This is a genomic window from Photorhabdus heterorhabditis (assembly GCF_018448905.1).
Taxonomy (GTDB): Bacteria; Pseudomonadota; Gammaproteobacteria; order Enterobacterales; family Enterobacteriaceae; genus Photorhabdus; species Photorhabdus heterorhabditis.
Map to the genome: position 1 here is coordinate 1 of NZ_RCWA01000026.1, position 57671 is coordinate 57671.

The 57671-nt window shown below is 41.1% G+C and carries 65 protein-coding genes and 1 pseudogene (1 of these 66 running past the window's edge); 40 read left to right on the top strand and 26 right to left on the bottom strand.

Annotated elements, in window-relative coordinates:
- Positions 1-489 precede the first annotated feature (489 nt).
- A complete protein-coding gene (mdtD, locus tag EAE89_RS15540) occupies positions 490-1881 on the top strand; it encodes a multidrug transporter subunit MdtD (protein ID WP_214086194.1) in 1392 nt (463 codons plus the stop codon).
- Here mdtD and rbsR read toward each other — a convergent pair.
- From rbsR to rbsD, 6 genes are read right to left on the bottom strand one after another with little or no spacing between them, the layout of a single operon-like run.
- Positions 1878-2879: a ribose operon transcriptional repressor RbsR gene (rbsR, locus tag EAE89_RS15545; RefSeq protein WP_054480358.1), complete on the bottom strand. Its 1002-nt coding sequence runs from the start codon at positions 2877-2879 to the stop codon at positions 1878-1880. The two genes, mdtD and rbsR, sit on opposite strands and share 4 nt — an antisense overlap.
- Positions 2880-2881: 2 nt before the next feature.
- Positions 2882-3811 (bottom strand): ribokinase, encoded by a 930-nt coding sequence (gene rbsK, locus EAE89_RS15550; protein WP_214086195.1) that lies wholly within the window; start codon positions 3809-3811, stop codon positions 2882-2884.
- Positions 3812-3869: 58 nt separating this feature from the next.
- Complete coding sequence (gene rbsB / locus EAE89_RS15555) at positions 3870-4760, bottom strand: ribose ABC transporter substrate-binding protein RbsB (RefSeq protein ID WP_214086196.1); 891 nt, start codon at positions 4758-4760, stop codon at positions 3870-3872.
- A 26-nt stretch (positions 4761-4786) separates the two neighbouring features.
- Positions 4787-5758, bottom strand: a complete 972-nt coding sequence (rbsC, locus tag EAE89_RS15560) for a ribose ABC transporter permease (RefSeq protein WP_214086197.1) — start codon at positions 5756-5758, stop codon at positions 4787-4789.
- Between the two features lie 6 nt (positions 5759-5764).
- On the bottom strand, positions 5765-7270 hold the full coding sequence (gene rbsA, locus EAE89_RS15565; RefSeq protein WP_214086198.1) for a ribose ABC transporter ATP-binding protein RbsA: 1506 nt from the start codon (positions 7268-7270) through the stop codon (positions 5765-5767).
- Between the two features lie 7 nt (positions 7271-7277).
- The gene (gene rbsD, locus EAE89_RS15570) at positions 7278-7697 is read right to left on the bottom strand and encodes a D-ribose pyranase (protein ID WP_054480363.1); all 420 of its coding nucleotides are present in this window, start codon (positions 7695-7697) and stop codon (positions 7278-7280) included.
- Between the two features lie 276 nt (positions 7698-7973).
- Between rbsD and ravA the strand changes: the two genes are divergently transcribed.
- Complete coding sequence (gene ravA, locus EAE89_RS15575; protein WP_054480364.1) at positions 7974-9473, top strand: ATPase RavA; 1500 nt, start codon at positions 7974-7976, stop codon at positions 9471-9473.
- A 4-nt stretch (positions 9474-9477) separates the two neighbouring features.
- Complete coding sequence (gene viaA / locus EAE89_RS15580; protein ID WP_054480365.1) at positions 9478-10935, top strand: ATPase RavA stimulator ViaA; 1458 nt, start codon at positions 9478-9480, stop codon at positions 10933-10935.
- Positions 10936-10940: 5 nt separating this feature from the next.
- Here the strand turns inward: viaA and asnA are convergent, their stop codons facing one another.
- The gene (asnA, locus tag EAE89_RS15585) at positions 10941-11933 is read right to left on the bottom strand and encodes an aspartate--ammonia ligase (RefSeq protein WP_054480366.1); all 993 of its coding nucleotides are present in this window, start codon (positions 11931-11933) and stop codon (positions 10941-10943) included.
- Positions 11934-12099: 166 nt separating this feature from the next.
- Here asnA and asnC point away from each other — a divergent pair, with 166 nt between their 5' ends.
- The 18 genes from asnC (at position 12100) to EAE89_RS15675 (ending at position 28281) form a co-directional block, all read left to right on the top strand.
- On the top strand, positions 12100-12561 hold the full coding sequence (asnC, locus tag EAE89_RS15590; protein ID WP_054480367.1) for a transcriptional regulator AsnC: 462 nt from the start codon (positions 12100-12102) through the stop codon (positions 12559-12561).
- Positions 12562-12652: 91 nt separating this feature from the next.
- Positions 12653-13117 carry an FMN-binding protein MioC gene (gene mioC / locus EAE89_RS15595; protein WP_214086199.1) on the top strand — a complete coding sequence of 155 codons (465 nt, stop codon included), beginning with the start codon at positions 12653-12655 and terminating at the stop codon, positions 13115-13117.
- 356 nt (positions 13118-13473) lie between these two features.
- Complete coding sequence (gene mnmG / locus EAE89_RS15600; RefSeq protein ID WP_054480369.1) at positions 13474-15363, top strand: tRNA uridine-5-carboxymethylaminomethyl(34) synthesis enzyme MnmG; 1890 nt, start codon at positions 13474-13476, stop codon at positions 15361-15363.
- A gap of 13 nt (positions 15364-15376) precedes the next feature.
- Entirely contained in the window at positions 15377-15997 is a 621-nt protein-coding gene (gene rsmG, locus EAE89_RS15605) for a 16S rRNA (guanine(527)-N(7))-methyltransferase RsmG (RefSeq protein WP_054480370.1), read from the top strand.
- A 609-nt stretch (positions 15998-16606) separates the two neighbouring features.
- A complete protein-coding gene (atpI, locus tag EAE89_RS15610; RefSeq protein ID WP_054480371.1) occupies positions 16607-16984 on the top strand; it encodes a F0F1 ATP synthase subunit I in 378 nt (125 codons plus the stop codon).
- Positions 16985-17013: 29 nt separating this feature from the next.
- Complete coding sequence (gene atpB, locus EAE89_RS15615; RefSeq protein ID WP_054480372.1) at positions 17014-17838, top strand: F0F1 ATP synthase subunit A; 825 nt, start codon at positions 17014-17016, stop codon at positions 17836-17838.
- A gap of 48 nt (positions 17839-17886) precedes the next feature.
- Positions 17887-18126 (top strand): F0F1 ATP synthase subunit C, encoded by a 240-nt coding sequence (gene atpE / locus EAE89_RS15620; protein ID WP_000429386.1) that lies wholly within the window; start codon positions 17887-17889, stop codon positions 18124-18126.
- 57 nt (positions 18127-18183) lie between these two features.
- Positions 18184-18654: a F0F1 ATP synthase subunit B gene (gene atpF, locus EAE89_RS15625; protein ID WP_054480373.1), complete on the top strand. Its 471-nt coding sequence runs from the start codon at positions 18184-18186 to the stop codon at positions 18652-18654.
- 12 nt (positions 18655-18666) lie between these two features.
- Positions 18667-19200: a F0F1 ATP synthase subunit delta gene (atpH, locus tag EAE89_RS15630; protein WP_054480374.1), complete on the top strand. Its 534-nt coding sequence runs from the start codon at positions 18667-18669 to the stop codon at positions 19198-19200.
- Positions 19201-19214: 14 nt separating this feature from the next.
- Complete coding sequence (gene atpA / locus EAE89_RS15635) at positions 19215-20756, top strand: F0F1 ATP synthase subunit alpha (RefSeq protein ID WP_054480375.1); 1542 nt, start codon at positions 19215-19217, stop codon at positions 20754-20756.
- A 58-nt stretch (positions 20757-20814) separates the two neighbouring features.
- The gene (atpG, locus tag EAE89_RS15640) at positions 20815-21678 is read left to right on the top strand and encodes a F0F1 ATP synthase subunit gamma (RefSeq protein ID WP_149617409.1); all 864 of its coding nucleotides are present in this window, start codon (positions 20815-20817) and stop codon (positions 21676-21678) included.
- A 34-nt stretch (positions 21679-21712) separates the two neighbouring features.
- Positions 21713-23095 carry a F0F1 ATP synthase subunit beta gene (atpD, locus tag EAE89_RS15645; RefSeq protein ID WP_054480377.1) on the top strand — a complete coding sequence of 461 codons (1383 nt, stop codon included), beginning with the start codon at positions 21713-21715 and terminating at the stop codon, positions 23093-23095.
- A gap of 21 nt (positions 23096-23116) precedes the next feature.
- Positions 23117-23539 (top strand): F0F1 ATP synthase subunit epsilon, encoded by a 423-nt coding sequence (locus EAE89_RS15650; RefSeq protein ID WP_054480378.1) that lies wholly within the window; start codon positions 23117-23119, stop codon positions 23537-23539.
- A gap of 130 nt (positions 23540-23669) precedes the next feature.
- On the top strand, positions 23670-25040 hold the full coding sequence (gene glmU, locus EAE89_RS15655) for a bifunctional UDP-N-acetylglucosamine diphosphorylase/glucosamine-1-phosphate N-acetyltransferase GlmU (protein ID WP_054480379.1): 1371 nt from the start codon (positions 23670-23672) through the stop codon (positions 25038-25040).
- A gap of 108 nt (positions 25041-25148) precedes the next feature.
- Positions 25149-26978, top strand: coding sequence for a glutamine--fructose-6-phosphate transaminase (isomerizing) (gene glmS, locus EAE89_RS15660; protein ID WP_054480380.1), 1830 nt, complete (start codon positions 25149-25151; stop codon positions 26976-26978).
- A 150-nt stretch (positions 26979-27128) separates the two neighbouring features.
- Entirely contained in the window at positions 27129-27383 is a 255-nt protein-coding gene (locus tag EAE89_RS15665) for a type B 50S ribosomal protein L31 (protein WP_214086200.1), read from the top strand.
- A 17-nt stretch (positions 27384-27400) separates the two neighbouring features.
- Positions 27401-27541 carry a type B 50S ribosomal protein L36 gene (gene ykgO / locus EAE89_RS15670; RefSeq protein ID WP_046974578.1) on the top strand — a complete coding sequence of 47 codons (141 nt, stop codon included), beginning with the start codon at positions 27401-27403 and terminating at the stop codon, positions 27539-27541.
- 371 nt (positions 27542-27912) lie between these two features.
- Positions 27913-28281 carry a tail fiber assembly protein gene (locus tag EAE89_RS15675; protein ID WP_214086201.1) on the top strand — a complete coding sequence of 123 codons (369 nt, stop codon included), beginning with the start codon at positions 27913-27915 and terminating at the stop codon, positions 28279-28281.
- Positions 28282-28502: 221 nt separating this feature from the next.
- On the opposite strand, the gene EAE89_RS15680 is transcribed toward EAE89_RS15675, so the two are convergent.
- From EAE89_RS15680 to EAE89_RS15720, 9 genes and pseudogenes are all read right to left on the bottom strand, one after another.
- Entirely contained in the window at positions 28503-29099 is a 597-nt protein-coding gene (locus EAE89_RS15680; protein ID WP_054478594.1) for a tail fiber assembly protein, read from the bottom strand.
- A 265-nt stretch (positions 29100-29364) separates the two neighbouring features.
- Positions 29365-29569: pseudogene (locus EAE89_RS24415) on the bottom strand (phage tail protein); the annotation flags it as partial.
- 29 nt (positions 29570-29598) lie between these two features.
- Complete coding sequence (locus EAE89_RS15690; protein WP_214086202.1) at positions 29599-30732, bottom strand: phage tail protein; 1134 nt, start codon at positions 30730-30732, stop codon at positions 29599-29601.
- Positions 30729-31346, bottom strand: coding sequence for a phage tail protein I (locus tag EAE89_RS15695; RefSeq protein ID WP_054478588.1), 618 nt, complete (start codon positions 31344-31346; stop codon positions 30729-30731). Before EAE89_RS15695 ends, EAE89_RS15690 begins: the two co-directional genes overlap by 4 nt.
- Positions 31339-32337 (bottom strand): baseplate J/gp47 family protein, encoded by a 999-nt coding sequence (locus EAE89_RS15700; RefSeq protein WP_188093417.1) that lies wholly within the window; start codon positions 32335-32337, stop codon positions 31339-31341. Before EAE89_RS15700 ends, EAE89_RS15695 begins: the two co-directional genes overlap by 8 nt.
- A 13-nt stretch (positions 32338-32350) precedes the next feature.
- Positions 32351-32692 carry a GPW/gp25 family protein gene (locus tag EAE89_RS15705; protein ID WP_036769912.1) on the bottom strand — a complete coding sequence of 114 codons (342 nt, stop codon included), beginning with the start codon at positions 32690-32692 and terminating at the stop codon, positions 32351-32353.
- Positions 32692-33531: a phage baseplate assembly protein V gene (locus tag EAE89_RS15710; protein WP_054478583.1), complete on the bottom strand. Its 840-nt coding sequence runs from the start codon at positions 33529-33531 to the stop codon at positions 32692-32694. The genes EAE89_RS15705 and EAE89_RS15710 overlap by 1 nt, the downstream gene beginning before the upstream one ends.
- Positions 33532-34033: 502 nt before the next feature.
- Complete coding sequence (locus tag EAE89_RS15715; protein WP_036769919.1) at positions 34034-34276, bottom strand: tail protein X; 243 nt, start codon at positions 34274-34276, stop codon at positions 34034-34036.
- Positions 34277-34497: 221 nt separating this feature from the next.
- Complete coding sequence (locus tag EAE89_RS15720; protein ID WP_166304310.1) at positions 34498-34662, bottom strand: hypothetical protein; 165 nt, start codon at positions 34660-34662, stop codon at positions 34498-34500.
- Between the two features lie 397 nt (positions 34663-35059).
- Between EAE89_RS15720 and EAE89_RS15725 the strand changes: the two genes are divergently transcribed.
- Complete coding sequence (locus EAE89_RS15725) at positions 35060-35674, top strand: phage repressor protein CI (RefSeq protein ID WP_054478582.1); 615 nt, start codon at positions 35060-35062, stop codon at positions 35672-35674.
- A gap of 104 nt (positions 35675-35778) precedes the next feature.
- Here EAE89_RS15725 and EAE89_RS15730 read toward each other — a convergent pair whose 3' ends face one another.
- Positions 35779-36351 (bottom strand): recombinase family protein, encoded by a 573-nt coding sequence (locus EAE89_RS15730; RefSeq protein ID WP_214086203.1) that lies wholly within the window; start codon positions 36349-36351, stop codon positions 35779-35781.
- 64 nt (positions 36352-36415) lie between these two features.
- On the opposite strand from EAE89_RS15730, the gene EAE89_RS15735 reads away from it, so the two are divergent.
- Positions 36416-37420 (top strand): pyocin knob domain-containing protein, encoded by a 1005-nt coding sequence (locus tag EAE89_RS15735; protein WP_214086204.1) that lies wholly within the window; start codon positions 36416-36418, stop codon positions 37418-37420.
- Between the two features lie 5 nt (positions 37421-37425).
- Positions 37426-37962, top strand: coding sequence for a tail fiber assembly protein (locus EAE89_RS15740; protein ID WP_244866507.1), 537 nt, complete (start codon positions 37426-37428; stop codon positions 37960-37962).
- Positions 37963-38223: 261 nt separating this feature from the next.
- Here EAE89_RS15740 and EAE89_RS15745 read toward each other — a convergent pair whose 3' ends face one another.
- The 4 genes from EAE89_RS15745 to EAE89_RS23685 are packed head-to-tail and all read right to left on the bottom strand — an operon-like array spanning position 38224 to position 39650.
- The gene (locus tag EAE89_RS15745; RefSeq protein WP_161804238.1) at positions 38224-38397 is read right to left on the bottom strand and encodes a hypothetical protein; all 174 of its coding nucleotides are present in this window, start codon (positions 38395-38397) and stop codon (positions 38224-38226) included.
- Positions 38397-38876: a phage tail protein gene (locus EAE89_RS15750; RefSeq protein WP_339423343.1), complete on the bottom strand. Its 480-nt coding sequence runs from the start codon at positions 38874-38876 to the stop codon at positions 38397-38399. The genes EAE89_RS15745 and EAE89_RS15750 overlap by 1 nt, the downstream gene beginning before the upstream one ends.
- Positions 38830-39063: a hypothetical protein gene (locus EAE89_RS15755; protein WP_214086206.1), complete on the bottom strand. Its 234-nt coding sequence runs from the start codon at positions 39061-39063 to the stop codon at positions 38830-38832. The genes EAE89_RS15750 and EAE89_RS15755 overlap by 47 nt, the downstream gene beginning before the upstream one ends.
- A gap of 32 nt (positions 39064-39095) precedes the next feature.
- Positions 39096-39650, bottom strand: coding sequence for a hypothetical protein (locus tag EAE89_RS23685; RefSeq protein ID WP_054478598.1), 555 nt, complete (start codon positions 39648-39650; stop codon positions 39096-39098).
- 396 nt (positions 39651-40046) lie between these two features.
- Here EAE89_RS23685 and EAE89_RS15765 point away from each other — a divergent pair, with 396 nt between their 5' ends.
- From EAE89_RS15765 to EAE89_RS15820, 12 genes are all read left to right on the top strand, one after another.
- Complete coding sequence (locus tag EAE89_RS15765; protein ID WP_054478600.1) at positions 40047-41219, top strand: phage tail sheath protein; 1173 nt, start codon at positions 40047-40049, stop codon at positions 41217-41219.
- 10 nt (positions 41220-41229) lie between these two features.
- Entirely contained in the window at positions 41230-41745 is a 516-nt protein-coding gene (locus tag EAE89_RS15770) for a phage major tail tube protein (RefSeq protein ID WP_054478602.1), read from the top strand.
- 26 nt (positions 41746-41771) lie between these two features.
- On the top strand, positions 41772-42089 hold the full coding sequence (locus EAE89_RS15775) for a phage tail assembly protein (RefSeq protein WP_054478604.1): 318 nt from the start codon (positions 41772-41774) through the stop codon (positions 42087-42089).
- 14 nt (positions 42090-42103) lie between these two features.
- Complete coding sequence (locus tag EAE89_RS15780) at positions 42104-42223, top strand: GpE family phage tail protein (protein ID WP_200905763.1); 120 nt, start codon at positions 42104-42106, stop codon at positions 42221-42223.
- Positions 42216-44624, top strand: a complete 2409-nt coding sequence (locus EAE89_RS15785; RefSeq protein WP_244866508.1) for a phage tail tape measure protein — start codon at positions 42216-42218, stop codon at positions 44622-44624. The genes EAE89_RS15780 and EAE89_RS15785 overlap by 8 nt, the downstream gene beginning before the upstream one ends.
- A gap of 2 nt (positions 44625-44626) precedes the next feature.
- A complete protein-coding gene (locus EAE89_RS15790; protein ID WP_054478608.1) occupies positions 44627-45094 on the top strand; it encodes a phage tail protein in 468 nt (155 codons plus the stop codon).
- On the top strand, positions 45094-46161 hold the full coding sequence (locus EAE89_RS15795; RefSeq protein ID WP_054478610.1) for a phage late control D family protein: 1068 nt from the start codon (positions 45094-45096) through the stop codon (positions 46159-46161). Before EAE89_RS15790 ends, EAE89_RS15795 begins: the two co-directional genes overlap by 1 nt.
- 75 nt (positions 46162-46236) lie before the next feature.
- Positions 46237-46458 carry an ogr/Delta-like zinc finger family protein gene (locus EAE89_RS15800; protein ID WP_054478612.1) on the top strand — a complete coding sequence of 74 codons (222 nt, stop codon included), beginning with the start codon at positions 46237-46239 and terminating at the stop codon, positions 46456-46458.
- 189 nt (positions 46459-46647) lie between these two features.
- Positions 46648-47754 carry an aspartate-semialdehyde dehydrogenase gene (asd, locus tag EAE89_RS15805; protein ID WP_214086219.1) on the top strand — a complete coding sequence of 369 codons (1107 nt, stop codon included), beginning with the start codon at positions 46648-46650 and terminating at the stop codon, positions 47752-47754.
- A gap of 166 nt (positions 47755-47920) precedes the next feature.
- On the top strand, positions 47921-48676 hold the full coding sequence (locus EAE89_RS15810; RefSeq protein ID WP_072161866.1) for a DUF4225 domain-containing protein: 756 nt from the start codon (positions 47921-47923) through the stop codon (positions 48674-48676).
- Positions 48676-48990, top strand: a complete 315-nt coding sequence (locus EAE89_RS15815; protein ID WP_054478616.1) for a hypothetical protein — start codon at positions 48676-48678, stop codon at positions 48988-48990. Before EAE89_RS15810 ends, EAE89_RS15815 begins: the two co-directional genes overlap by 1 nt.
- Positions 48991-49120: 130 nt before the next feature.
- Entirely contained in the window at positions 49121-49438 is a 318-nt protein-coding gene (locus EAE89_RS15820; protein WP_054478618.1) for a hypothetical protein, read from the top strand.
- A 40-nt stretch (positions 49439-49478) separates the two neighbouring features.
- On the opposite strand, the gene EAE89_RS15825 is transcribed toward EAE89_RS15820, so the two are convergent.
- The 5 genes from EAE89_RS15825 to dnaA form a co-directional block, all read right to left on the bottom strand.
- Positions 49479-49958, bottom strand: coding sequence for an Hcp family type VI secretion system effector (locus EAE89_RS15825; RefSeq protein WP_054478620.1), 480 nt, complete (start codon positions 49956-49958; stop codon positions 49479-49481).
- Between the two features lie 140 nt (positions 49959-50098).
- Positions 50099-52513, bottom strand: a complete 2415-nt coding sequence (gene gyrB, locus EAE89_RS15830) for a DNA topoisomerase (ATP-hydrolyzing) subunit B (protein WP_214086208.1) — start codon at positions 52511-52513, stop codon at positions 50099-50101.
- Positions 52514-52532: 19 nt separating this feature from the next.
- On the bottom strand, positions 52533-53624 hold the full coding sequence (recF, locus tag EAE89_RS15835; RefSeq protein ID WP_214086209.1) for a DNA replication/repair protein RecF: 1092 nt from the start codon (positions 53622-53624) through the stop codon (positions 52533-52535).
- A gap of 21 nt (positions 53625-53645) precedes the next feature.
- Entirely contained in the window at positions 53646-54746 is a 1101-nt protein-coding gene (dnaN, locus tag EAE89_RS15840; RefSeq protein WP_214086210.1) for a DNA polymerase III subunit beta, read from the bottom strand.
- Positions 54747-54750: 4 nt separating this feature from the next.
- Entirely contained in the window at positions 54751-56139 is a 1389-nt protein-coding gene (gene dnaA / locus EAE89_RS15845) for a chromosomal replication initiator protein DnaA (RefSeq protein ID WP_214086211.1), read from the bottom strand.
- A 696-nt stretch (positions 56140-56835) separates the two neighbouring features.
- Here dnaA and rpmH point away from each other — a divergent pair.
- The 4 genes in view from rpmH to yidC are tightly spaced (at most 16 nt apart) and all read left to right on the top strand, a layout consistent with a single transcriptional unit that may run on beyond the window.
- Positions 56836-56976, top strand: a complete 141-nt coding sequence (gene rpmH, locus EAE89_RS15850; protein WP_054478628.1) for a 50S ribosomal protein L34 — start codon at positions 56836-56838, stop codon at positions 56974-56976.
- 16 nt (positions 56977-56992) lie between these two features.
- On the top strand, positions 56993-57352 hold the full coding sequence (gene rnpA / locus EAE89_RS15855) for a ribonuclease P protein component (RefSeq protein WP_072161867.1): 360 nt from the start codon (positions 56993-56995) through the stop codon (positions 57350-57352).
- Positions 57316-57576 carry a membrane protein insertion efficiency factor YidD gene (gene yidD, locus EAE89_RS15860; RefSeq protein WP_214086212.1) on the top strand — a complete coding sequence of 87 codons (261 nt, stop codon included), beginning with the start codon at positions 57316-57318 and terminating at the stop codon, positions 57574-57576. The genes rnpA and yidD overlap by 37 nt, the downstream gene beginning before the upstream one ends.
- Positions 57577-57578: 2 nt before the next feature.
- On the top strand, positions 57579-57671 hold the 5' portion of the coding sequence (gene yidC / locus EAE89_RS15865) for a membrane protein insertase YidC (protein ID WP_054478632.1). The gene runs 1548 nt beyond the window's last position; 93 of the gene's 1641 nt are visible here — the first part of the coding sequence; the start codon lies at positions 57579-57581; its stop codon lies beyond the right edge, outside the window.

Sequence of the window (57671 nt, forward strand, 5' to 3'; positions counted from 1 at the left end):
CAGATTGTCTGATTAATTGTTAAAGAGCAGGCCACCTTAAAATTTGATATTCTCGGTCAGCCGGGCTGCGTATATTACGCTTTTTGCCCGCAGAGTCAAGCGCTTATTTGCGCTCCCCTGCCCAACCTCACACGTTTTCTCAGCGTTGTGTCGGTCAGTGGTGGCGCATTATAGGGCGTTCTTCGGCGCTGGCAAGTGTTTATTTGAAAAAAGTTAACGACCGCGGTTTTTTTCAACAAATTTTGTATTTTTGGGAGTTTTTTATACAAAAACGGATGTTATCGACAGTAATTATTCTCAAATTTCAAAATAGCTGCCAGTAATGGTCGTCTCTACTAGCAATTTAAAGAGCAAAAAAAAGCTTCCCAGAAAAACCTTTCTTAATTCTTTTCGCTGAAAAAATCGGACAACAGAGAATGATCTTATATAGTAATGTGTTAGATTAATATCTAATCAAATACTGGTTAGATAAATAAGCAGGATTATTTAATGGTAAAAACCGCTCGTAATATGGCGGGGCTACCCTGGATTGCCGCAATAGCTTTCTTTATGCAAGCTTTAGATGCAACAATTCTCAATACAGCATTGCCCGCTATTGCTGAAAGCCTCGAACATTCCCCCCTAGCGATGCAATCTGCTGTTGTTAGCTATACTCTGACTGTAGCCTTACTAATTCCAGTCAGTGGCTGGTTAGCTGATCGTTTCGGTACCCGGCGGATTTTTATTCTTGCTGTATCCTTGTTTTCTTTAGGCTCCCTTGCCTGTGCTTTATCAGGCAATTTAGCTTTTCTGGTGGTTTCCCGGGTAATTCAGGGAATTGGTGGTGCAATGATGATGCCTGTTGCTCGTCTTGCTTTATTACGCGCATATCCACGTAGTGAACTTTTACCCGTTCTGAATTTTGTCACTATGCCGGGATTAGTAGGGCCTATTCTCGGTCCTATGCTTGGTGGATTATTAGTAACTTATGCCACCTGGCACTGGATATTTATTATCAATATTCCAATCGGTTTATTGGGGATTATTTATGCTAAAAAGCATATGCCTAATTTCGCAATGCCAAAACGTTCATTTGACTTTTCCGGTTTCATACTTTTCGGACTGAGTTTAGTCATGATTTCTGTCAGTTTGGATTTACTAGGAGAAAGTTCATTACCAAGTTACATACCACTCACAGCCATGATTGGTGGTTTTATAATGTTATTTGGCTACTTGATACATGCTAGAAAACACTCCCAGCCACTAATCAGTTTGAACTTATTTCGTACCCGCACATTTTCTATCGGTATCATCGGTAATATCGTTACACGCTTGGGAACTGGATGTATTCCTTTTCTGATGCCTTTAATGTTACAAGTCGGATTTGGTTATCCAGCAGTCATTGCCGGGATGATGATGGCACCAATAGCTATCGGTTCCATTATTGCTAAGTCTTTTGTGACTAACGTACTGACTCGCTTTGGTTATCGAAAGACCCTAGTTAGTATAACAGTCATTATCGGCCTGATAATTTCTCAATTTTCACTACAATCACCAGAAATATCCGTTGTTCTTTTAGTTATTCCGCTATTTTTACTGGGTATGGCTGTATCTATTCAGTTTACTTCAATGAATACTATCACGCTGGCTGATCTGACCAATAATAATGCTAGCTCAGGAAATAGTTTATTAGCTGTAACTCAGCAGTTATCTATTAGTTTCGGTGTTGCAGTAAGCGCCGCTATTCTCCGTTTCTATGATTCTATGCCTTATGGAACAACAGTTGATCACTTCCATAACACTTTTATCGCTGTAGGAATAATGACTTTACTCTCTTCTTCCACCTTCCTGTTATTACATAAGGAAGATGGAGATAATCTAGTTAAGAAAAAGAGCACTTAAGCGCGGAAAACTGAGTTACGCTCAATTAATGTTGGAGTTAATACTAACAATTTAGGATCACTTTCCGGATTACTCATCCGATAAAGCAAAGTATCAATAGCTAATTTCCCCAGTTCATCTTTCGGCTGATGAATGGTTGTCAAAGGTGGGATCATATAAGGGGCAAGATCGATATCATCATACCCAATGATGGAAATATCATTTGGCACAGAAAGCCCAGCTTGGTAAATAGCCTGACAAGCGCCAATAGCCATTGCATCATTACCAGCAAAAACAGCTTCTGGGGGTTCTGGATGCTGCAACAACTTCTGCATTGATTCAAAACCACCAGCAAACTCAAAATCACTGTAAATTTCATATCCGTCAGGAATAACAAAGCCAGCGTTTACCATTGCCTTTCTATACCCTTCCAATCGATGGCGGGCAGGAGTTTTATCTTGTGGACCTGCAATACAGGCTATTTTTTTAAAACCACAGCTAATAAGATGATTAGTCGCCATTTCACCCCCCAACAAGGAGTTATCCTGGATAATATCGCCAATAATATCAAATGGAGACCAGTCCATCATAACCATTGGTAAAGGAGGATAACGACGCAAAACCTCGCAGGAAGTGCATTGGTTTTCAGTACACATGATAAGCAATCCATCTACCCGTTTTTGCAACAGAGTTTCCATGCTGTGGTCCATTCGTTTGATATCACCTTCTGTATTACACAGAATAAGACTGTAACCACGTTCATAACAGCTTCGTTCCACCCCTCTTACAATTTCAGCATAAAAAGGGTTATTACTGGTTGTTACCAGCATACCAATGGTCTTGGTTTGCTTGATTTTGAGACTTCGGGCAAGCGCCGATGGCGTGTAATTCAGTTGAACAATCGCATCATTAACTTTCTTTTTTACACCATCACTGACATAACGGTTATTGTTAATAACATGAGACACAGTTGATGTAGAAACACCCGCAAAGCGAGCAACATCTTTGATTGTAGCCACTGTTAGTCCTGTTCAGTTAAAAAAATATCAATTTCATTTCGCCATGGAATAGATGGTTGAGCTCCCTGACGGGTTACTGCTATTGCAGCAGCAGAATGGGCAAATCGTACAGCAGATAACATCTCTTTTCCTTCCAATAATGCCGTCACCAATGCACCATTAAAAGTATCTCCTGCCGCAATAGTATCTACAACTTTAACTTTAAGTCCCGGAACATGTTTTCCGTTCTGACCTTTCTCACTCAACCATGCTCCACGGCTACCCAATGTAATAATTACCGTTTCAATACCTTTACTATGTAATACTTGAGCCGCTTTTTCTGCATCAGAATTATCTTTTACTGTAATTCCGGTCAGATATTCAGCTTCAGTTTCATTCGGCGTAATAATATCCACCAAAGAGAGCAACTGATCAGATAATTTTTGTGCTGGTGCAGGATTTAGTATGACTTTCGTATTATTCTGTTTAGCTGTCTCTGCCGCAAGTTGTACCGTTTCCAATGGTGATTCAAGTTGTATTAATAATGCATCTGCCTCTTTGATAATATTTTGGTAACGATGAAAATATTCTGGTGTTAATGCAGCATTGGCCCCTGCATTGATGCCAATAACATTTTCACCTTGTTGATTTACAAGAATTAACGCTACACCTGTTGTTTCCCCTTCAATAGCTTCAATGCCGGAGATTTTAATATTATCCATTGCTAATTGTTGGCAAATACGGGAACCAATATCATCCTGACCTACACAAGCAATAAATGTAATGTCTGCGCCACTGCGACTTGCAGCTACAGCCTGGTTAGCACCTTTACCACCAAAAGCAATCTGATATTGTTTCCCGATCACCGTTTCACCCGGACGAGGGAATGATTCAAGGTTTAATATATGGTCAGCATTGATGCTGCCAACCACTGCAAGTTTTGCTGTACTCATTCTTAATCCTTTTCCATCATGCCACTACTATTAATAGCAATGGCACAGTCACATTGGCTTATTTTTTAATAACTAACTCCAACTCCACAGGAATGATGGCATCAACTTTTTCACCTTTCAGCACCTTATCTGCGGTCTGAATACCAATAATACCAATCTGATCAGGACGCTGAGCGATCGTTGCTCCTAGTTTTCCAGCTTGAACAGCTTTGATACCATCTTCAGTACCATCAAAACCAACAACTAATACATCACTTTTCCCTGCCGTCTGCAAAGCACGCAGAGCACCCAACGCCATTTCATCATTTTGAGCAAACACAGCTTGCACATCTGGATGAGCTGTCAGTAAATTCTGCATAACGTTCAAGCCTTTTGTACGGTCAAAATCAGCAGGCTGACTAGTCAGCACATTAAATTTATGCTCTTGTGCTACTTTATTAAATCCTTCGCCACGTTCACGGGCAGCAGATGTGCCAGTAATACCTTCCAACTGAATAATTTGTGCTCCATTCCCTAGTTTTTCAGCAATGAAATTGCCCACTATTTTACCCCCCCGTCGGTTATCAGAAGCAATATGGCTAGCAACGCTACCTTTATTCGCCATCCGATCGAGAGTAATTACCGGAATTTTCGCATTGTTAGCCATGATAATGGCATTACCTACAGCATCAGAATCAGCTGGGTTAATTAACATCAATTTCGTGCCACGTACCGTTAGATCCTGAACATTGGCCAATTCTTTTGCGGGATTATCCTGAGAATCCAAGACAATCAAATTATAACCCAGCTTATTTGCTTCTTTTTGAGCACTATCTTTCATGGTGACAAAAAATGGATTATTCAGTGTAGAAATGACCAACGCGATAGTGTCTTTTGCTAGGGCGTTAGCACTCATAGTCGCACTTAGTGCAACAACAGATAAAATAGCTGCCAATTTCTTCATTTTCATTGTGTTATTTCCTGTAGAGGATAAGGTTATTTACTATTTTTGTTATCAATCAGAACTGCCAACAATATTACAACTGCTTTAACGATCATCTGGTAGTTAGAAGAAATACCTAATAAGTTTAAGCCATTATTTAAAAAACCGAGGATCAGCGCACCAATTAGAGTACCAACAATTAACCCCTTACCACCTGCCAGACGGGTTCCTCCTAATACTACGGCAGCAATCGCATCTAGTTCATAACCATTCCCTGCCATTGGCTGGGCAGAAGAGAGACGGGCTACCTCAATAATACTTGCCAGTGCAGTCAGTAAACCACATAAGGAATAAACAATAATCTTGATTTTATCGATGCTGATACCGGACAAACGAGTAGCTGATTCATTACCGCCTAAAGCATAAATATAACGGCCCAAACGGGTATGGTGTAAGATGTACCAAGCAATAACAAAAACTATCAACATCAACCATACTGGAGTAGGGATACCCAATGGACGACCAATACCAAACCAGCTAAATAGATCTGCATTATCACTGAATCCTGTATTTATCGGGCTACCATCAGTATAGACGCGAGTTATTCCACGAAGTAATAACATCATGACCAGAGTAGCAATAAAGGCTTGTACCTTACCTTTAGCAATAATTACTCCTGTACCAGCACCGATCGCAGCACCTAAAGCTAAAGCACCGACTATAGCCACCAATGCATTAACTTCCATTCCAACCAGCGAAGCTGCTACTGCACCTGTTAACGCAAGCAATGAACCAACAGACAAATCAATACCCGATGTCAGAATAACTAGCGTCATCCCAACAGCCATAATGGCGTTAACCGATGTCTGTTGCAGAATGTTAAACAAATTATTTAAAGTGAAAAAATTCGGACTAAGAGAGGAAACTACTGCTATAAGTGCTAACAACGCAATCAGTGATTTTTGCTCCAGCAGCCATTCTTTAGTAAACCAACGTTTAGATGTCGGTGATACATTAGAATTCATACTGAATTACTCCTGAATCACATCATATTGTTTGCCAACAGCTGCCGCCATTAAAGCTTCTTGAGTTGCTTGCTCAGCAAGGAATTCTCCGCTGATATGACCTTCATACATGACCAAAATTCGGTCACTGATTCCTATCACTTCCGGCATCTCAGAAGAAACGAGTATGATGCTCAAACCTTCTTTTTTGAACTGATTAATTAGCTGATAAATTTCTTTTTTTGCACCAACATCTACACCTCGAGTAGGCTCATCCAAGATAAGAACTTTTGGTCTGGTCATTAATCCACGAGCAATTGCCACTTTTTGCTGATTACCACCAGAAAGTAGACCAACGGTCTGTTCCATTGAAGGCGTTTTAATATTAAACAACTTAATAAAGTTACTAACTGCTTTCCGCTCTTCTTTATGATTCAGACCACCTAATTTGTTACTGAAATAACGTAAGGCAGTCAGAGACATATTATCTTTAACTGACATTTCCAAAATTAAGCCATCACGCTTCCGATCTTCTGAAATATAAACAATCCCATAAGCTAACGCATCCTGAGGGTTACGAGTTATAACGGGATTCCCATCCAAAGCAATCCTCCCTTGCGTTTTTGGCAATGCGCCATAAATAATTCTCATCAATTCCGTGCGGCCTGCCCCCATCAACCCCGATATACCCAGAATTTCCCCACTATAAAGGGAAAAACTGACATTTCTCACACCGGGACCAGAAATTTTTTCAACTTTGAGCCGTTTCTTACCACGAGGTAAATTCAGGTGGGGATATTGATCTTCCAATTTTCGACCAACCATCATTTCAATTAAGTCGTCTTCTTTTAATTCCTTTACCTGTTTTTCACTAATAAATTGCCCATCACGGAATACCGTAACATCATCACATATTTCAAAAATATCTTTCAATCGATGGGATATATAAACAATACCGCATCCCTGGAATTTCAGTTCATGTATCACTCTGAACAATGATTCGGTTTCTGTATCAGTCAGTGCATCTGTTGGCTCATCCATAATGATAACTTTGGATTCAAAACTCAGTACTTTGGCTATTTCAACCATTTGCTGCCCACCGATAGAAAGTTCAGCTACCCGCCGGTGACTGCTATAACTCAGATTCAACTTTCTCAAAAGGCGATCAGCTTCCTGATACATTTTCCTCCAGTCAATGGTACCGAATTTATTAACAAATTCGCGTCCCAGAAAAATATTTTCAGCAATGGTCATTTGAGGAATAAGATTTAATTCTTGATGGATAATTCCGATACCTGCCTCCTGAGAGGATCTAGGACTAGAAAAAGTCACTTCTTTGCCCAAATAATGAATCACTCCTGTATCTCTGGTATATATCCCAGTCAATACTTTCATCATTGTGGATTTACCTGCACCATTCTCCCCTACCAATGCCATAACTTTGCCCGGGTAAACACGTAATGCCGCGTCGGATAATGCTTTGACACCAGGAAAGGATTTACCAATTCCTTTTAGTTCTAGTACAGGTTGCATAACCACCTCAGAAAGTTACACCAGCACAAAGGATAATATTGGCATAAGGAGAATTTTCTCCGGTACGAATCACCGCTCGGCTATGTTCCATTTTCTCTTTTAATGTATTATGACTAATATATTCTATAGTGATTGAATTCCCTTGCTGTTTCTCAAGCTCTTTAATTTGATCCAATATTAATTGATGAATCAAAGGATTATGGCTAATGATCTCCTCTGCTAAAAATGCAGCTTCAACCTGCATTTCCTGAGTAACGACTTTGAGAACAGATATAAAACAGGGAATCCCCTGGGTTAGCGCTAAATCAATCCGCTGGGCTGAAGAAGGAATTGGTAATCCAGCATCACCAATTGTAATCTGGTCAGTATGCCCCAGCCGAGAAATGACGGCTGAAATTTCAGAATTAAGCAATACACCTTTTTTCATTTTTATTCCATTAGCGAAACGTTTCGCTAATTAAGCAATATAGAAAGTAACATTTAAAATGCAACATTATTGATACAAAAGTGTGATCGTCATCGAAACGTTTCGCTAATAAAAAAACAAAAAATAAACGTTAACTTATTGAATATTTGACGCTGAATCGATTTTTAAGGTAAATATTATCTTCATCAATAAATGATGACTAAAACCTATGATTAAGACTTATTTCACATATAGCTAATAATTTATTTAACCTCGTAGATAACATTGGTATGGATTATGCAAATAGCAGAAAAAATAGCTTGTTTAAGTAACTATCTGGAAAGTGGCCTGTATGAAAGACAACAGGCTATTCGTTTATGTTTGCTAGCCGCATTGTGTGGGGAAAGTGTTTTTCTACTTGGTCCTCCAGGAATCGCTAAAAGTCTAATCGCCCGCCGATTAAAATTTGCATTTCATGATGCCAGAGCATTTGAATATCTGATGACCCGTTTCTCTACTCCTGAAGAAATTTTCGGACCTCTTTCTATCCAAGCGTTGAAAGAAGAAGGACGTTATCAACGCCTAACTGCCGGCTATTTACCTGAAACTGAAATTGTTTTTCTTGATGAGGTATGGAAAGCTGGCCCAGCAATTCTTAATACCTTGCTGACGGCAATTAATGAAAGAAAATTCAGAAACGGGGATATCGAAGAAAAAATTCCAATGAGGTTACTGGTAACAGCCTCCAATGAATTACCTGAAGCAGATAGTAGCCTTGAAGCTCTTTATGACCGAATGCTAATCCGTATTTGGTTGGATAAAATTCAGGAAAAACAGAATTTCCGAGCATTACTCATTAACCACAAAAATGAAATTGATAATCCTGTCCCTGAAAACATTCAGATAACAAGTGAAGAATTTCACCAATGGCAAAATGAGATTAATAGAATAACTCTGCCAGATAGTTGTTTTGATATTATCTACCAACTACGTCAACAACTCGATATGACAGAACACTCACCTTACGTTTCAGATCGACGCTGGAAGAAAGCAATTCATTTATTACAAGCCAGTGCTTTCTTTAATGGTAGAAAGGAAATATCACCGCTTGATTTAATATTACTAAAAGATTGTTTATGGCATGATCTTAACTCTTTCAAACTGTTGCCTCAATATTTAAATACTCTAATAACCGAGCAGGCATATCAGCAAAGAATATTATCTCAGAAAATTGATTCACTTCATCATCAATGGATTCAGGTCCTTCAGGATAAAAACAATCAGCAAGCATTCCAGATAGGAAAAAAAATCCGTCTGTTTGGGCACAAAACACAATATTCTCTACCCGATCATATCAATGAAGAGAAATTGACTTTATTTCTGCATACACCTCTTTATATCCATGATATTCAGGTCAATTTCATTGAAATAGAAAAAAAGACTCTGAATGTCTGGATAAAAAAAGGTGGAGAATTACCAGTTCGCCTGAACAGTATTGGTTTTCCACAAAGCATAACAGCCGAAATTAATTCAGCATACCAGATAGAAATTTTCGATATTAGCCGTCGTTCATCCACTTTATATTTACCAGATAGCCAACACCAACAAAATGAAAAAAACAGCGAGTGGCAAGAGAGATTGGAAAAAATTAATCAAGAAATTTACCAACAACGCCAATTACTTAACCAACATAAACCATGCCTGTTTATTGAAAGTCATTGGCTTAATGCGATAGAAAAAAGCTTTATCCAACTAACAGATAAAGTAAACCAACTGAAAATAAAAATGAGAAACTAATTAAATGATTAGCTTAACAACCCTTGATCTTTTATTGTCAGTAAACGAAGGTGAACTGATAGAGGAAATCGTACTAATCCTCTTGGCTTCACCTCAGTTGGCTATCTTTTTTGAAAAATATCCTCGCTTGAAACGTGCATTGTTGAAAGACATTCCCGGCTGGAAACAAGATTTACAACAGAGGATCAAAGAAGCATTAATTCCTGCGACTCTGGCAGAAGAATTTCAGTTATACCAGCAATTACTGCCTGTCAGCACAGATAATTTTTACCTTAAACTCCCCGAAATTCTCAAAACGCTGAGCCGAATTAAATCACCTTTTTATGCAGAAGCCCAGAAGCTGGCAACTAATGCTATTGATCATTCAAATACACTGCAAACTTTGTTTATTCAACAATGGCGACTCAATTTGATACTGCAAACCACAAACTTCCACAAAGAGTTATTGGAACAAGAAAAAGAACAATTATTAGCGGAACTGGAACAGAGGCTGACACTCAGTGGTAATCTCGACCCCATTTTCAGTAAAAATGACAGAGCAGCAGGACGGTTATGGGATATGAGTAAAAGTCAGATAAATCATTCCCGAAATGATACACAGTTATTGATTCATTATAGTGAGTTTCTTCGCCAACAACCTGAACTGGAAAAACTGGCTCAATTACTTGGGCGCAGTCAATCTGCAAAATCAAAACTACAGGAAAGCCATCTTCTCGAACCATTTACCACAATTGAACGAATACCATTTACCATTCCTGAACAGGTAAATGGTATAGGGCAAAGTGATGATATTTTGCGGTTGTTACCGACAGAATTGGCGATATTGGGAATCGAAGATCTAGAGTATGAATTTTATCGCAGATTGGTAGAAAAGCGTCTACTAACTTATCAATTACAAGGCGATAGTTGGAAACAAAAAACAACATTACGGTCAGTCACTCACTACAGCCAAGAAGAAGAACCTCGAGGACCATTTATTGTCTGTGTCGATACTTCAGGCTCTATGGGAGGATTCAACGAAAAATGTGCCAAAGCCTTTTGCCTCGCATTGTTACGCATTGCACTGGCTGATGATCGCAACTGCCATATCATGTTATTTGCTACAGAAGTTGTACATTATGAACTATCTTCACCAGATGGTCTGGAACAAGCTATTCGTTTTCTTAGTCAAACTTTCAGAGGGGGAACAGATTTAGCTTCTTGCCTAACAAACACAATAGAAAAAATGAAAGAGCAACATTGGAAAGATGCTGATGCTGTTGTTATTTCAGATTTCATTGCCCAACGTTTGCCGGACTCACTAATCCATCAGATAAAAAATCTGCAACAGCATCAGCAACACCGCTTCCATGCGGTCTCCATGTCCCAATATGGTAAGCCCGGTATTATGCGAATATTCGATCATATCTGGCGCTTTGATACCGGACTCAAAAGCCGTTTACTACGAAAATGGCGTCACTGAGTGAATCAGAGCATATCTTCCACAGCTTCGCGTACTTCAGGCGACCATATGCTACATTGAACTTGACCAATATGTTTCATTTGCAGCAGTAACATCACCAAACGGGATTGACCAATCCCTCCACCAATTGACTGTGGCATATCGCCTTTAAGTAGCGCTTGGTGCCAGTCATATTGCAAACGATCTTCATCACCAGTCAATACCAATTGGCGTTCCAGTGTTTCTGCATCAACACGGATACCCATGGAAGAGATTTCAAAAGCATCCTCTAGAACGGGGTTCCAAACAATGATGTCTCCGTTCAAACCAACAAAACCATCACTGTTTGGTGTTGTCCAATCATCGTAATCTGATGCACGAACATCATGAGATTGCCCATCAGATAATTTTGCACCGATACCAATAAGGAAAACAGCGCCCAACTCTTTAGCAATAGCGCGTTCGCGTCCTTTTGCATCCAGCTCCGGATAACGGCTCAGAAGCGCTTCACTGTGAACAAAGTGAATTTGATCTGGCAGGAACGGTGCCAGACCAAACTCTTTGCTGACAGCTTTTTCTGTTTCTTTTATCGCTTCGTAGATTTTACCTACTGTCTGTTTAAGATAAGCAAGTGAGCGTTGCCCATCTCCCATCACTTTTTCCCAATCCCATTGATCAACATAAACAGAGTGGATTGGTGTCAAGCGATCCTCATCTGGACGCAATGCTTTCATGTGAGTGTAAAGCCCTTGCTCTGGCTGGAAATCAAAACGTCCCAATGTCTTACGTTTCCATTTAGCTAGTGAATGCACTACTTCGAAAGTTGAATCCGGTAAAGTCTTCACTTTTACCTGAACAGCTTTTTCATGGCCGGACAAGTTGTCCTGAACGCCATCCCCCAAGCAGCTCAGCATTGGCCCTTGTACTTCAATCAAACCCAATTTGCTTTCCAGCAGGCGGGAAAAGAAAGACTTCACAAAACTGATTTGTTGCTGCTTCTCAATAAATGACTTTTTCATAATATTATTCTCGAATTCTCTAAATGGCCCTGATGTCCTGTTAGAAACATTAAGCAATAGAATGGGGAATAAATTCAATATACTTTAATAAAAATAGTCTTTATTGTTTAAATAATTCATTTTTTAGATGATAAAAATGATGATTCAATAAAAAACGAGGTTAGAAATGGCAGAAATTTATCAGATCGATAATCTGGACCGTGACATACTTCACGCTTTAATGGACAACGCACGTACACCTTATGCCGAGCTCGCAAAGAAATTTGCCGTCAGTCCAGGAACAATTCACGTTCGTGTAGAAAAAATGAAGCAAGCGGGGATCATCACTGGTACAAGGGTAGATATCAGCCCTAAACAGCTTGGTTATGACGTCTGTTGCTTTATTGGTATTATCCTTAAGAGCGCTAAAGATTACCCATCAGCTCTAAAAAAGCTGGGCAATCTAGATGAAGTGGTTGAGGTTTATTACACAACAGGTCACTACAGTATTTTCATTAAAGTTATGTGCCGCTCAATTGAGTCTCTTCAGGATGTACTTATCAACAAGATACAGACTATTGATGAAATCCAGTCAACAGAAACCCTGATCTCCTTGCAAAACCCGATCATGCGGACAATCAAGCCATAATATAAAATTTGTTATAACCATATTATCCACAGGTAGATCCCAACAGATTCACAGCGTACAATAGCCGTTCTTGAAATCTGTTGGGATCACTATGACCACTATTACTTTAATCAGCGGCAGTACTATGGGTGGCGCGGAATACGTAGCTGAACATATGGCTGAAATTCTGGAAGATGCTGGTTTTTCCACTGAAATGCTGCATGGTCCTTCTTTAGATGAACTTCCCCAAGAAGGAGTTTGGTTGGTAGTAGCATCCACGCATGGTGCCGGAGAATTACCAGAAAACATACAGCCACTAGCAAAAGAAATTTCTGAACAAAAACCTGATCTCAGCAAAGTAACATTTGGGGCTGTTGGTCTTGGTAGTTCCGAATACGATACTTTTTGTGGAGCAATAAGATCATTAGATCAACTATTGATGGAAAATAGCGCTAAACGTCTCGGTGATCGTCTCGAAATTGATATCCAGCAACATGAGATCCCCGAAGATCCCGCAGAAGAATGGATTAAAATTTGGGCAAACTCACTCAGTATTGAGCAAAAAACACGCGGTTGACTGTGGATAACTTATATAAAAAGCCGGGGTTAACCCGTAGTTATCCATAGTATAACTATTTGTCCATGATCGCTCTGTGAATAACTACCAATTTAGATCCCAGCTTATACCTGCTGGGATCACGGATCATTCACAGCAAATGATCCTTTACAGCTTTATGATCTTACTGAGGAAAAATAACTTATCCACAAAAGATCATGATCCTAATAAAAGATCTAATAAAGAGATCTTTAAATAAAAAGATCTTCTTTTAATTACCTGCGAGATCCCCTACTTGGTCTATCGCTTAAACTTGAGTAGAATTCTCCTCCCTGTAATGCACACTTAGCATTCTTACAACGAAAGGTTCTATCACCATGTTTTATCCAGAGCAATTTGACGTCATCATTATCGGTGGTGGTCATGCCGGTACTGAAGCTGCTATGGCAGCCGCTCGTATGGGCCGTCAAACCTTATTACTGACTCACAATATTGATACTTTGGGCCAAATGTCATGTAACCCAGCCATCGGTGGGATTGGTAAAGGACATCTGGTTAAAGAAATTGATGCACTTGGTGGTCTAATGGCAAGGGCAACTGATCAAGCTGGTATTCAATTTAGAACCTTAAATGCCAGTAAAGGACCGGCTGTTCGAGCAACACGTGCTCAAGCTGACAGAGTCCTTTACCGTCAAGCTGTACGAACAGCATTAGAAAATCAACCCAACCTGATGATTTTCCAACAACCCGTAGAAGATCTAATTGTTGAAAACAGTGCTGTCACTGGTGCAATAACCCGTATGGGGCTTAAATTTAGGGCTAAGGCAATTGTTCTAACTGTAGGTACATTCTTGGACGGTAAAATCCATATCGGCCTAGAGAATTACAGTGGGGGAAGAGCTGGTGATCCTCCAGCAATTTCATTGTCACAACGTTTACGTGAGCTACCTTTACGTGTAAATAGACTAAAAACAGGTACACCACCACGTATTGATGCCAGAACTATTGATTTTAGCCAATTAACTCAACAAATAGGTGATGATCCAACACCAGTATTCTCTTTCCTTGGAAATGTGGGGCAACATCCACAGCAGATGTCATGTTATATCACTCATACCAATGAAAAAACGCACGATGTGATCCGCAGCAATCTAGATCGTAGCCCTATGTATGCAGGGATCATTGAAGGGATCGGCCCGCGCTATTGTCCTTCGATCGAAGATAAAGTCATGCGTTTTGCGGATCGTAATGCTCATCAGATTTTCCTCGAACCAGAAGGATTAACCAGTAACGAAATTTATCCGAATGGCATTTCTACCAGTTTGCCATTTGATGTACAGATGCAAATTGTTCACTCCATGAAAGGAATGGAAAATGCTCGCATCGTTCGACCTGGTTATGCAATAGAATACGATTTCTTCGATCCAAGAGACCTGAAACAAACGCTGGAAAGTAAATTTATACACGGCTTATTCTTTGCCGGGCAAATTAATGGTACAACAGGTTATGAAGAAGCGGCTGCCCAAGGTCTTCTGGCTGGTCTGAATGCAGCTCGTTATGCTTCGGAAAAAGAGGGATGGTTCCCCCGCCGTGATCAAGCCTATGTTGGCGTTCTGGTTGATGATTTGTGTACTTTAGGTACTAAAGAACCGTACCGTATGTTCACTTCCCGAGCGGAGTATCGCTTGATGTTACGTGAAGATAATGCTGACCTTCGCTTAACAGAAAAAGGTCGCGAATTAGGATTAGTGGATGATTTCCGTTGGGAACATTATTGCCGTAAGGTAGAAATGATTGAACAAGAACGCCAGCGCCTGCGTAATATTTGGGTCCATCCTCATTCAAGTAACCTTGATGACATCAACAAGATACTAAAAATGCCATTATCGAAAGAAGCTAATGGTGAAGATTTACTGCGTCGTCCTGAAATAAATTACGAACTGTTGACCTCATTACCTCTGTTCTCACCAGGTATTAAAGAGCTACAAGCCGCTGACCAAGTTGAAATTCAAGTCAAGTATGAAGGGTATATTGCTCGTCAACAGGAAGAAATTGAAAAACAATTGCGTAATGAAAATACATCATTACCGATTGATCTCGATTATTGTCAGATTAGTGGTCTTTCCAATGAAGTTGTAGCTAAACTTAATGATCACAAACCAAGCTCAATTGGTCAGGCTTCGCGTATTTCAGGAATAACACCTGCTGCAATTTCAATTTTGCTTGTATGGCTGAAAAAACAAGGATTGCTGCGCCGCAGTGCCTAAGAGGATCTTTATTGTGCTGAACAAACTGGAATTGTTGCTGACTAAAGCAAGAATAGAAATTTCACAACAGCAGAAACAACAGCTTATAGCCTATGTTGATATGCTCAATAAGTGGAATAAAACCTATAACCTCACGTCTGTTCGTGATCCTGAGCAAATGTTAGTACGTCATATCATGGATAGCATTATTGTTAGTCCTTATCTACAAGGTTATCGTTTTATCGATGTAGGAACTGGTCCGGGGTTGCCGGGTATTCCGTTAGCTATTGTTCGTCCAGATTCTTATTTTACATTGCTGGATAGTTTAGGTAAAAGAGTCAGATTTTTGCGTCAAGTTCAGCATGAACTTGGTTTGGCAAATATCGAACCAGTGCAAAGTAGGGTTGAAACGTATCCTTCTGAACCACCTTTTGATGGTGTTATAAGCCGAGCTTTTGCTTCACTACAAGATATGGTCTCTTGGTGCGGTCATTTACCTAAGTCTGTTCATGGGCGTTTCTATGCGCTTAAAGGTGTACTCCCTGAGGAGGAACTCACTGTGTTACCTTCCGGAATTTCTGTTGATTCAGTTATTCGGTTAGATGTTCCTGAATTGGAAGGGCAACGGCATCTGGTTATACTTAAATCAAACTAATTTTGTCATTTGTCAATAAAGTCATAAATAATTAGTGATGTTGAGCACAATTGTGTTGTGTTCAACATCGTCAATTATGATTTGTCTCGTTTCAGCTTTAATTTACCGAGTTATCACATAAAAATAACGTTATCTTGATATTAAGGTAGTTGAGTTTTTAAAAATCAGATAAAGCGTTTTTTCATCAGATTCACTTTTTTAAAACAGCTAAAAATTAACTTGGTAATTTAAGTCAATAATATAATAACCTTATTTCCAATTTATGAAGTTAAGTTTTTGATTTTACTTATAATATATTTTATTTTTATTTGTTTAAAATGTTAAAAATAATTAATAAATGAAAATTTTATGTGATTTAACTCACATTTAAATTTGAAAGTATGAAATTATTAAAGATGAAGAATCAGTACAATAATTAGCTTGTAATCTGGTGTCAAAGTAAAAAATTTAAATAATTGTTCACCTTTTCGCTACTTATGGATTGAATTCATTTTGGCTGCCCGTATAATTTGCACGTTTTTGTCACTTGACACTCTTAAGCAAAGGCAGTTTTATACAACATTCAGCAAAACCTGATATGCAAAGCGTGCAGGGGAGAAAACAAAAGTCATGTCTGTATCCCTTTACAACGGTAAAATTGCACTGAAGTTGCTGTTTTTGCAGTTAATGACTTTTGTTATTCTCAGTGCGGCTTTTTGTACCAAAAGTATAGAGTGGGGCGCTTCTGCTTTTGCTGGTGGATTAGCATGTTGGTTACCGAATGCCATCTTTATGCTATTTGCCAGTTTTCAGGAAGCAAAGGAAGAAGACGTTTCTGTGCGTGTTGCATGGTCTTTCGCTATTGGCGAAGGGTTGAAAGTTATTATTACGATAGCAGTGCTGATTGTTGCTTTAGGGGTGTTTAAAGCGGCGTTTGTACCGCTAGGTTTGACTTATTTAGTGGTGCTGATTGTGCAGATCATCGCATCAGCTGTGATAAACGGTTAGGTTTTCAACAACAAAGGGTAAGAGGCATCATGTCTGCATCAGGAGAAGTTTCAACTGCAAGGGACTACATAGGCCACCACCTGAATAACCTTCAGTTGGACCTACGTACCTTTGAGTTGGTCGATCCCAACTCTGGTGGTTCTGCAACGTTCTGGACGTTGAACATTGACTCGCTTTTTTTCTCAGTCGTATTAGGGATTTTATTTCTGTATGTATTCAGAAAGGTTGCGGTTAATGCCACCTGTGGCGTACCTGGCAAACTTCAGACTGCTATAGAATTGATCATGGGTTTTGTTGATAACAGCGTTCGTGATATGTATCACGGGAAGAGCAAAGTGATTGCCCCTCTGGCATTAACTGTGTTCGTCTGGGTGTTATTGATGAATATAATGGACCTACTGCCAATCGATTTTCTTCCTTATATCGGTGAACATGTCTTCGGCTTACCTGCTCTGCGTGTTGTACCAACAGCGGATGTCAGTATTACCTTGTCGATGGCTATCGGTGTCTTTGTCCTTATCCTCTACTACAGTATTAAGATGAAAGGAATTAGTGGTTTTACAAAGGAGCTGACTTTACAGCCTTTTAATCATCCGCTGTTTATTCCGATTAACTTAATTCTGGAAGGGGTTAGCCTGCTTTCAAAACCAGTATCACTCGGTCTACGACTGTTTGGTAACATGTATGCGGGTGAATTGATCTTTATTCTTATAGCTGGTCTGTTACCGTGGTGGTCGCAGTGGATGCTTAGCCTGCCTTGGGCTATCTTCCACATACTGATTATTACGTTACAAGCCTTTATTTTCATGGTTCTGACGATTGTTTATCTGTCGATGGCATCTGAAGAACATTAATTTTTACCACAATAACTGTGTTTTAACTGAAACAAACTGGAGACTGTCATGGAAAACCTGAATATGGATCTGCTGTACATGGCTGCCGCTGTAATGATGGGTCTGGCGGCAATCGGTGCTGCGATCGGTATCGGCATCCTCGGAGGTAAATTTTTGGAAGGTGCTGCTCGTCAGCCGGATTTAATTCCTCTGTTGCGTACACAGTTCTTTATCGTTATGGGTCTGGTTGACGCCATTCCGATGATTGCTGTGGGCCTTGGCTTGTACGTAATGTTTGCTGTCGCGTAGTTTGCAGAAAAAATTCGAAACTACGTCAACTCATTAATTTGAAAGAGGTATTGTGCTGTGAATCTTAATGCAACAATCCTCGGCCAGGCCATTGCGTTTGTCCTGTTTGTTATGTTCTGTATGAAGTTTGTATGGCCTCCAATTATGGCGGCCATTGAAAAGCGTCAAAAAGAAATTGCTGACGGTTTATCTTCTGCAGAACGTGCCAAAAAGGACCTGGACTTAGCGCAAGCCAATGCGACCGACCAAATGAAGAAAGCGAAAGCTGAAGCTCAGGTCATCATTGAACAGGCTAATAAACAAAAAGCCCAGATCCTTGATGATGCAAAAGCTGACGCAGAGCAGGAACGTAACAGAATCGTAGCGCAAGCTCAGGCAGAAATTGATGCCGAACGTAAGCGTGCTCGGGAAGAGTTACGTAAGCAGGTCGCTATGCTGGCTATCGCAGGTGCCGAGAAAATCATCGAACGTTCCGTGGATGAAGCTGCTAACAGCGACATCGTTGATAAACTGGTCGCTGAACTGTAAGGAGGGAGGGGCATGTCTGAATTCGCTACTGTAGCTCGCCCCTACGCCAAAGCAGCTTTTGACTTTGCTGTGGAAAAACAATCGCTCGAACATTGGCAGAATATGCTGGTGTTCACAGCTGAGGTGACTCGTAATGAGCAAGTTGGTGAACTGCTTTCCGGTTCATTGGCATCGGAAACGTTAGCCAATACTTTCATCGCAATTTGCGGTGAACTGGTCGATGAACATGCTCAGAACTTTATTCGTGTTATGGCAGAAAACGGCCGCTTATTGGCGTTACCGGAAGTTTTGCAGCAATTTATTCAATTGCGTGCGTCACTTGAATCAACTGTTGATGTTGAAGTGATTTCTGCTACCGAACTGAGTGAGCAACAGCTGGCTAAAATTTCTGCAGCGATGGATAAACGTCTGTCACGCAAAGTTAAGCTGAATTGCAAAATTGATAAGTCTGTTATTGCTGGTGTGGTAGTCCGCGCAGGTGATTTGGTGATTGATGGCAGTATTCGTGGCCGTTTAGATCGCTTAACAGACGTCTTGCAGTCTTAAGGGGACTGGAGCATATGCAACTGAATTCCACCGAAATCAGCGAACTGATCAAGCAGCGCATTGCTCAGTTCAATGTAGTGAGTGAAGCTCACAATGAAGGTACGATTGTATCCGTTAACGACGGTATCATTCGTATTCACGGTTTAGCCGAAGTTATGCAGGGTGAAATGATCGCACTGCCTGGCAATCGTTATGCAATCGCATTAAACCTGGAGCGCGACTCCGTGGGTGCGGTTGTGATGGGTCCGTATGCTGATTTAGCAGAAGGCATGAAGGTTAAATGTACTGGCCGTATTCTTGAAGTACCTGTTGGTCGTGGTTTGCTTGGTCGTGTAGTGAACACTCTGGGCGAACCAATTGATGGTAAAGGCCCTGTTGAGCATGATGGTTTCTCTGCTGTCGAAATGATTGCTCCAGGCGTTATCGATCGTCAATCCGTAGATCAGCCGGTACAGACAGGTTATAAATCTGTTGACGCCATGATCCCTATCGGTCGTGGTCAACGTGAACTGATTATCGGTGACCGTCAAACGGGTAAAACTGCACTGGCTATTGATGCAATCATTAACCAGCGTGATTCAGGCATTAAATGTGTTTATGTTGCAGTTGGTCAGAAAGCTTCTACTATTGCGAACGTTGTTCGTAAATTAGAAGAGCATGGTGCTCTTGCTAATACTATCGTAGTGGTTGCGACTGCTTCAGAATCTGCTGCATTGCAATATCTGGCACCATATTCTGGTTGTGCAATGGGCGAATATTTCCGCGATCGCGGTGAAGATGCGCTGATTGTTTATGATGATTTATCTAAGCAAGCTGTTGCTTATCGTCAAATTTCTTTGTTGCTCCGACGTCCACCAGGACGTGAAGCATTCCCTGGTGATGTTTTCTATCTGCACTCCCGTTTGTTGGAACGTGCTGCGCGTGTTAACGCTGAATATGTAGAAAAATTCACTAATGGCGAAGTGAAAGGTAAAACAGGTTCTCTGACAGCTCTGCCTATCATTGAGACTCAGGCAGGGGACGTATCAGCATTCGTACCAACAAACGTTATTTCAATTACTGATGGTCAGATCTTCTTAGAATCCAGCTTGTTCAACGCGGGCATTCGTCCAGCAGTTAATCCAGGGATCTCTGTATCCCGTGTAGGTGGTGCTGCTCAGACTAAGATCGTGAAGAAATTGTCTGGTGGTATTCGTACTGCTCTGGCTCAGTATCGTGAACTGGCAGCATTTTCTCAGTTTGCTTCAGACCTTGATGATGCAACTCGTAAGCAGTTGGATCATGGTCAGAAAGTAACTGAATTGCTGAAACAGAAACAGTATGCTCCGATGTCTGTTGCACAACAGTCACTGTCTCTGTTTTCTGCGGAACGTGGTTATCTGGAAGATGTCGAAATCGCTAAGATTATTGATTTCGAGTCTGCGCTGCTTGCGTATGCCAGCCGTGAACATGCTGATCTTCTGAAAGAGATTGACCAGTCTGGTGGTTACAATGAAGAGATCGAAGCGAAGCTGAAAGCTCTGCTCGATTCTTTCAAAGCAACTCAGTCCTGGTAACACTATTCGGCCCGGTTTAATTAAACATGGGCCGTCTGGTTAATGAGGAGAATCAGGAATGGCCGGCGCAAAAGAAATACGTACCAAGATCGCCAGCGTGCAAAACACGCAAAAAATCACTAAAGCGATGGAGATGGTTGCTGCGTCCAAAATGCGTAAAACGCAGGATCGCATGGCGGCCAGCCGTCCTTATGCAGAAACCATACGCAGCGTGATTGGTCACCTTGCGTTAGGTAATCTGGAATATAAACATCCGTACCTTGAAGAACGTGAAACTAAACGTGTCGGGTATCTGGTTGTTTCTACCGATCGTGGCTTGTGCGGTGGTTTGAATACTAATTTGTTCAAAAAACTACTGTTGGACATGAAAAGTTGGTCTGATAAAGGTGCCCAGTGTGATCTGGCACTTATCGGCTCTAAGGCTGTTTCTTTCTTTGCATCTGTTGGGGGCAATATTGTTGCTCAGGTTACAGGCATGGGAGATAACCCTTCACTGTCCGAATTGATCGGGCCGGTTAATATCATGTTGCGGGCATACGATGAAGGACGTCTGGATAAATTGTATGTGGTGACAAACAAGTTCATCAATACAATGTCTCAGGAACCGACTATTACTCAGTTATTGCCTCTGCCTGCCGGAGATGATGAAACACTGAAGAAGAAATCCTGGGATTATTTATACGAACCTGATCCTAAGGCGTTGCTGGATATACTACTGCGTCGTTATGTAGAGTCGCAAGTTTATCAGGGCGTTGTTGAAAACCTGGCTAGTGAGCAGGCCGCAAGAATGGTGGCGATGAAAGCCGCGACTGATAATGGTGGCAGCCTGATCAAAGAGCTGCAGTTGGTTTATAACAAAGCTCGTCAGGCCAGCATAACTCAGGAGTTGACCGAGATTGTCTCGGGTGCTTCCGCGGTTTAACAGCTAGGTTTACGAATTACGTAGAGGATTCAAGATGGCTACTGGAAAGATTATCCAGGTAATCGGCGCCGTGGTGGACGTCGAATTCCCTCAAGATGCTGTACCAAAAGTATACGATGCACTTGAGGTTCAAAACGGCGAAGCTAAGCTGGTGCTGGAAGTTCAGCAGCAGTTAGGCGGCGGCGTTGTTCGTTGTATTGCAATGGGTACTTCTGATGGCTTAAGCCGTGGTTTAAGTGTGACTGACTTAGGTCACCCAATCGAAGTTCCAGTTGGTAAAGCGACACTGGGTCGCATCATGAACGTATTGGGTGAACCAATCGACATGAAAGGCGATATCGGTGAAGAAGAGCGTTGGGCTATTCACCGTCCGGCTCCAAGCTACGAAGAGTTATCTAACTCTCAAGAGTTGCTGGAAACGGGTATCAAAGTAATGGACCTGATTTGTCCATTCGCCAAGGGTGGTAAAGTTGGTCTATTTGGTGGTGCGGGTGTAGGTAAAACCGTAAACATGATGGAGCTTATCCGTAACATTGCGATTGAACACTCAGGTTACTCCGTATTTGCCGGTGTAGGTGAGCGTACCCGTGAAGGTAACGACTTCTACCACGAAATGACAGATTCTAACGTACTGGATAAAGTATCTCTGGTATATGGTCAGATGAATGAGCCACCAGGAAACCGTCTGCGTGTTGCGCTGACTGGCCTAACAATGGCTGAGAAATTCCGTGATGAAGGCCGTGATGTTCTGTTGTTCGTTGATAACATTTATCGTTATACCTTAGCAGGAACAGAAGTGTCTGCACTGCTGGGCCGTATGCCATCAGCGGTAGGTTATCAGCCAACGTTGGCGGAAGAAATGGGTGTTCTGCAAGAACGTATTACTTCCACCAAAACCGGTTCTATCACTTCTGTACAGGCTGTTTACGTACCTGCGGATGACTTGACTGACCCATCTCCAGCGACGACTTTTGCCCACTTGGACGCAACCGTAGTACTGAGCCGTCAGATTGCTTCTCTGGGGATTTACCCGGCGGTTGATCCACTGGATTCTACTAGCCGTCAGCTTGATCCATTGGTTGTTGGTCAAGAGCACTATAACGTTGCTCGTGGTGTTCAGTCTATCCTGCAACGTTATCAGGAACTGAAAGATATTATCGCTATTCTGGGTATGGATGAACTGTCAGAAGACGATAAGTTGGTAGTTGCACGAGCTCGTAAGATCCAGCGCTTCCTGTCTCAGCCATTCTTCGTTGCAGAAGTCTTTACTGGTTCACCAGGTAAGTTCGTTTCCCTGAAAGATACTATCCGTGGTTTTAAAGGTATCTTAGAAGGTGACTATGACCACCTACCAGAACAAGCGTTCTACATGGTAGGTACCATCGAAGAAGCTGTGGAAAAAGCGAAAAAACTTTAATACGGCTGACCGGAGGTTGATATGGCTGCAATGACTTACCATTTGAATGTTGTCAGTGCTGAGAGCCGGATGTTTGAAGGCTTGGTACAAAAAATTCAGGTGACAGGTAGTGAAGGTGAACTGGGTATTTACCCAGGACATGCACCACTACTTACTGCCATAAAACCTGGCATGGTACGTATTGTTAAGCAGTTCGGTGAAGAAGAGGTTATTTACCTTTCTGGGGGTATCCTTGAGGTACAACCGAGCGGCGTTATCGTACTAGCTGACACTGCGATCCGTGGTAAAGATTTGGATGAAGCTAAGGCGTTGGAATCTAAGCGTAAAGCTGAAGAACGCATCCGTAATTCTCACGGTGATGTTGACTATGCTCAGGCATCAGCTGAATTGTCTAAAGCGATTGCAAAACTTCGGGTAATCGAGTTGACAAAAAAGGCAATGTAATACAGGCAGTTAAAGAAAAGAAGCCAGTTGGTGTGAGCTAACTGGCTTTTTTGTATTGCGAAATATGTAGTAATTTATCTCGCAAACAGGTTTACTTTTTTTATCTTAAATTGGAGTTATCAGGTTTCTTATGTCTAACAGTGCAAGAAGTGTTGTTATCCTTGCTGCGGGTAAAGGAACCCGCATGTATTCTGATCTCCCTAAAGTTTTACACTTGCTGGCAGGTAAACCTATGGTTCAGCATGTGATTGATACTGCAATGGTATTGGGTGCTAAAAATGTTCATTTGGTGTATGGGCATGGTGGTGATCTGATGAAGCAGACCCTTTCTGAACAAAAGTTGAATTGGGTATTACAAGAGGAACAGTTAGGGACAGGTCACGCAATGCTGCAGGCAGCGCCACATTTTACTGATGATGAAGATATTCTGATGCTGTATGGCGATGTACCTCTTATTGGTACAGATACCCTTGAGCGTCTGTTGGCGGCTAAACCTGAAGGTGGTATTGGTTTACTGACAGCAATTCTGGATAATCCAACGGGTTATGGTCGTATTATTCGTGAAGACGGGGATGTGACTGGAATCATTGAGCAAAAAGACGCAACTGATGAGCAGCGCAAAATTAATGAAATTAACACAGGTATTTTGGTTGCTAATGGTGGCGATTTAAAACGTTGGTTATCCCAATTGGATAACAACAATGTTCAGGGTGAATATTACATTACTGATGTGATTGCTTTGGCCTATAAAGAAGGTCAAAAAATTGAAGCGGTACATCCAAGACGTTTGAGTGAAATGGAAGGTGTGAATAACCGCCTACAGCTTTCCGCTCTTGAACGTATTTATCAATCTGAACAGGCAGAAAAATTATTGCTGGCTGGTGTTATGCTGCTAGACCCTACCCGTTTTGATTTACGTGGCACGTTGGCCTATGGCCATGATGTAGTTATTGATACTAATGTTATTATCGAAGGCAATGTAACTCTCGGAAATAATGTACAGATTGGCACAGGTTGCGTACTGAAGAACTGCATTATTGGTGATGATTCTGTTCTTAGTCCATATACAGTCATTGAAGATTCTGAAATGGGGGTTGGTTGTACTGTTGGACCTTTTGCCCGTTTACGTCCCGGCTCTAAACTTGCTGAAAAAGCCCATGTAGGGAATTTCGTTGAAATGAAGAAATCTTATCTGGGTAAAGGTTCTAAGGCGGGACATCTAACTTATCTTGGTGATACTGATATTGGTAGTGATGTAAACATTGGTGCAGGTACTATTACCTGTAACTACGATGGCGCTAATAAATTCAAAACTATTATTGGCGATAACGTTTTTGTTGGTTCTGATACCCAACTTGTTGCTCCAGTGACAATTGCTAACGGCGCTACAATTGGTGCGGGGACGACAGTGACGAAAAATGTTGCTGAAGATGAACTGGTAGTAAGCAGAACTAAGCAAACGCATATTCAGGGTTGGAAACGCCCTGTTAAGAAAAAATAAAATAATAATCCCCACTCTACAGGCTCGGGGACCGGCAAAGCCGGAAAACAATCAGGCTCGTGACATTATAAAGGGCTTTCATCAGCCCTGTTTTTAGGAATAAAACTGATGTGTGGAATTGTTGGTGCAGTAGCACAACGAGATATTGCTGAAATCCTGATTGAAGGGCTTCGTCGTTTGGAATACCGTGGTTACGACTCCGCTGGGTTGGCGGTTGTTGATAACGAAAAGAATATGCTCCGCCTACGTGAAGTCGGTAAGGTGCAAATGCTAGCTGATGAGGTTGATAAACAACCAGTCCTTGGTGGGACAGGTATTGCGCACACCCGTTGGGCTACACATGGTGAACCGAACGAGAAGAATGCTCATCCGCATATTTCCGATTATATTGCTGTTGTTCACAACGGCATTATTGAAAACTATGAAGAATTGCGGGTTCAATTAATTGAGCGTGGTTATTCATTTATATCGGATACTGACACAGAAGTTATTGCTCACCTTGTTCATTGGGAGCAAAAACAGAGTGGTACCTTGCTAGAGGCTGTCCAGCGTGTTATCCCCCAGCTTCGTGGTGCTTATGGCGCAGTTATCATGGATAGCCGTGATCCCGGAGCAGTAATCGCTGCAAGATCGGGTAGTCCTTTGGTTATTGGTTTGGGTGTGGGGGAAAACTTCCTTGCGTCTGATCAATTGGCGCTGTTGCCTGTTACTCGTCGTTTTATCTTCCTTGAAGAAGGCGATATTGCTGAAGTAACCCGTCGTACCGTGCGTATTTTTAATATTCACGGGGAGCCAATTGAACGGGAACATATTGAATCTAATATTCAATATGATGCTGGTGACAAAGGTATTTATCGTCACTATATGCAAAAAGAGATCTATGAACAGCCAATGGCAATCAAAAGTACTTTGGAAAAGCGCTTAGGTTATGGACAAGTAGATCTGTCTGAACTTGGCCCTAATGCAGCTGAATTATTATCCAAAGTAGAACATATTCAGATTGTTGCCTGTGGTACATCCTATAACGCAGGTATGGTTTCCCGTTATTGGTTTGAAGCATTGGCCGGTATTCCTTGTGATGTAGAAATTGCCTCTGAATTTCGTTACCGCAAATCGGCACGTCGTCCGGGAAGCTTATTAATTACATTGTCTCAATCAGGTGAAACCGCAGATACATTGGCAGCCTTGCGTTTATCTAAAGAACTTGGATATCTCACATCGTTGACAGTCTGTAACGTAGCGGGTTCTTCTTTAGTCCGTGAATCTGATTTTGCACTGATGACTAAGGCTGGTGCTGAAATTGGTGTTGCTTCAACGAAAGCTTTCACAACCCAACTGACAGTGTTGCTGATGCTGGTGGCTTATCTTGGACGCTTAAACGGTGTTGATGTAGAGCAGGAGCAAGAAATTGTTCATGCATTACATGCACTGCCGAGCCGCATTGAAAGCATGTTGTCGAAGGATAAAATTATCGAGGCGCTGGCGGAAGATTTTTCTGATAAACACCACGCTTTGTTCCTTGGCCGTGGTGATCAATATCCGATAGCGGTTGAAGGGGCACTGAAATTAAAAGAAATTTCTTACATTCATGCTGAGGCTTATGCAGCAGGTGAATTGAAACATGGTCCATTGGCACTGATTGATGCAGACATGCCTGTTATCATTGTGGCTCCAAACAATGAACTATTGGAAAAACTGAAATCCAATATTGAAGAAGTACGAGCCCGTGGTGGATTGTTATATGTATTTGCGGATCAGGATGCCGGTTTTACGGACAGCGAAGGAATGAAGATTATCCCATTACCGCATGTTGAAGAACTGATTGCACCAATATTTTATACCGTTCCACTGCAACTACTCTCCTATCATGTTGCTTTGATTAAAGGGACTGATGTTGATCAGCCTCGTAACTTGGCTAAATCAGTAACTGTAGAATAGTCGTTTTATAAGTAATAAGTTGAAATAAGCCTCTGTACATTAAAAATACAGAGGCTTTTTTTTGGTCTGAAAAAAATTTTCATTATTTTCTTGCTGATAAAAACGAACTGCATTATTGCTATATTATAACATTACATTTGTGGCGAAGTTATGAAACCAAATATCCATCCAAACTACCGGGTAGTTGTATTTCACGATACCAGTACTAATGCCTACTTTACAGTTGGTTCCACTATCCGTACTGAGCGGACAATTACCTTGAATGGAGAAGAGTATCCGTATGTGACAGTTGATGTATCATCGGAATCACATCCTTTCTACACAGGTAAGCAGAAAACTTTATCTCAGGAAGGCAGCACAGCACGATTCCAGAAAAAATTTGGGCGTTTTATTGGCAATAAATAAATTGAAGGATCATAAAAATGCAGGTGTTAAGTTCACTTAAAACGGCGAAAACCCGTCACCCAGATTGCAAAATCGTACGACGTCGTGGCCGGTTGTATGTTATTTGTAAATCCAATCCACGTTTTAAAGCAGTTCAGGGGAAGAAAAAGAAGCGTTGATACTTAATGCTAATGGTAGAACTCGCAGCTTATAACTGCGGGTTTTCTGCCCTTGTTTAACCATTTGGAAAATAGTTAGCATGAGATTTATTTGGGAAGAGAATTACATGACTTAGGTAGATAAGCTGTATTTTTTGTAAAGTAAAACTTCATGAGATATTGATTGCACGGTACAAAATTAAACATTTAGTTGTCTGCTATTGCTACAGATTTTTCCCTCAAAAGTAGTTCGTTATTTATGCTTTTTAATGTGTTTCATTGTAAATCACCATTCTGGTCATTTTTTGACACCCGAATATAGCCAATCTTTTCCATATGTAACCCTGCTGAGTACCAATGAGAGACTACCCTTTCGGAAATTTCACAGAATAGTGAGTTTTGAAAAATCTTCTATATCAGGAGATGTATCAGCTTTTAACCCAGATGGAATGAGTGTAGCTGAGGTAAGTAATCTACCTGATTCTTGTGATATTTCTGGCAAATGGCAATATATAAATGGTGCTATTGTTCCGCGTAAGTACACAAAGGTCGAGTTAATGGCTCAAGCAGAGAGACGTAAAGAAGAATTGCTATCCCTCGCCAGCAATAGTATTGCCTCTTTACAGGATGCCGTTGATCTAGATGAAGCAACTCTGGAAGAGATAGAACAACTCAAAGACTGGAAAAAATACCGAATACAAGCAAACCGCATTGATCCCACCATAGCACCAGATATTGGGTGGCCCGCACAACCAGTATAAATAATATAGGCCCGCAGTTCACAAACCGCAGGCCTTTTTCTATCCTAGTTTTTAGGACAATCAATAAGTGCTTATTTGATGCGTCAGGCTTCACTGGAATGAAGAAAATACCAAATCATATTAACTGAATTGATACTTCAAAAACATCGGACTGGCCAACATAGCCAATCATAACTGAAAAAAGACCGGAGACAGAATAATGCCCGGTCTTGACAATTTTATCATTCTGGTACTTGTGGCCAATCAATATCTGGGGTTATTGAAGTATCGACACGACTCAGTAATACCAAATACTTCTTCCAGGCAAGTAATAACGCTTTCTCTGCGTCTGAGGCCATTTCAGTCTCAACAGCATATTGTAATAAAGTCATAGCTTCATTAGCGTGTTGGCGAAGAGTGGCTCGTTGTAGTTCTACTTGTTCAATCTGACTGTTTTTTTGGGCTTCGATATCTGTTACCCATTTTTCGTCATCCCATTTATCAAAATCGGTAGCGGGTTGTTTAAATGTCAGTATTTCTGGTAATTCACCTAGTTCAATAATTTCCTGCTGTTTCCCAGTTTGGGTGTTGTAAGCTATTTTTCCGCGATAATCTGGTACAATCAACCAGTTGGTTAAATCAGATGAACGGCAGATGACATACCCCTCTTGGGGATCAGGTGGTGCGTCTGTGCAGGAATTGGCAGGAAGACCAATACCAACGGAAAGATGTTCATCAGTACTGTTTAGATATTCCAGTGTAATCGCATCGTAATTAAACACAACGATACTTCCGGTACTGATGGCAATATTATTTTTATCCAGTACAGCCTTATTCATCAGGCAATCCTCACAATGTAATTAAATGCTACGTTTCGCGGACGTGTTTCTGTTCCTGTTGAAGCAAGAATCGCATCGTCCATATAACCGGAACCACCATTTCCAATTCCGGTAGCGATACCCAATCCACGGCCATCAAATCCGTAGTTAGCATCTTTGGTGACACTATTGAGAATACAGCTCGGTGTACCCAAACCATCAGCTCCAGCATTTGAGTTAGACCACATTCGACTAAGCCTATGATTATGTGGAGCAATATCAGCCAATTGATTGGAAAGTAGATATCGACCAACATCCACCCCACGTCCATCATCCCAGCCACGGATAAATTCACCCCGTAAATCAGGTAATCTACCACTAGGATAAACTTCTGCTAATTTTGGATATAAGGATTTATCAAAGATTGCTCCATTACATTTTACCCATCCATTTGGTGGTATGTTAGTCGGCCAAGGAAGAGGTATTCCCACCGGGATTTCTTCGAGTACAGATGTACTCATTATGCTGCCCTTACAATATAGTTAAATGCTAAGTTACGTGGCCTTGATACCCCGATGTAACCTGCATTGGTAGTCCAGGTTGTTGCTGAACCTACAGATCTGGCTCTTAGTGGAATACCGTTAGGTTGTGGTTGAGGAGTATCCCACTGTAACTTTATGCGCTCATTGAGCGAGAAATTAACAACATTATCAGCAGGCTGACCAGCAATTTCCTGTAGTAAATAAGAACCTTCCTGCCATACCAATAATGGACGAGATGGATCGACTCCACGCCCAGCATCCCAACCACGGATAAATTCACCACGCAAATCGGGCAAATTACCACTGGGATAAGCCTTGGCTAACTCCGGAAATTTCGACTTATCAAAGGCCGCCCCATTACACGGAACCCATCCTTCCGGTGGTATTTCAGTCGGCCAGGGAAGTGGCACACCGACCGGAATTAGCTTTTCCAATAAACCAAGGTTTTTCACAAAAGCATTTTTGTCAGGGATATCCGCTCCGTTTTGGTTTTTTGCCAATTTACTATTAGCATTATCATAAGCTGCTTTTACTGCTTTGGGTGTTGCCGCTGTGGTTTCATCATTACTATTAGTCGCACTATTAAGTTTTGTAAAACCTTTCTCTGTCAACGTAGCATCTGGGTGATTGCGGCTTTTTTCATGTTTCAGAATTGAACTATCTACATATTCACGAGTTGCCAGAACTATAGAGGGATCAATTTTCAGTGTTACTGAATCAGTATTACTGATAATTAAGATCATTCTGACAGTTTGTGTTCTACCCGAACCTTCCTGTAATTGTGGTTTATAAGTTTCCGGGCAGTTTGCCACCGCAATCAAGTTACCTTCACTGTCAAACAGACCAATTTCACGCATCCACCAGCCCCCCTCACCTTCAGGGATAATCTGTTCGGCAATAATTTGGTTGGTGTTTACCGGGTCGACACTCAATGTATTAATTGCGGCCCGACGCTTTTCATTAACTAGCTGTGTCTGATTAACGTCAGGATCAGGTAATTTACCGCCTCCATCACCAACAGCCATGTGAGTAATATCGACTTTTGTTCCCAAAGCAGCAGCATTTGCCAGCTTAGCCGCTCCCAGTTTGGTTAAAATTGCAAAGTATTTCATGGTGAAACCCTCAATGTATCTGTATCGATCAAATGAATTGCTGCCCCTAAAGGAGCATTGTCGCTAGTTGTGATGACGTCAGGGATATATTGGTAAACAGTGAGATCATCTCCACTATAACTTGTCGCAGCGCAATAAAATTCGCCCTTAACATCCAAATTGATTGACAAACCTATCAGATGACGACTAACAGGCTTGGCATCAGAAATTAACCGTTCCAGCTCTAAAAAAGTTTCTTCGGTGATGCCGTTTTCCTGTACCCCTATCGCCAATCGGAATGTGCCTGGTGTTTCATTGTTCTCCCACCATTCCTTTATTTGAATGAGATAGCCTAACGGTTCTACCACGCGACGGACGGCACCAATGGTTCCTTTATGTTTGTGCAGAAACATCGAGTTTTTTATAACTTCCCGCTTAGTACTCACCGACCAGTTTTCATCCCAACGATCAACCGACCACGCCCATGCGAGATAGGGTAAAAACTCTGGAGGGCAAGTGTCAGGATTCCAGAGTTTACGGAGTCGTCGTACTTCTATATTTTGCAGTTGCGAACATGCTTTAGCAGCAGCCAACTCCAAAACGGTAGAACCTGTTGGTAACAGGCGGTCATTCATCATAACCTCCCACTATTGGATCTGGCTTAGAGCAATCAGAAGTTTGAATTTTACTCAGCTCTAATTTTTTACCAGTGCAGTAAGGAGCTTGATCTTTACACAGAATTATATCCTTCGTCGGAGCTTTCAATTCCACCTGTTTCACCCCAGTTACATGCAGTGCGGCATAGATGGCGGATAACCGAATATCTTTCCCTAACTTATGTTGATCTAGCACGTACTTATCCATATTTTCTTGAGCTAATTTACGGATAGGCTCAGACTCAGGTGTCCGCTCAAGATAGAGCACAGCATCAATCTGATATTCCATTATTTTGGCTGGTTGCACTTTTACCCGATCAGCAACCGGTCTGACATCTTCGTCATTAAGTGCTATAACCACTTTATCCAGTAAGTCTTGTGAAGGTATACCGTTATGTGTTTCATCTTCCTTATCGTCCTTATCTTTTTCCCATATCCATTTCTGTGACAAAATAGTGACGGTTACATTAGCCGGTGATGGACTGATGACAGAAACATCCGCAACAGTTTGATATTCACCTTTACCTTTTCCGTCACCTTTATTGACACTAATACCTTCATTAACTTTAAGGGCATGATATTCATATGCACCTATCGGCCCTGCAACACTTAGCCCTTCAAAGGCTCTCTGGATACGGTTACGGAAGGTGCTATCAGGCTCCATAACGGCCCGAGTAACGTTATAGTTCGCACCTAATTGGTCTAAATCGCCATTGGTTGCATAGGCCAGCATCACTGCACGAGCCGCTTCATTTACCCGCTGACGCAATATCAATTCTCGGTAAGCATTTTCTTCCAGCAACTTAACCAGAGGTTCGGATTCCAGCTCTAGTGTTCGAGTAATAGCATCTCGTTGTTCTTCAGGATAAAGAGATATTAATTTGGCTTTACGCTCAGCCAATAGTCTTTCATAATCCAGTGGCTCTACTACATCAGGTGGTGGCAGTTGGCTTAGATCTACCAAGTCAATAGTCGGCATTGTTTTACCTCACAGGGATGGATAGAGAAAACACCCCAGGAGACAGCTGATAATGACCGGATATATCTATTGTCATTTTGCCGTCTTGTTGGGTATTTATGGTGATAGCTGTCAGATTAATTCGTGGTTCCCAGCGGCTGATAGCTGTATAACTGGCAGCCATAACTTGCAGACGTAGAGCCGCGTTTTGTGGCCAGTCAATTAATTCGGGTAGCAGAGAACCATAAGTGCGACGTTCTAAACGGCTACCTACGGGGGTTAGTAAGATATCGCTGACAGACTGGCGTACATGTTCCAAATCTGTCAGGCTACGACCGGTTTGCCGGTTCATTCCAAGATACATCATTATACTGGACCTCCTGTTGTCGCACCGCCTGCCATGACGCCGGAGTGTTGGTGAGAATGTAAGGTCACACCATTAGAACTGAGTTTTCCGCCTGTGTTTTCAACATCACCTTCCAATTTAATTTTTGACGCTTTCAGACCCATTTCTTTTCCTGCTTTTAGTCCAATCTCGTTTTTTGAGTCCAATCCAATTTTATTAAGTGCTTCTAGTCCAATCTCGTTTTTTGAATTCAATCCAATTTTGTTGTACGATTCCAATCCAACTTTGTTGTATCCATTTATCCCAATTTCGTTGTACGACTCCAATCCAATTTTGTTGTATGCCTTTAGTGTTATATTCGTTGCCTCAAGTGTTATGGAATTTGCAGCTTTCACACTGGCAGTCTTAATACCTTTTACCACTAAAGCACCAAATTTCGGCTCATACTCCATTACAGCCCCATCGGGGAAAGCAATATGAACAGCTTGTTCAGAACGAGGCGGTGATGCCAGAGATTGATCAGAATAAATGGCCGGTAATCCACCATCAGGAAAATCAATATGGTCAGTTTCTGTAGGGAGAGTCGATGGCTCTGGAAATTGATTAGAATAAACAGCCGGTAATACAAAGGATGTGGTCAATTCACCGCCAACAGATAATAGCAAAACTTGCTCACCACGGCTGGGAGCCCACCAAGTACGGGAATTACCCGCTCGCATTGTCAACCAAGGTCTCCAGTCAGTTTCGAGATTACCTGTCGCAATTCGACACATTCCTCGCTGAGTATCTACCTCGGTAACAACACCAGTTCTGATCAGGTTACGTAATAAGCGTAGAAGTTCTGTTAGTTGTGTATCCATATTCGGAAAAATGCCATGTAGGTAGTTATGGGTTTATGTTTGGAAGAATGACATTAAAGGTAGCGGTAGACATTAAAGACGAATTGTAGGAAAGGTCAGACAAATTTCTTGGAAGGTAAAGACTATAACAATATGAATTAAAAAGCCTTTTCCTTAAAGGGAAAGGCTTTTTAATAATCTGTAGGTGGTTTTTCTATCAACGCTTAATGCAGTAATCTAAGGAATTCCAATGTTGTATTGTCTAATCGTATGCTGGATATAAGATACTAAAGGTAAGCTGATTACAGATAATTCTTGCTCGAATGTCGAAAACAATACAGTTACAATTTTTTTCCAGAATATCCTGTAAAATGCGGATAGGTTTTATTTGCTCTTAAAAGGCCAGTAGATCAAGCCATACTCCTGGCAACGCTGGTAAAAATAGAGTGATAATCCTTTGAAAAAACAATCAAACTAACACTACCATAAATGGCATGGTTGTATTCACGCCCATTCGTTACCTTTAATCCCAGAGTTGCAGAATAGGTTTTGTTGCAGTTGGCATAATTTCAGGCATTTCAACTTCAGTGCCATGTGGCAGGATTACGCTATATTCAGATTCGGACAATTCCGGAAATTTTTTAAATATCAATTCAACCAATCCTGGATTAGCTTCTAAAACACGTTCAGTCATACCCTGAGTTCGGCCATAGTGGCGCCAGCACAAGGCATCAACAGTATCATTTTGCTGTGCAATTATTTTCATTAGGTAATCTCTATTACAAGAAATATTGTTAAATTAGAGTACCATGGTGTGCCAATAAAAGAGGGGAAACAATGAAACAACATTGTTAGAGCCATAGTACAAATGAAAAGCAAGAAGCCACTTTTCAGTGGCTAATTTTTCAATACAATCATAACCAACTTAGAAACTCTAGATTATTTATCATACAAAAACTCCACATGCGTACTGTTTATTTGTCGCATTTATTCTTCACGTGTTTCGTGACAATTAATAAGTTGTTTCGTAAGTGGCGTCGATAATTCTGCAATCCAAGTCAAAGCTAGCTCTTTATCTTCAATATGATTACATTCACAGCTTATTGCCATTCTGGCAATAAAATTAATACGTTGCGCTATTACTGATTCCATAAGAAAGTCCACTGACAAACTTACCCCCGTATAACATAACTGTATATAAGGACAGTACACCTTGATTAGAAAAAATTAAAGGGATTTTTTATCTTTTTTAAGAACTATATTTGATAGTGTTAATATATTAATTATTGTTTTTATTGAAATAATTAATGATTAAAAAGGTTTCTTTCCTATCACAATCCGTTGTAATTAATAAGTTTTTCTTATTTTATTACTTAGAAGATTTTTGCTATTTATTTAGATTGTATAGTTTCACAAAGTATATAGATTGAAATTTAGATGCCCATGATGCAATATCATTCGTTGGATCTAGTAAATTTATTTGGAATCACTATAGCTCTTTAATTAGAGAGAGTTGTGGAGAAGAAAAACTCACTAAACTGTACTTTAAATGAAAAAAAATGTAACTGAGATAAAAATGGGTGCAGATAGTGGAGGAAAACAAGCTATCGAACGCCTTGTTAGTGCATATGGGTTTAAATCACGTCAAGCACTAAGCGACCATCTAGGTGTGTCTAAAAGCACAATGGCAAACCGGTACTTAAGAGATAGCTTTCCAGCAGATTGGGTTATTCAATGCAACCTTGAAACCAATGCTTCATTGTTATGGCTAAGCACAGGGCAAGGAGACATGTTCCCTGATGGAGAAAAGAAAAAGGAGTCTTTAGAAAACATTATCACTCCGACAATACAGCGGGTTAAATTAGTTGGTGGAAAGTTGAACGCTGACAACCCTGTGACTTTAGATACTCAACTTATTGCCAGAGAAATAAGAAAACCTCTCATTGTAGATAACAATAACACTTGGTATTTGTTGGATACAAAAGAACCTGATGTTCAGGATGGTTTATGGTTAATTGATATTGAAGGAATGCATAGTATTAAAAAGATCACAAAAATCCCGGTCGGTAAAATCAGGGTATGTGATAATGATGTGACCTTTGATTGTGCAATTGATGAGATTAACTTCATTGGTCGAGTTTACCTGATGATTTCCAGGTACTGAAAGTTTTTTTCATTGTCGATAAATTAATTTTTTCAGATATGTAAATCCATGCTTGATGGCAATCTGTTGTCTAAGTAAACGTTTAGTTAGCTGAACCTAAAATATTAAGTTGATCGGTAATCTGTTTTATTTACCGGAAAATATTTATATATCGTGGATAACGATGTGTTGTAGATCAATGATAATTGTTTCCGCGAATGGCCTTTAGCCAACAATCTTGCGGCCTGTTGCTGTTCAGCAAATGAGAATGATACAGGTCTGCCACCTATTCTTCCCTGAGCACGAGCAGCTATTAATCCTGCATTTGTTCTTTCAACGATCAATTCCCGTTCCATTTCAGCCAGTGCACTCATAACGTGAAAGAAAAACCTCCCCATAGAGGTACTAGTATCAATACTGTCAGTCAGGCTTTGAAAATGAATACCACGTTCACTTAAATCAGAAATTAAAGTAACCATATTTTTTACGCTACGTCCCAGTCGATCAAGTTTCCAAACAACTAAAGTATCCCCTTTTTTAAGTTGCTTTAAAGCTCGTTTTAAACCTGGTCTGTTGGCTGTTTTTCCACTGATTTTATCCTCAAAAATCTGCTCACAATTTATACTTATCAGAGCGTTTCGCTGTAAATCACTGTTTTGGTCATTTGTTGACACCCTGACATAACCAATCTTCGCCATGTTTAATCCTGTTTAATACCAATAGGAGACTATTCTTATAGAAATTATCACGTATTAGAGAATTTTGAAAAACCTTGGTTTGATGGAAACAGTAAATTTAGCGAAAAATGCGGTGCCTAATAGCAGGAAAGTGAATGGAAAGGTGTTGTCTGGGGATATCAATATTACGTCTCAGGATATCTTTGATGGGCAAGCAGTCACTATCCCTGAAAAAATCAATTTGAATGATTACAAAACACCAGGTGTTTATGTTCAATATGCCAACGCCTCAGCAGAATCTGGTACTAATTATCCTGAACCTCTGGCCGGTTCGCTTATTGTGTTGAAAGCTGCGGGGATCATTCAACGCTATTTTGTTTATAACAGCAGCCGGATATATACTCGCTCCTTAAATGACATCGGAGTATGGACATCTTGGGCTAGGGAATATAATACACTGAATAAACCGACTGCCGTAGATATTGGGGTTTATACACAAACGGAATCCGACTCTCGATATATTACAGGAATCCGTAAGATAAATGGTAAGGCTCTATCCAGAGATATCGATATTACTTCTCAAGACATATTTAATGGGCAAGCTATTTATTTAGGTGATAAAGCGAATTTAGATAATTACAAAATACCAGGGGTTTATTATCAAGATTATAATGTTCATGCCCAAAATGGTGCTAATTATCCTGAGCAACTTGCTGGTTCTCTTATTGTGTTGAAAGCTGCGGGGATTATTCAACGCTATTTTGTTTATAACAGCAGCCGGATATATACTCGTAGCCAATATAATGATTTACCATGGACTCCTTGGACTAGGGAATATAATACATCAAATCCCCCTTCTGTTGGAAATTTGGGCGTATATACAAAAGAAGAATGCAATAGTCTTTACATTTCTAACATCCGCCTTGGTGTTGAAGTACAAATAGGAGCTGGTGGTGTGTTGGAATATCACGGCCCTAATGTGTTAACTGGGTTTTATAATAGAGATAGGGATTATTCCGCTGAGACGTTATATTGGAGTCCTATTCAATTTCTTAAAAATGGTCAATGGATCACTATTGTACGAGGATAAAAATAATGAATTTGGTAAATCTTGGCCCATTTAAGCAATATATACCTGACAGTGAAGACGCTGTACAGTTTGCTCTTTATCTTCAGGATAAGCAAGGTAATGATTGGTATACATCTCAAAATCAATTCTCAACAGAAACATTAAAGATTATGTATGATAATAATGGTCTCATTCGTGCAATAACGACGGATGTATCTAAATTTGCACCGCTTGGTTTTTCTGTTGCAGAAATTAATAAGAATGATGTGCCTAAAGAGTTTGACGAAAACACCAATGAAAAATGGGTATTTGATGGTTATAAAATATTTCCTTATGTCGCAACTAAAGAAGAATTAATTAGGAAAGCAGAACATGAAAGAATTCAGTTACTAGTTAAATCTAATAATATTATAGTTCCATTACAAGATGCCATTGATTTAAATATAGCGACAGAAGAAGAAAAAAACATTCTATTGGAATGGAAAAAATACCGAATAATGCTTAGTCGAGTTGATATTTCAACCGCACCAGAAATTGTCTGGCCAATTCCACCATTATCGTAGCTTATAAAAATGACCGGGGTTAGGATAACTCCCGGTCTTAATAAATTTATTGTAGTATCTTCAGTCACTTATTCAATAACAGAAGCCAGTGAAGTATTAACCTTGCTCAGTAATACCATATATTATCAGTGTGTTTGAATGTCAACATTTCCGAGTGATTTTTTATTGTTCAAGGACTTTGATACTATAGGCTATTTTTACAAGATAATCAGATATCTATTATTAGCATGCTAATTTTGCACTATGACAAATAGCATATCCCTATCTTTCGGTAAGTAGCCATTCAACACCAGAGTGTACGGGAATTTCTATACCAATAGTCAGAAATTTTTTACTGTTATCTAAATATTCTCCGGTAACTACATCATAATTAAATACAGTGATATTACCTGGCCCTATAAAAATATTATTTCCATCTAAAATAGTTGTAATCATTATGCTGCTCTCACAATGTAGTTAAATGCGATATTACGCGGACGTACTCGAAAAGCAGATAATCCAACTGCACCACTTGGTACTAATGACGTGCTTGTCGTGTAATACGGGCCACTGCCGGTAGTACTATCTTCAAAATCACTGGCCATAATTTCTGATGGATAAGCACGGGAATACGTATTAACAGGAGGTGATACCAATATCCCCCTATCAGCAGAAGCCGCGTGAACATAAACGCTGGGTAATCGTGTTGAATTTTGTTGTGACAGCAATGCACGTGATTGATCGACCCCACGCCCATCATCCCAGCCGCGAATAAATTCACCACGCAAATCGGGCAAATTACCACTAGGATAAGCCTTGGCTAACTCCGGAAATTTCGACTTATCAAAGGCCGCCCCATTACACGGAACCCATCCTTCCGGTGGTATTTCAGTCGGCCAGGGAAGTGGCACACCGACCGGAATTAGCTGTTCCACCAAACCAACGGATTACATTATTAAAATCATACATTACTTTGATTGTGTCAGGATTAAAGCTTTTCTGGCATTCATACCAGTCTTGGTCGTCTTCTGACTTCAAATAAATGACATTAAAATCTTCAATGATTTTTCTGGCTTGTTTTGAGTCTGGTGTATATTGGGAAAAATTTTTAATGTTTTGCATATATTCATCACCCTACTAAATATTGGATATATTCATCCATATGCCGTTAACCTTTTTCTGTATTGGCCTCGATTTACGGTATCAACTAACTCATTTCTATTTCCATTTATTACAGCAGTAGTGGCATACCCACTTGTGTCTGTATCTCCATAATTTACCCGTACTTGTGCGTACTCTTTGGCACCAAAGCGAATGTCTTGAATATAACGCGTGTCTGATTCTGATTTTGTATAAGCGCCAATAATCGCAGCGGTTGGTCTATATCCTTCATGATAGACCTGATACCTCCTAACTCGAAGATTATCGTGTCTAAGGCTCATCCATTCATTAGTCGGTCCTCCAGAGAGGGCATGCTGCCATTTGAAATATTCGTTACCATTATCCCCCGTTTTAAACCACATATAGGAATCTGCATCACCATCTCCGGTGTTTTTAAAACCGATAGAGGCAAAGTCGGTGTTTCTGTTCCAACTCAGCATAGAGTCAGTAGTAATAGTTATGTCACCTGTTACATTGCCCCCGCTACGTTGCAACGCGTCTGCGGCTTTAGTAACGGTTTCCACTAAACCAGATTTTTCAAAACTCACTATTCTGTGAAATTTCCAAAAGAATAGTCTCTCATTGGTACTCAGCAGGGTTACATATGGAAAAGATTGGCTATATCCGAGTGTCAACAAATGACCAGAATGGTGATTTACAGAGAAATGTGTTGATATGTATAAATTACAATCTATTTTTGTAGGAAAAATCTGTGAAAAAACAATTGATAAACAGAGATAAAAATTCCTAACAGCAAGAAATATGCATTGATTTATAGAGGTTCCATTTCCTGCTTACCTATGAAGTGCTTAAGGTTAATTTATTAGAAAAAACAATAGATTAACTAACCTGATTTGTATCATCTGCCACACATTTCTAATCGAATGATTTAATAACTTGGATACCTCAACATAGCGGGACACCTTAATAGGAGAACCGCTAATATGGCACAAGATTATCATCATGGCGTCCGTGTACAGGAAATTAACGAAGGTACACGCACCATCACCACAATTAGCACCGCTATTGTTGGTATGGTCTGTACTGGCCCTAAAGCAGACGCAGACGCTTTTCCATTAAACACCCCGGTTTTGATTACTGATGTTTCGATGGCAATTGGCAAAGCGGGTGATGCCGGTACATTGCCTCAGGCACTTAAAGCTATCGCAGACCAAGCTAAACCCGTTACTGTTGTTGTCCGTGTAGAACAAGGTGAAACGGAAGGTGATACCACCACCAACATCATTGGTACTACAACTAGTGAAGGTAAGAAAACGGGCATGCAGGCACTGTTGGCAGCACAAGGCCAATTAGGTGTTAAGCCACGTATTCTGGGGGTTCCTGGGCTGGATACAAAAGCTGTTGCTGTTGAATTGGCGAGTATTGCGCAAAAACTAAGAGCAATGGCTTATATCAGTGCTTATGGTTGTAAGAATAAAGAAGAAGTTGCCGAATATCGTAAAAACTTCAGTCAGCGAGAAGTGATGCTGATTTGGCCTGATTTCTTAGGTTGGGACTCTGTTCTCAAAAAAGAATCTATCGCCTACGCTACTGCCCGAGCACTGGGCCTGCGGGCAAAAATTGATGAAGAAACGGGTTGGCATAAAACTCTGTCAAACATCGGTGTCAATGGTGTGACGGGTATTTCAGCAGACGTATTCTGGGATCTGCAAGATCCAGCAACTGATGCTGGTTATCTAAATGAAAAAGGCATCACGACACTTATCCGCAAAAACGGATTCCGTTTCTGGGGTTCTCGTACCTGCGCTGATGATCCATTGTTCCAGTTCGAAAGTTACACCCGCACTGCTCAGGTGCTGGCTGATACCATGGCGGAAGCACATATGTGGGCAATCGATAAGCCTCTGACTGCTTCACTGGTACGAGACATTATCGAAGGTGTTAACGCCAAGTTCCGTGAATTGAGGTCCGGGGGGTACATCATTGATGGTAAATGCTGGTACGACGAAAATGCCAATGATAAAGACACTCTGAAAGCGGGTAAATTGACCCTCGATTACGACTACACACCTGTACCACCACTGGAAAATATGATGTTACGCCAGCGTATTACAGATCGTTACCTGATGGATTTCGCGAAAAGCATAAACGGCTAAGGGGACACAGATGGCATTACCTCGCAAACTTAAATACCTGAACTTGTTTAATGACGGCAATAGTTATCAGGGAATAGTGGAAGAACTTATTCTGCCTAAGCTGAGTCGTAAACTAGAAACCTATCGTGGCGGTGGTATGAACGGTAGCGTGACGGTGGACTTGGGCTTGGATGAAGGTGCATTGGATGTTGAATTTACTCTGGGAGGTATGGAAGCTCAGCATTATCGGCAGTGGGGAATAACTAAAGCCGACGGCGTAATGTTGCGTTTTGCGGGTTCCTACCAGCGCGATGATACCAATGATGTGATTGCTGTTGAAATCGTGATGCGTGGCCGCTTCCATGAGTTTGACCATGGCACTTATAAGCAAGGGGATAATACTCAGACCAAAATCAGCGCTAAAAACACCTATTTCAAACTGACATGGGATGGTGAAGTTCTGATCGAAGTGGATACCGTTAACATGGTTGAAATTGTTAATGGTGAAGATCGTCTGGCAGATCATCGCCGCGCTATGGGTCTTTAATCTAATCGGATAAACAAGGTTGAACCATGACAGAAACACTCATTACTCAAAACGACGAGCAGCGCACAATCGTATTAGAAGAACCACTTGCACGTGGTAATAGCAACATCACTGAAGTGGTGGTGCGCAAACCTAACAGTGGAGCGCTGCGTGGTGCTCGGCTACAGGCTTTGCTGGAGATGGATGTGGACTCAATGATGCTAGTTTTGCCACGTGTTACCACTCCCGCTCTCACTAAAAGCGACCTGTTGGCAATGACACCGGGCGATCTGATTAATTTCAGTGTTGAGGTGGTCAATTTTTTGTTACCGAAGTCGGCGAAATCCGGTTTCCAGACCGACTAACCGTAGATGACTTGGTGGCAGATATTGCCACCGTTTTCCACTGGTCTCCGGCAGTGACAAGTGAAATGTCATTGACAGAATTACTGGACTGGCGACATCGGGCCATCTTACGAAGTGGTGCAGAAAATGAGTAATACACAGTCACAGCTTAAATGGGTAATACAGTCCGTTAATAAGCTGACCAGCGTTTTGAAATCCGCACAGCGAAATAATAAAAGGCTGGCGGATTCCATCCGGCAAAACCGTGGTGAACTCAAGCAGTTAAATCAGACTTGGGAAGCAATTAAACCTTATTCTGTTCCTGAATATGCGCAGGAAACTGCGCATGACAGTAGTAAAAAGGAAGAGAGCCGCTATAGCAAAACTAAAGATCTTCGTGATCGTATTAGCCAGCATGGTGCTAATGCAAAATCGGCAGGTGTTAAAATACTGACAACCAGCAAAAACTTTTTAATGCCAGGTTACGATCTTAATGCTCAAATGGCCAAAATTCGGGTACAAACTAATATTGAAAAAAATTCTCCTGAATATGCCATGTTGCTCAATCAAAGTCGGGAGTTGAGCAAAAGTACCGGAATTGATGCCAGCAAAATTGCGCAAGGGCAGAGTCTTTATGCCTCTGCCGGTTATTCCCCTGCTCAGATAAAGAATATGATGCCCGGTACAGTATCAATGTCACAGGCTAGTGGTGCAGATTTCGCCGCTACCATTGATATTGGCACTAATGTGCTGGAAGGGTTCAAATTACAATCCGAAGAGATGAGCCGTGTGAGTGATGTTTTAACGGCAACGTTTACTGGTTCAAAAACGACGTTGGCAGCATTGGGTGACACCATGAAATTTGTTGCGCCGACCGCTTCTTCTTTGGGGATTGATATTGAAACAGTTGCTGCTGCTACCAGAAAGCTGAGTGATGCTAATATCAAAGGAAGTGAAGCTGGAGAGATTCTGAATAGTGTGCTGGAATGGTTGGCTGAGCCACCTAAAGCCGCTACCGCTGCATTGGCGCAACTAAGTATCAAGACCCGGGATGCTAAAGGTAATTTACGGCAATTACCTGACATCCTCGCTGAATTGGATGATAAAACCCGGTCAATGAGCAGTAAACAACGTACAAGTTATTTCACAGCAATTGGTGGTGAAAAGTCCGTACCTGCTTTGGATGTGTTGGTAAATCAGGCTGGACAGGGAGGATTACAAGCTTTTATCGCTGCACTAAAAAATGTTCAAGGTGAATCCCAAAAAGTTGCATCAGTAATGACGAATAGCCTTACCGGTGATATTCAAAAGCTTAATGCCGCTTGGAGTGATCTGGGCGTTCAGACGTTTTCCGGCGTAGAGGGACCTTTAAGAGAGGTCACTCAGCAAGTGACAAATGTCGTTAATAAAGTAAGTGAATGGATGAAAGCCAACCCTCGTTTAGCTGCAATGCTTGCGACTATCACGATGGTCGTCGGAGGGATGTTAACTGTTTTTGGTGCATTAGCGCAGGCGATTGCTTCAATATTACTGCCATTAGCTGTAGCGAAATATAGTCTCACTCTCTTTGGCAGTACTGGTGTGAAAGCTTTTGGATTAGTTGGAAATGCTCTGAAAGTGTTGGGAAGTACCATGATGATAGTTGGTCGTCTGATGATGGCTAACCCAATCCTTGCTATTGTTGGTTTAATTTCTATGGCTGCTGTTTATATTTGGCAAAATTGGGAAACATTGGGGCCGAAATTTTCTCAGCTTTGGGAAAATATTAAAATCAGCTTGAGTGAGAAATGGGAATCAATTAAACAGAGTGCCTTACAAATCTGGGAGAATATTAAAACTAATATAAGTAATGCCTGGGAGTTAGTTAAACAGAATACATTGGATATCTGGGAGAATATTAAAATATCGATCTCGGATAAATGGAATGAAATTATTGCTGATGTAATGAACTTACCCAGTAAATTTAAAGAGGTTGGCACAGCGATAATTAACAGTTTGTTGGAGGGGATTAATGAAAAGTGGGAGGCATTGAAAAAGAAACTGACCTCATTGTCTGAGTATATCCCTGATTGGATGCGGCCAGGGGAAGATACTGCAAAAGGTACGGGTAATAACATGACTCCTAATGTCAGCTCGGTTCTGCCGAAACATGACAAAGGTGGAATTATCCCAGTTGGTGGATTTGGTATTGTTGGTGAATATGGACCGGAGATTGTAACAGGCCCTGTTAATGTTATTAGTCGGCGTCAGACTGCTAAACTTGCAGCCGCTGCTGCGTTTTCTTTAAGTGTGATGGCGCCTTCTGCGGCAGCTAGAACAGCACCGTTGCATATTCAGAGTTTACCTGTTGAGGCGTATCCACAAATTCAGGAGAAAACAGAGAAGCGCCAGATACAGTACCTTAGTGAATCCCCGGTCTATCATATAAATATCTATGGCGCTCCAGAGCAGTCTGCGCAGGATATCGCTGCAATGGTCAGGCGCGAACTGGATGATCGGGACCGTAAACAGCAAGCTCGTTTACGCAGTTCATTCTCTGACAGAGGAGAATTCTAATTATGATGGCAGCACTGGGTTTATTTGTTTTTATGTTGAAAACCACGCCATACCAGAGCCTGCAATATCAGCAGTCATGGAGACATGCTTTTAATAGCCGTATTGGGCTCCGGCCTGCCGGGCAATTTCTGGGGCCAGATAATGACACAATGATACTTTCAGGCTCGTTATATCCAGAAATTACCGGTGGTCGTTTATCATTGGTGGCTCTACAGGTTATGGCTGATAGCGGTAAAGCCTGGTCTTTTATAGATGGTAGTGGCACGGTTTACGGCATGTTTGTCATTGAGAGCATCGACCAGACAAAAACGGAACTTATGTCGAATGGTGCTGCTCGCAAAATTGATTTTACTTTGAAATTGCGGCGAGTTGATAGCTCTTTGGGTGAAATGTTCGGTGATCTTCAGAATCAGTTCTCCATGCTTACAGAAAGTTTGGTGGGTAGAGTCAAAGAAAGAGGTATTGGATGATGTCTGAATTTGACAGGGTTCCAGAAAAAGGCAGTGCACCGGGATTTCTTCTGGAAATTGATAATAAAGATATCAGCGGGCGCATTCAATCGCGCCTGATATCACTGACGATGACGGATAATCGCGGTTTTGAGGCCGATCAGCTTGATGTTGAACTGGATGATGCAGATGGAAGCTTGATGTTACCTTCTCGAGGTAATGTGATTTCATTGGCATTAGGGTGGCGTGATCAGCCACTTATAGATAAAGGGCGTTTTACTGTGGATGAAATTGAGCACAGTGGAACACCGGATAAATTAACTATCCGTGCCCGTAGTGCTGATTTTCGTGAATCTCTCAATATGAGACGTGAAGTATCTTATCATGAGAAAACAATAGGTGAGATTGTCCATACTATTGCCGCCAGAAATAAACTCACCGCCGATTTGCATAAGGATATAGAGAAGGTATTTATTAATCATATTGATCAGACAAATGAGTCTGATGGCAGCTTTCTTACCCGGTTGGCAAATCAGGAAGGGGCAATTGCTTCAGTAAAAAATGGCAAATTGATATTTATTCGGCAAGGGCTGAACAAAACAGCCAGCGGTCAAGCTATCCCTGCATTAGTGATCACTCGTCGGTTAGGGGACAGCCATAATTTTACTTTATCTGATCGTGAGGCTTATACCGGCGTGGTGGCAAATTGGTTAGATACCCGTAAACCGGAGAAAAAACACATTTTGTCAGTTCGAGGTACTGGTAACTCAAAATCATATCTGATTGGTAGTAAGGATAATGTATTGGAACTTTCCCGTGTTTATGCTGATGAAGCCAGCGCTAAGCGTGCGGCCAAAGCTACTTGGGAAAAAATACAACGTGGTACGGCGACATTTTCAATTCAATTGGCTCAAGGGCGTGCAGATCTTTACCCCGAAGTACCGATAAAAGTCATTGGTTTTAAACCTGAAATAGATGAAACGGAATGGACGCTAACAAAAGTTACTCACACGATGAATGGATCTAGCGGTGGTTTTACAACGGCACTGACTCTGGAATTAAAAATTGATGATCTCGATATGAAATAATCGTTCTTTAAATAAGATCTTATTGCTATATTGTTCGCGAAATGAGATTTTATGTTTTAGTTAAGGGTAATAAATATGATCAAGTGTCCTCTTTGTGGTAAAGCTGCTCATGCACGCAGCAGCTTTGAGCATTCCAGTCAGACAAAAGAACGTTACAACCAGTGTCAAAATATCAATTGTGGTGCAACCTTCGTCAGCCATGAAACATTTGTTCGCTTTATTTCCAAGCCGGGTGAAGTGGTCAGTGTGAAACCGCATCCGAAAGAAAAGCCTAAAACTCAGTTGAATTTGGCTTGAAGAGTCACAAATTAGCTGTAAATGTTTGCCACCGATGGGTGGCTTTTTATTGTGTCCCCCGATTCTCTATCTTGCTGCTAGAGATATTGCTAAATATCTTATGAATAGCGAATAAATTCACTTGCGTCCCCGGCCATATTTTGTCAGCTTTAATGTAATCAGAGTACTCACCAAAGCAGGACAATAATGATGAAAAATGTGGGTTTTATCGGCTGGCGCGGTATGGTCGGCTCAGTATTAATGCAACGTATGATTGAAGAGCGGGATTTTGATGTTATTCGCCCTGTATTCTTTACAACATCACAATACGGACAGCCGGCTCCTGATTTTACGGGTCAACAAGGTACATTACAGAATGCTTTCGATATCGAAGCCCTTGGTGTTTTGGATATTATTATTAGTTGTCAGGGGGGAGATTATACTAATGAGATTTATCCAAAGTTAAGAGCAACAGGTTGGCAGGGATATTGGATTGATGCAGCTTCAGCATTGCGTATGAATGATGATTCTATCATTATTCTTGATCCGGTTAACCATGCTCATATTCAGGAAGGTCTTAATAAAGGTATAAAGACTTTTGTGGGTGGTAATTGTACCGTTAGCCTGATGTTGATGTCTTTGGGCGGTTTGTTTGCTAATGATTTGATTGAATGGGCTTCTGTTGCGACTTATCAGGCAGCTTCTGGTGCTGGCGCTCGTCATATGCGTGAACTCTTGGTTCAGATGGGATCTCTGCATGCTCAAGTAACAAAAGAACTACAAGATCCGGCATCGGCTATTTTGGAGATTGAAAGAAAAGTAACGGATTTTACCCGTAGTGGTGTTATGCCAACTTATCAATTTGGTGTGCCGTTGGCAGGTAGTTTGATTCCATGGATTGATAAGCAACTTGATAATGGTCAAAGCCGTGAAGAGTGGAAAGGGCAGGCAGAAACCAACAAGATCCTCAATACCGGTAGAAATCTTATTACCGTTGATGGTTTGTGTGTCCGTATTGGTGCTTTGCGTTGTCACAGTCAGGCATTTACTTTGAAATTGAAAAAAGATATTTCGATTCCTGACATTGAGCAATTACTGGCTGCGCATAATGACTGGGTTCGTGTTATTCCAAATGATCGCGAATTGAGCATGCGCGAATTAACCCCGGCAGCCGTAACCGGAACGTTGAATACTCCTGTTGGGCGTTTACGTAAGCTGAATATGGGCCCAGAGTATTTATCTGCTTTTACTGTAGGTGACCAATTGCTGTGGGGAGCAGCAGAGCCTCTGCGTCGTATGCTACGTATCTTGATTTAATAATTTTAATCTATCTATTTATGTGAAAATCCACTCGTTATCCGGGTGGATTTCTCTATATAGCTCTGTTCATTGTTTCTTTGTTGGTTTATTTTTGCTATGTTATATAAGCTATGTTAATGATTTTTTGGTTTGAAAATAAAAAATCGGTTTTATAGGGGGAGATATGAAGCAAGATAACCTACTGAATTTAAAGGTAAGGGAATTAAGAGAGTTGGCGAAAACTTTATCTTTTCGCTATTTAACTCATAGTAAAATAAGAATGGATTTTAATTCAAAAATAAATCTTTTTGTAGAGGATATATTAGGTCAGGTTCGTATTCACTGTTTATCTTCAAATGGTGCAATTGAGATTATTCAGTTTGAAATAGATCACTTAAAAGAACAAGTTTTCTATTTGACAGCAAACAGAGTAAAGCAATATGCAATAATTGAAAGGGAAAAAGAGAAATCAAGTTATACTAATCTTATATTAAAACAGATCGGGTTTGTTGGTGGTGGTACTCAAATTCTTGCAGGTTATACAGTCTGTAAAGCTTCTTTAGGGTTAGCGTGTGCCTCATTCGGTGCGCCATTAATGGCTCATGGGTACAATAATGTTGTTGAAAATGGATATTATCTATTGTACAGAGAAAATATTAATGGTGGTGTCAGAGAAGGATACAGATATATTGCTAATAAAATCGGTTTAAGTGATAAAGATGCAGATATTGCTTATGCAACGGTTGATTTGGCTCTTTCAGGTTATGGCGCTTTTAGAGAAGTCTTGAAGCCAAGAGAAAAGTCATGGAAGTTATTCAGAAATATAGATAATGATTTTATCAGAGGGTGGAGAGAAATGGGAACTGTGAGCTTAACTACAGAAGGTATCGTTGATAGTTCTACAATTTTGAGTATTTATCAGTTACAAGAGGATAAATAATGAATTATATCGATGTTACAATTTCCACTCAATCTACTTGGCAGGATATTTTTCTGTACTATCTTTTATCATTAACGCTTTTATTTTTTCTTTTTTTTATGAAAATTACCATAGAGAAAAGAAGAAGTTATATTCTCTCTGTTCTTGGGTTTTTTATTATAGTAATATTGGGCTCAATTCAATTGTTTATTGTTAAATATGGTGGTTATCATGAAATTATATCAATGTTTATTAATTTAAATAGTGAGGTAATTAGGGTGGGTAGTGTGATTTTTTCTATTTTATATGCTTGCATGTTACCAAGAAAATATTGAAATTAGTTTTAGATTAGATGATTGTGAAATGAATTTGTTAATGGATAGGATAAGCTTATAATAACTATCTGATTACTGAAAAAACCATAATATGCTTGTTGAGTATTTGTTGATTAATATAGGAAAGAATATGGATTATATTGATGTTATAATTTCCACTAAGCCCACTTTGTGGGATATTTCTCTTTATTACATTATGTCTTTAGTTGTTTTTATCTCATTTTATTTTATAAAAAAGATTGTGGATAAAAAACGTAATTATATTTTGTCTGTTTTTGTTTCTATTTTAATAATTATATTTGGTTATATACAGCTATTTGTTGTTGGTCTTAATGAGCACCATGATTTTATATCGAAATTCATTAATTTAAATAGTGAAGAGATTAAAATAGGAAGTATGATATTCTCTGTTTTATATGCTTTGGTCCTACCGAGAAAAGTTCGTTAATGAAACAAGGCGTGAGGTTAAAACGCCTTGTTTTGCTCTTTTAATAAATCCTATCATCCCAAATACTATAACCGCCAGTACCTGCGATAAGGTGATTCCAGGTAATGTTTGTATATTTTAACGAAATACTTTCCTGTGGTGGAAGCTCATTATGATTCAAAGAATGTGGATGTAAGACACTTATTTCAGTGATTGTGGCGCCAGTGATCTTTATATTGTAATAACGTTCTTGAGCACCATTTGAATTAGTTCGGTAAAAATCAATAGAGCATTCAAGAGACTCATTCTCAGAAATAGCAACACCGAGTAATGGTGATGATTTGTCGATAGGTTTTTGGATAATAATGGGTTGATGGTCGACATTTTGAGCCCGTGTTATCGCATGGCTTAAGCTATAAACTAATATCTGATCAAAGTGGTTTGCTTGATATTTATTACCAATAGAATCAACAGAAGAACATCCAGCCGATATTAATCCCTGTTTTTTTCCCTTTATTGTCATGTAAATCATGTCAGCCATATTATACCCTCAGATTATATTTAAGTGATGTTTTATAGAAACATTAAGTAAATTACACTTTATTGGTTATAAATAACAGATAAAAAAAGCGCCCAATAGAGAATCAATATGGGCGCTTTTTGAATTTTTAATAATATCAGTTAGATATCAATATTGGCTGCTTTCAGCGCATTCTCTTCAATAAATGCCCGGCGAGGTTCAACGGCGTCACCCATCAGGGTTGTAAACAGTTGATCAGTGGCAATCGCATCTTTTACTGTCACGCGCATCATTCGGCGGGTTTCTGGGTTCATGGTGGTTTCCCATAACTGCTCAGGGTTCATTTCTCCCAGACCTTTATAGCGCTGTATAGACAGGCCGCGACGTGACTCTTTAGTCAGCCAGTTCAGAGCTTGCTCAAAGTCAGAAACCGGTTGGCGGCGTTCACCACGCTCAATATAGGCGTTTTCTTCGATCAAATTGCTGAGTTTATCACCTAATTGAGTGATACGATGGTACTCACCACCGTGGATAAAGTCGAAATCCAGTGGGTAATCAGTATCGACACCATGTGTACGAACACGCAGAACGGGTTCAAACATTTGGCGCTCACGATTTTCATGGAGTTGATAGCTATAACTGCTGCCGTTTTGTTCCCGGTCATTCAAGCGAGTTACCAGCGTTTCAATCCATTCCTGAACTTTTGTTTCATCAGCTAATGCTGCTTCAGTCAGCCTTGGATGATAAATGAGGTTGTGCAGTAAACTTGCTGGATATAGACGCTCCATACGTTTAATGATTTTCTTGATACCATTAAATTCTGTCACCAGTTTTTCCAACGGTTCCCCTTTCAAGGCTGGTGTGTGATCGCTGGTGTAAAGGGATGAGCCATCCAAAGCAATAGACAGTTGGTACTCGTCCATAGCTTCATCATCTTTAATGTACTGTTCCTGTTTGCCTTTTTTCACTTTATACAAAGGTGGTTGAGCAATAAATACATGACCACGTTCAATGATTTCTGGCATTTGACGATAGAAGAAAGTTAACAATAGAGTACGGATATGAGAACCGTCGACGTCTGCATCTGTCATTATAATGATACTGTGATAACGTAGCTTATCCGGGTTGTATTCGTCACGGCCAATACCACAACCCAATGCAGTGATCAGTGTTGCGACTTCCTGAGAAGAGAGCATTTTATCGAAACGCGCTTTTTCAACGTTTAGGATTTTACCTTTCAATGGCAAGATTGCCTGATTTTTGCGGTTACGCCCTTGTTTTGCAGAACCGCCCGCTGAGTCCCCTTCCACTAAGTAGAGTTCGGACAATGCCGGGTCACGTTCCTGACAATCAGCTAGTTTGCCTGGTAAGCCGGCCAGATCAAGAGCCCCTTTGCGGCGTGTCATTTCTCGTGCTTTACGGGCTGCTTCACGAGCACGAGCAGCATCAATAATTTTACTGACAACCGTTTTGGCATCATTTGGATTTTCCAGCAGGTATTCCACTAGCTTCTCATTCATCAGTGTTTCAACTGCGGTTTTCACTTCGGAAGAGACCAGTTTGTCTTTAGTCTGAGAAGAGAATTTTGGATCAGGTACTTTAACGGAAATGACGGCGACTAAACCTTCACGGGCATCATCACCCGTAGCGCTGACTTTAGATTTCTTGTTGTACCCCTCTTTATCCATGTAGCTATTAAGGGTACGAGTCATCGCAGTACGGAAACCAACTAAGTGAGTACCACCATCGCGCTGTGGAATATTATTGGTAAAGCAGTAAATATTTTCCTGGAAGCCATCGTTCCATTGCATTGAAATTTCAACACCGATGCCATCTTTTTCTGTCGAGAAATAGAAAACGTTTGGATGGATTGGCGTTTTGTTTTTATTTAAAAATTCAACAAACGCTTTAATTCCACCTTCATAATGGAAGTGATCTTCAGTATTCGTGCGCTTATCAATGAGGCGGATGGATACACCGGAATTCAGGAAGGAGAGTTCACGCAGGCGTTTAGCCAGAATGTCGTGCTGGAATTCAGTGTTGTCACGGAAAGTATCCATACTTGGCCAGAAGCGGACACGAGTACCGGTCTGTTCTGTTTCACCGACAACTTTCAGTGGGCTTTGTGGCACACCAAGGTGATAAGTCTGTTCATGAACTTTACCGTCACGGCGGATAATTAGTTCCAGCTTTTCAGATAAGGCGTTAACAACGGAAACTCCTACACCGTGCAGACCGCCGGAGACTTTATAAGAGTTATCATCGAATTTACCCCCCGCATGCAGCACGGTCATAATAACTTCGGCTGCTGAAACACCTTCTTCTTCGTGTATGCCGGTAGGAATACCGCGGCCATCATCCTGTACGGAGACTGAGTTATCAGCATGGATCGTGACGATAACTTCACTACAGTGGCCTGCGAGGGCTTCGTCGATAGCGTTGTCGACAACCTCGAAGACCATGTGGTGTAAGCCGGTACCATCGTCTGTATCGCCGATATACATGCCCGGACGTTTACGAACCGCATCCAGCCCTTTTAATACCTTGATACTTGAGGAGTCATATGTATTCGACATCAACGTTTCTCGCTCATTTTTAATCCTGTGGTTGAATCTTTATTTTGCCATTTTCCACGCGAAACATCCTGCTATTTCCATCAAGCATGTCTGTTACCTGGCCGGGATTTATCGCACTGACAAATACCTGAGCTTGCGTGGATTTTAGACGCTCGGCCAGCAACTGACGGCGGCCGGCATCCAGTTCGGAGGCAAAATCATCAAGCAGATACAGACATTGTTGTCCGCTCTGTCGGGTGAAATATTCACCCTGTGCTAACCGCAGTGCGCACATCAATAATTTTAATTGACCGCGGGATAGCATATCTTCTACTGGCGTTCCTTCCGCACGGATGCGCAAATCAGCCTTATGCGGGCCGGAAGCCGTGTAGGTTAATGTTCTGTCACGCTCAAATTGGCGTTCCAGTAATTCAGCATAATCACTCTCTTTGTCCCATCCCTGCTGGAAAGAGAAGCGCAATATAAATTCGGGTAAAAACTGTTTACAGGTATCAACAATACCTTGAGTAATGTGTGTAACATACTCAGTACGCCACTGGTTTATCTGGTTTGCCAGTGGTGCCAATTCCTGATCCCAAGGCCGTATCTGGCTGTAATGGGTGACTTGTCGTAGAGCTGCATTGCGTTGTTTAAGTAATCGTTTCAGGTTTACCCATGCAGAAAAAAAGCGTGGTTCATTGTGAAAACAACCCCAGTCAATAAAGGCTCTACGGTACTTTGGTCCGCCATTTAACAGGGTAAATCCTTCCGGGGTAATAAGCTGCATAGGTAGCATTTTGGCTAGTTCTGCAATTTTACCGCCATCACTGCCGTCAATTCTGACTTTGCTATCGCCATTACGGTTTTTACTCAGGCCGATAGACAATTCTCGTTCATTCTCTGGTTGTCCTAGTCGTCCATGTAGAATAAATTCATCACAGTCATGGCGGATTACTCGCCCTGCCTGAATGCTACGAAAAGAGCGTCCATGACCCAGCGTATAAATCGCTTCCAGTACACTGGTTTTGCCGCTGCCATTAGGCCCAACCAGAAAATTAAATCCGGGGGCTAGAGGCAAATCTGTATCTGCGATATTACGAAAATCGCGGATAAGTAAACGCGTAAGAGTCATATACCTGAAATGTAGATCCTGTTACAGGCGCATAGGCATCACGACATAAGCCGCATTGTGACTGGCACAGTCTTCTATCTGAACACTGGAAATAGCATCGGTCAGCAGTAAACGAACCTCTTCACATCTTAATGTGTTGAGTACATCCAGAACATAACTGACGTTAAAACCTATTTCCATTTCAGTACCCTGATAACTAACATCTACAATTTCTTCAGCTTCTTCTTGTTCAGGGTTATTTGCTGTGATTTTCAGTTGGTTTTTACTGAAATAGAGGCGAACCCCCCGGAATTTCTCATTAGAAAGAATGGCAGCGCGTGAAAAAGCTTGTTTCAACATATCACAACTCGCTTCCAGGGTTTTATCTGGGTTCTTCGGTAATACGCGGCGATAATCAGGGAAACGCCCATCCACCAGTTTAGAGGTGAAAATAAAATCACCAACATGAGCACGAATATTGTTACTGCCGATTTGTAACTGTAGCGGAGTATCGCCGCCATCCAGTAGTCTCATCAGCTCAATAACGCCTTTACGTGGCACGATTACCGAATGGGAGGGCAGATTTTGACCGATTCCCATAGAACAGACTGCCAGACGGTGACCATCCGTTGCCACTGTACGCAATTCTTCACCCTCGGTTTCAAACAACATACCGTTGAGGTAATAGCGGACATCCTGATGAGCCATAGAGAACTGCGTTGATTCAATAAGACGTTTCAGTGTGGCTTGTGGCAGTGAGAATTCAACTTCACTTTGCCAGTCATCAAGATTTGGAAAATCAGCCGCAGGCAATGTGGAAAGTGAGAAACGGCTGCGACCAGAACGCACTAATAGACGATCACCATCCAGTTCCACACTGATTTCGGCACCATCCGGCAAACCGCGCCAGATATCAAAGAACTTACGTGCCGGTACAGTGGTTGCACCTTTTTCGTGTGGTAATGAAAGCGTGACACGTGCCATCATTTCCATTTCTAAATCTGTACCGGTTAACAATAGAGAACTTTCTGTTACCTGTAGTAATAAATTACCAAGAATGGGCAGAGTAGGGCGCCCACCCAAGGGGCTACTGACCTGTTGCAGTGGTTTTAGTAATTGCTCACGTTCAATGATAAATTTCATAGCGCTAGGAAGACAATGTTCTGATTAAGTTAGAAAAATCCTCTTTGATGTCGTGACTTTCTTCGCGCAGTTGTTCTATTTTACGACAAGCATGCAGCACAGTTGTATGGTCACGTCCACCAAAGGCATCCCCGATTTCAGGCAAGCTGTGATTGGTTAACTCTTTTGCCAGCGCCATTGCCATTTGCCTTGGACGGGCAACGGAGCGAGAACGCCGTTTGGAAAGTAAATCGGCTACCTTGATCTTATAATATTCAGCGACTGTTTTCTGAATATTATCAATAGTCACCAGTTTTTCCTGTAGTGCTAACAAGTCACGTAATGCTTCACGTACAAAATCAATAGTAATCGCTCGACCGGTAAAATTGGCATTGGCTATTACCCGGTTTAATGCACCTTCGAGTTCACGGACATTAGAACGCAGGCGTTTGGCGATAAAGAAAGCAACTTCTCCTGGTAACTGAATTTCGTTTTCGTCGGCTTTTTTCATCAAAATAGCGACACGAGTTTCCAATTCCGGTGGTTCAATTGCGACGGTTAAACCCCAGCCAAAACGGGATTTTAACCGATCTTCTACTCCATTTATCTCTTTTGGATAGCGATCTGATGTCAGAATAATCTGTTGATTACCTTCTAGTAATGCATTGAATGTATGAAAGAACTCTTCCTGAGAACGTTCTTTATTGGCAAAAAACTGAATATCATCGATCAGCAATGCATCGACAGAGCGGTAATAGCGTTTGAAGTCTTCTATTGCATTGTTTTGTAATGCTTTGACCATATCTTGGACAAAACGTTCAGAATGCATATAAACCACTTTGGCATTTGCCTTACGTGCCATAATACTGTTACCTACAGCATGTAACAGGTGGGTTTTACCCAAGCCAGTACCACCATAAAGAAACAGTGGGTTATAAGCGCCACCCGGGTTATCTGCTACCTGTCTTGCGGCAGCGCGGGCAAGCTGGTTGGATTTACCTTCAACAAAGTTATCAAAAGTATATTTTGGATTAACGTTAGAGCGATAAGATAGCTCTGGTTGTACCGCAGTATTATCCCAACTGGGACGTACTGATGTGTTCTGTGGTGCAGGTGTAACTGGTGCATGAGCAACAACCCTTTGTGGTGGGTTGTCGTTTTGTGAAACAGGTTTATTGCCAACTTCGAAACGTAATAACGGTACTTCTGCTCCACAGAAGTCATTCAACAATCCATTAATATTGTTGATATACTTTTCTCTGACCCAGTCCAAAACAAACCGGTTAGGAGCATAAAGTGCCAGAGTGTTACCGCTTAGCTCTGCCTGAAGGGGGCGTATCCACATACTGAATTCTGTGGCAGGTAATTCATCCTGCAATCGGGCAAGACATTGCTGCCAAAGCGAAAGTGACACGGCGGACTCCCCTAAAACAAGGCCAATTAACAATTAAAAAAATCGGAGTGGTTAGCTCATTATATTGTATTGGGTTCAAAACAACGATTCCTTCAGGGCAAGGAAGGATTAATTGTCATGCTTGTGGCGATTTTTAATGTTATCGCTCCCCAATGATCCGTAGATAAGATCTGGATCATGACGCGGGATCATAGCGCAAAAGGCGCTACAGATCTTCATTCTTTTACACAGTTTAAGCGCTTTTTATCCACAGGGGAAAATTACCTGTGAAATAAAGGGTTGTGAAGGCGCTTTAAATATGGTCATTGCATATCTCAAATAAGGATCGATGATAAATCGATATTTAAGACAAAATTGAACTGAGGATCATAACAGAGAATGAAGATCAGGTGGTGATCATTGCGCTTTACTGAGCAGTCCGTATAATACTGGACCTTGCGTGCATTGCCAGAGTTTTTTGCCGGTAGTGGTTGGTGAGAGGTTCCTGTGTAAGCATTGGCAGGTTGTCGGTAAACATTCAACTCAGTAGAAAAGCCGGTCGGCTTGTGTCATGTTTAATTGACTCAGAGCTGTACATTTTATTACAATCCCGCTTCTTTTATATTGATGTTGCGATTGAGGCGTCAGTGTCACTTCTCACTGGCTGCTAACGCGTTTACTGAATCAGTAATAATTTTAAGTTAGGTAGAAATCGCTATGAAACGCACTTTCCAACCGTCCGTACTGAAGCGTAACCGTTCTCACGGCTTCCGCTCTCGTATGGCCACTAAAAATGGTCGTCAGGTTCTGGCTCGCCGTCGTGCAAAAGGCCGTGCTCGTCTGACCGTTTCTAAGTAATAAAGCTAACCATCTAGTGGTTACGCTCGCTTTTCCGAGGGAGTTACGCTTGTTAACTCCCAAGCATTTCACTTATGTTTTCCAGCAACCCCAACGGGCAAGTTCACCAGAGATTACTATCCTTGGTCGCCTTAATGAGCTGGGGCATCCCCGCATCGGTCTTACCATAGCCAAGAAAAATGTTAAACGTGCTCATGAGCGTAACCGAATTAAACGGTTGGCCCGTGAAAGTTTCCGTTTGAACCAACATAGTCTGCCTCCTATGGATTTTGTGGTATTGGTTAGGAAAGGGGTTTCTGAACTTGATAACCGTGAATTAACGGAAGCTTTGGGTAAATTATGGCGTCGTCACTGTCGCTTGGTTCGCGCCTCCTGATCGGATTAATCCGTGGATATCAGTTGGTGATAAGCCCGCTGCTGGGACCCCGTTGTCGTTTTAATCCTACATGTTCTCAGTATGGCATTGACGCATTGAGCAGGTTTGGAATGATAAAAGGCGGTTGGTTAACAGTGAAACGCATATTAAAATGCCACCCTTTACACGAAGGTGGTGATGATCCCGTCCCACCTAAAAAAAACAACGATAATAGAGAACACTAACGATGGATTCGCAACGCAATCTTCTTCTCATCGCTTTGCTGTTCGTTTCTTTCTTGGTCTGGCAAGCATGGGAAGCAGATAAAAATCCGCAACCA

Coding starts and splice junctions, on each gene's coding strand:
- mdtD (WP_214086194.1), top strand. CDS start 490: ATGGTAAAAACCGCTCGTAATATGGCGGGGCTACCCTGGATTGCCGCA.
- rbsK (WP_214086195.1), bottom strand. CDS start 3,811: ATGAGTACAGCAAAACTTGCAGTGGTTGGCAGCATCAATGCTGACCAT.
- rbsB (WP_214086196.1), bottom strand. CDS start 4,760: ATGAAAATGAAGAAATTGGCAGCTATTTTATCTGTTGTTGCACTAAGT.
- rbsC (WP_214086197.1), bottom strand. CDS start 5,758: ATGAATTCTAATGTATCACCGACATCTAAACGTTGGTTTACTAAAGAA.
- rbsA (WP_214086198.1), bottom strand. CDS start 7,270: ATGCAACCTGTACTAGAACTAAAAGGAATTGGTAAATCCTTTCCTGGT.
- rbsD (WP_054480363.1), bottom strand. CDS start 7,697: ATGAAAAAAGGTGTATTGCTTAATTCTGAAATTTCAGCCGTCATTTCT.
- ravA (WP_054480364.1), top strand. CDS start 7,974: ATGCAAATAGCAGAAAAAATAGCTTGTTTAAGTAACTATCTGGAAAGT.
- viaA (WP_054480365.1), top strand. CDS start 9,478: ATGATTAGCTTAACAACCCTTGATCTTTTATTGTCAGTAAACGAAGGT.
- asnA (WP_054480366.1), bottom strand. CDS start 11,933: ATGAAAAAGTCATTTATTGAGAAGCAGCAACAAATCAGTTTTGTGAAG.
- asnC (WP_054480367.1), top strand. CDS start 12,100: ATGGCAGAAATTTATCAGATCGATAATCTGGACCGTGACATACTTCAC.
- mioC (WP_214086199.1), top strand. CDS start 12,653: ATGACCACTATTACTTTAATCAGCGGCAGTACTATGGGTGGCGCGGAA.
- mnmG (WP_054480369.1), top strand. CDS start 13,474: ATGTTTTATCCAGAGCAATTTGACGTCATCATTATCGGTGGTGGTCAT.
- atpI (WP_054480371.1), top strand. CDS start 16,607: ATGTCTGTATCCCTTTACAACGGTAAAATTGCACTGAAGTTGCTGTTT.
- atpB (WP_054480372.1), top strand. CDS start 17,014: ATGTCTGCATCAGGAGAAGTTTCAACTGCAAGGGACTACATAGGCCAC.
- atpE (WP_000429386.1), top strand. CDS start 17,887: ATGGAAAACCTGAATATGGATCTGCTGTACATGGCTGCCGCTGTAATG.
- atpH (WP_054480374.1), top strand. CDS start 18,667: ATGTCTGAATTCGCTACTGTAGCTCGCCCCTACGCCAAAGCAGCTTTT.
- atpA (WP_054480375.1), top strand. CDS start 19,215: ATGCAACTGAATTCCACCGAAATCAGCGAACTGATCAAGCAGCGCATT.
- atpG (WP_149617409.1), top strand. CDS start 20,815: ATGGCCGGCGCAAAAGAAATACGTACCAAGATCGCCAGCGTGCAAAAC.
- atpD (WP_054480377.1), top strand. CDS start 21,713: ATGGCTACTGGAAAGATTATCCAGGTAATCGGCGCCGTGGTGGACGTC.
- EAE89_RS15650 (WP_054480378.1), top strand. CDS start 23,117: ATGGCTGCAATGACTTACCATTTGAATGTTGTCAGTGCTGAGAGCCGG.
- glmU (WP_054480379.1), top strand. CDS start 23,670: ATGTCTAACAGTGCAAGAAGTGTTGTTATCCTTGCTGCGGGTAAAGGA.
- glmS (WP_054480380.1), top strand. CDS start 25,149: ATGTGTGGAATTGTTGGTGCAGTAGCACAACGAGATATTGCTGAAATC.
- EAE89_RS15665 (WP_214086200.1), top strand. CDS start 27,129: ATGAAACCAAATATCCATCCAAACTACCGGGTAGTTGTATTTCACGAT.
- ykgO (WP_046974578.1), top strand. CDS start 27,401: ATGCAGGTGTTAAGTTCACTTAAAACGGCGAAAACCCGTCACCCAGAT.
- EAE89_RS15680 (WP_054478594.1), bottom strand. CDS start 29,099: ATGAATAAGGCTGTACTGGATAAAAATAATATTGCCATCAGTACCGGA.
- EAE89_RS15690 (WP_214086202.1), bottom strand. CDS start 30,732: ATGAAATACTTTGCAATTTTAACCAAACTGGGAGCGGCTAAGCTGGCA.
- EAE89_RS15695 (WP_054478588.1), bottom strand. CDS start 31,346: ATGAATGACCGCCTGTTACCAACAGGTTCTACCGTTTTGGAGTTGGCT.
- EAE89_RS15705 (WP_036769912.1), bottom strand. CDS start 32,692: ATGATGTATCTTGGAATGAACCGGCAAACCGGTCGTAGCCTGACAGAT.
- EAE89_RS15710 (WP_054478583.1), bottom strand. CDS start 33,531: ATGGATACACAACTAACAGAACTTCTACGCTTATTACGTAACCTGATC.
- EAE89_RS15715 (WP_036769919.1), bottom strand. CDS start 34,276: ATGAAAATAATTGCACAGCAAAATGATACTGTTGATGCCTTGTGCTGG.
- EAE89_RS15720 (WP_166304310.1), bottom strand. CDS start 34,662: ATGGAATCAGTAATAGCGCAACGTATTAATTTTATTGCCAGAATGGCA.
- EAE89_RS15725 (WP_054478582.1), top strand. CDS start 35,060: ATGAAAAAAAATGTAACTGAGATAAAAATGGGTGCAGATAGTGGAGGA.
- EAE89_RS15730 (WP_214086203.1), bottom strand. CDS start 36,351: ATGGCGAAGATTGGTTATGTCAGGGTGTCAACAAATGACCAAAACAGT.
- EAE89_RS15740 (WP_244866507.1), top strand. CDS start 37,426: ATGAATTTGGTAAATCTTGGCCCATTTAAGCAATATATACCTGACAGT.
- EAE89_RS15745 (WP_161804238.1), bottom strand. CDS start 38,397: ATGATTACAACTATTTTAGATGGAAATAATATTTTTATAGGGCCAGGT.
- EAE89_RS15755 (WP_214086206.1), bottom strand. CDS start 39,063: ATGCAAAACATTAAAAATTTTTCCCAATATACACCAGACTCAAAACAA.
- EAE89_RS15765 (WP_054478600.1), top strand. CDS start 40,047: ATGGCACAAGATTATCATCATGGCGTCCGTGTACAGGAAATTAACGAA.
- EAE89_RS15770 (WP_054478602.1), top strand. CDS start 41,230: ATGGCATTACCTCGCAAACTTAAATACCTGAACTTGTTTAATGACGGC.
- EAE89_RS15775 (WP_054478604.1), top strand. CDS start 41,772: ATGACAGAAACACTCATTACTCAAAACGACGAGCAGCGCACAATCGTA.
- EAE89_RS15785 (WP_244866508.1), top strand. CDS start 42,216: ATGAGTAATACACAGTCACAGCTTAAATGGGTAATACAGTCCGTTAAT.
- EAE89_RS15790 (WP_054478608.1), top strand. CDS start 44,627: ATGATGGCAGCACTGGGTTTATTTGTTTTTATGTTGAAAACCACGCCA.
- EAE89_RS15795 (WP_054478610.1), top strand. CDS start 45,094: ATGTCTGAATTTGACAGGGTTCCAGAAAAAGGCAGTGCACCGGGATTT.
- EAE89_RS15800 (WP_054478612.1), top strand. CDS start 46,237: ATGATCAAGTGTCCTCTTTGTGGTAAAGCTGCTCATGCACGCAGCAGC.
- asd (WP_214086219.1), top strand. CDS start 46,648: ATGAAAAATGTGGGTTTTATCGGCTGGCGCGGTATGGTCGGCTCAGTA.
- EAE89_RS15810 (WP_072161866.1), top strand. CDS start 47,921: ATGAAGCAAGATAACCTACTGAATTTAAAGGTAAGGGAATTAAGAGAG.
- EAE89_RS15815 (WP_054478616.1), top strand. CDS start 48,676: ATGAATTATATCGATGTTACAATTTCCACTCAATCTACTTGGCAGGAT.
- EAE89_RS15820 (WP_054478618.1), top strand. CDS start 49,121: ATGGATTATATTGATGTTATAATTTCCACTAAGCCCACTTTGTGGGAT.
- EAE89_RS15825 (WP_054478620.1), bottom strand. CDS start 49,958: ATGGCTGACATGATTTACATGACAATAAAGGGAAAAAAACAGGGATTA.
- gyrB (WP_214086208.1), bottom strand. CDS start 52,513: ATGTCGAATACATATGACTCCTCAAGTATCAAGGTATTAAAAGGGCTG.
- recF (WP_214086209.1), bottom strand. CDS start 53,624: ATGACTCTTACGCGTTTACTTATCCGCGATTTTCGTAATATCGCAGAT.
- dnaN (WP_214086210.1), bottom strand. CDS start 54,746: ATGAAATTTATCATTGAACGTGAGCAATTACTAAAACCACTGCAACAG.
- rpmH (WP_054478628.1), top strand. CDS start 56,836: ATGAAACGCACTTTCCAACCGTCCGTACTGAAGCGTAACCGTTCTCAC.
- yidD (WP_214086212.1), top strand. CDS start 57,316: ATGGCGTCGTCACTGTCGCTTGGTTCGCGCCTCCTGATCGGATTAATC.